The sequence below is a fragment of the Streptomyces sp. NPDC048483 genome (assembly GCF_040651455.1).
Lineage (GTDB): Bacteria > Actinomycetota > Actinomycetes > Streptomycetales > Streptomycetaceae > Streptomyces.
In genome coordinates this window covers 1-57,671 of the sequence record NZ_JBEZJZ010000036.1, presented here as the reverse complement: position 1 = coordinate 57,671, position 57,671 = coordinate 1, and the positions used below count along the sequence as shown (strand labels likewise).

Here is a 57,671-nt window from a genome sequence, read left to right as displayed (position 1 = left end):
TTCCCAAGGCTAAGCAGCTGGCGCTGGCCGAGTCCCTGGGCCTGCGGAACGTCTCCGTCCTGCTGCAGACCGGGAACGTCGTCTTCGCCGACCCCGGTACGCCACCGGAGGAGACGGCCCGGATGATCCACGACCGGATCGCCGCCGATCTGGGCCTGACCGTGCCGGTCGTCGTCCGGACCCGCGACGAGCTGGCCGCCGTGGTGGCCGCGAATCCGTTTCCGCAGGCCACGGCGGAGCCCAAGAGCCTGCATGTCACGTTTCTGTCGGCGGTGCCGGCCGACACCTCCCGGCTGGACGCGCTCGATGCGGCCGCGTTCGCGCCCGACCGGTTCCGGCTGGCCGGGCGCGAGCTGTATCTGTGGTGCCCGAACGGCATCGGCCGCTCCAAACTCGCCGATGCGGTCGGCCGCGCCCCGCTGGGGGTGACGGCCACCGCCCGCAACTGGAACACCGTCACCAAACTCCTGGCCCTGGCGGACGCCTGACCGCTGCCGGGGGCCGGGCCGGGGGACGTCAGCGCCAGCCGTAGCGCTCGCGCAGCCGGTTGACGACCAGGTTGAAACGGCCCCGGTCCAGTGCGCAGGCCTCCCGCCGCATCCCGGCCGGGTGCACCCGCAGCACCCGGTCCACCGCCACCCAGGAGTCGCGCCCCGCACGGTCCCACGGGCCGACGCCGATGGCGACCCAGTCCCGGTCGTTGGCGTGCCGCTTGCTGGACAGCTGCACGGCCAGCAGGGTGCCGCCGCTCTCGCGGGCGACGACGAGGACGGGCCGGTCCTTGCCGCGGCCGTCGTTCTCCTCGTACGGGACCCAGGTCCACACGATCTCGCCCGGGTCCGGGTCGCCGTCGTGGTCGGGTGCATAGGACGTCGTGACGGTGCCGACCGAGCGCGGGTGGGCTTCCACGGTCGCGGTGGGGCCCTCGCGGCCGGGCAGCGGCGTGGCGTCGTCGGATGCAGTGGATGACGTGGATGACGTGGATGACGTGGTCATGACCTCACGCTATCCGCCGTCGCCGGCGGGGTGACGGGCGGTCCTCGACCGGCGCTCGACGACCGATTGTCAGTGGTGGGTCGTACGGTTTTCAGCAGCGGGGGAACGGTCGCTGGGACCGCCCGGGGAGGGGAGTTCGCCATGTCCGCGACCACGACCGGAACCACGACATATCTGGAGCTGTCCCAAGACGGCGGCGGCGCCCACAAGTTCTACGAGGTCGCGGTTTCGGGCACCACCGTCTCGGTGCGCTACGGCCGGATCGGCGCGGCCGGGCAGCAGCAGACCTCGACGTTCCCGACGCGGGAGAAGGCACAGGCCGCGGCCGCCAGGAAGATCGGCGAGAAGGTCAGCAAGGGCTATGCGCCGGCCGTCCAGGGGCAGCGCGTCGCCCGGCCGGTGACACGACGTCAGGTCGCCTCGGCGCCGTCGACGGCGCGCGCGGTCGCGCCGGTGCTGTGGCGGTTCCGTACGGGCGCCTCGGCGTTCGGGATCCATGTCGCCGAGGACCGCTGCTGGGTGGGGAACCAGAACGGCGATGTCCACGCCCTCGGCCACGACGGCGAGGTGCTGGCCCGCTATCAGCTCCCCGAGGGCGTCAAGTGCCTGGTGGCGGACGACTTCTGGATCTACGCCGGCTGTGACGACGGCAAGGTCTACGACCTGTCCTCCAAACTGCCGTTCGCCGCCTACGACATCGCGCCCGACGTCGACATCTTCTGGCTGGACATCCGCGAGGGCATCCTCCACGTCGCCGACCGCAGCGGCGGGCTGACCGTCATCGACCACGAGGACGAGTACCAGTGGTCACGGCGCAGCGCGGGCGAACACGCCTGGATGGTGCGGCGCGACGAGCACGCGGTCTACCACGGCCATCACCGTGGTGTCACCGCCTACCGTGCCGACGGCAGCCGCGAGCTGTGGCACACCCCGACCAGGGGCGCGGTGCTGTTCGGCTGGCAGGAGGACCGCGCGGTGTACGCCGGCACGGACAAGCGCGTCGTGCAGCGGCTGGCGAAGGACACCGGGGCCGTGGAGGCCACCTACACCTGCGACACCGTCGTCTACTCCTGCGCCACGGCCCTCGACGGCCGCTTTGTCTTCGCCGGGGACTCGGCCTCCTCGGTGTACTGCTTCGCCGCCGACGGCACCCGGCTGTGGAAGCTGGGCACGGGCGGCGGCTCGGCGCTGTCGATGCAGTATCTGGACGAGAAGCTGTACCTGGTCACCACCGACGGCTCCCTGGTGTGTGTGGACGCGAGCGATGCGGCGATCGCCGCGGCCCGGTCGGGCACGGTCCCGGTTGCCCGGGACGTCAAGTCGGCCGCCGCGCTGCCCACCTACACCCCGTCCGCCACGGTGCAGACGGTGGCGTCCGCCGCGGCCTCCGGGATCGTGGTGGAGTGCGTCCAGGAGGCCGGCCGGCTGCGGGTCCATGTGGTCTCCGGGGGCTACGAACCGTCCTGGAACGTCCAGTTCCCCCGCCACATACGCCGCCCCGGAGCGCGCTATGTCGTCGAGGACCTGTCGCCGGCCGCGGGCGGTTTCTACCGAGTCCGCGGGGAGATCCGGCAGCTCGTCTGACACCGTGGCGCGTCTTCGGCAGCGCTCAGCCCAGCCCGCTCCAGGCCGGGCGGCGGGGGTCGTCGGCCCGTACGACGACATCCGCCGCCTCCTCCGGCCGGGTGTCGTCCTCGTAACGGGCGAACGCGGGCAGCGTCCAGCGCCGGTCCTGCGGCGTACGGCGGGCCAGCGCGGCGGGCGACAGTTTCAGGTGCACCGAGAAGTCGAAGGGGAACCCATGGCCGAGCAGCAGGGGGCCGTGCAGCAACAGGACGCCGCCGGGCGGCAGTTCCGCGTACCCGCTGCGGGTGGCGCGGTCCGCGACAGGATCCCACAGGTCCGGCAGCACCCGCCCGGTGCCGCCGGGGTCCAGCGGCCGGAACACCTCGCGCCACAGGGCCCGCCGGTCGAACCACTCGTCGTAGAAGGCGTCGGCGTCCTCGCGGCCGTACTCCAGCCGCAGGGAGGCGGGGCGCAGAAAGCCGAAGGTGCCGGCCTTGTGCACCGCCCGCCCCCGGATCCGCAGCGCCTCGGCGAGCCGCCCGGCCGGCTCACCCGGAGATGCGGCGGGCGCCCCGTCGATGGCCACCCGCAGCCAGGGACTCCCGTCCTGCGCCGTCATCGCGGCGATGTGCCCGGCGAGCGCATCGGTCAGCCGGTCCCAGGTGATCGCTTCGAGCCGCACCCCGCCATTGTGCCTGCCACCGGGACCAGGCCGTGGCCGCGGCCGACCTGCGGGCCCTGCCACGGCTCTGCGGCATACGGTCCCTGGGCCCTGCGTCGTCATCTGCTGCACCAGCGCCGTCGGCCCGCCGTGACGAGCACCACCAACTCCGCTTCCCCCGGACCCCGTTGTGCGTCGTCCGTACTTCGCTGTGGCCGAGGTTCAGGCCCCGTCCGCGGCCGGGCGGGCGGCTCCGTGGCGGCTGAGTTCGGCCGCCGCCTCCTTCGTCGCCTCGATAACGCTCCCGGGCGGCTGCGGCATCACGGACCTGGGCTTGAGAAGCAGGGCCGAGCCCATGATGGAGCCGTCCCACATGATCGGCGCCGCGCAGGAGTTCCAGCCGGCCATGCACTCCTCGAATCCGAGGGCATGGCCGAGGTCGCGGACCTCCGTCAGGGACGCCAGCAGCGCGTCGTTGTCCCGGTGGACGCCGGGCCCGGCCTGGTCGGGCACGGGCTCGGCCAGCACCCGCTGCTGGAGCACCTGAGGCAGGTAGGCGAGGATCGTCCGGCCGGAGGCGCCGGTGCGCAGCGACCGGGTCACGGACAGCACATCGCGGGGCGTCATGCCCAGTTCGGCGAGGTCGGAGTCGCCGACGGCCATGTCCATGCACTGGCGCTGCGCGCCGGAGAACGGCGCCACCATGTAGAGGAACGCCAGCCCGCCGTCGGTGGCCTCGCGCAGCCGGCGCAGCACCGTCTGCGAGGCGTCGCCGTCGAGGCGGTGGTCGAGCGCGGTGAAGGCCAGCTGGGCGGCGGAGGTCCGCAGCCGGTAGAGGCCGCGGTCGACCCGTTCGAAGATGCGCTGGTAGATACCGGACTGCAGGATGCGGTAGACGACGGAGTCGTCCAGGCCGGTGAATTCGGCTATCTCCCCCGGTCCATGGGCGTATCCGCCGAGTTCGGCGAAGGCCGTCTGGACGAGGAAGACCCGCTCGGCATGGCCGGATCCCGACGTCCGCGCTCCCGCGGCCGGCGCGTCCCCGGATGGCCGGCGCGGGTGCTGGGCATGGCGCGGGCCGCGCTGCGCCCCGGCCGTGGTGCCCTCCCCCAAGCTCTCGGCCCCGCTCGAGCAGGGGGTACCCCCATCGGAGGGGGAGGCGGCGGCCAAGGCCGCGGCTCCCGGCGCTGTGCTGCTGTTGCCCATCGTGTGCTCTCTCCCCTGGCAGTGATCCGCGCCCGAAGGCGCACGGCATATGTGGTGCGGACCGGCATCCCCGTCGGCCGCGGCCCCCGCTGCTGCCCTGGGCGGACGGCGTCCGGGTGCCCTCCCGAAGCCGCTGTGTCCACCGTGCGCCCTCGGTTACCGGGCGACGTCCAGGGCGAGTTTCCCGGTCGGGGTGCGCGCGGCCAGATCGTGGTGGGCCCGCGCCGCCTCCCCGAGAGCGTAGGTGGCGCCGGTCAGCGGCTTGAGCCGCCCCTCGGCCACCGCGTCGAACAGGGCCCGCATGGAGGTCGGCAGGGCCGTACGGTCCGCGTAGAGCTGCGGCAGCCAGAAGCCCGCGAGGGTGATGGACCGCGCCATCAGGTCCCGGGTCGCCACGCTCGCCAGCTCGCCGCCGGCGAAGCCGTACACCGCCAGCCGGCCGCGCGGGGCGACGGCGGCGAGGGTCTGGGCGAAGGTGGCGCCGCCGGTCATCTCCAGCGCCGCCTGCACCGGGCCGCCCGCGGCCGCCAGGATGCGTTCCGTCAGGTCCTCCGCCCGGGAGTCGACCGCCGCGTGGGCGCCCAGCTCCGTCGCCAGCTTGCGTTTGTCCTCGGAGCCGGCGAGCGCGATGACCTTGGCGCCGGCCTGCGCGGCGAGCTGGACGGCCAGCGAGCCGACGCCGCCGGCCGCGGCCGGGACGACGACGGTCTCGCCCTTAGTGATGCGCAGCGAGGTGAACAGCAGATGCCAGGCGCTGTTGCCCTGGAGGGCCAGCGCGACGGCCTGTTCGTCGGTGACGGCGTCGGGCACGTCCCAGGTGACGCGGCGGTGCAGCAGCGCCCGTTCCGCGTATCCGCCACCGCGGGTCAGACCGACGACGCGGCGGCCGCCGTCCACGGTGCCGACGACCTCGTTGCCGGGTATGTAGGGCAGTTCGACGGGGGCGAGGTAGGAGTCGCCGCGTACGTGCACATCCGCGTAGTTGATGCCGGCGAGGGTCACCTCGACCATCGAGTGGCCGCCGCGGGGCTCCGGTTCGGGCACGTCCTCCAGCCGCAGCACGTCCGGGCCGCCGAATTCTCGCATCACAATCGCGCGCACGACTCTCCCTCGGGTTCTCAGGTGCGGTGCCCGCACAGGGTAGGCACGGCGCCCGCCGGCCCGGGGGCACCCGATCAATTCGCGCCAACCATCCGGCCTTTCGTGCGCCGCCTTTCGGCGTTCGGCGCCGCATATCAGGCGGCTTTCTCGCGTCGCGAGAAAGTGCCGGCGCGTTTTCCGCCCATTGAGCCGTTTTGCAATAGATCTACGCATCGGTATGCACGGGGTGGCTCCTACGCATCCTTCGTTTTCTTCCGGCTACCGGAAGTGATCGCCGCGGCCTACGATCCGGAACGGTGTCCGCCGTCGACCGGATGCGACGGCCGCGCCCCCAGGGACGGCGCGCGTTCCGCGAGGCCGCCGCGCCGGTCCGTCCCACCCGGTGACACGGGCGGGTGGCGGCGGGTGCGGCCCTGCATGGGGTGGGGCGGGCACGGCCTGAGGGGGATTCATGATGGGGAAAACGGGGGGTGGCAGGCCGGCGTTCGCGCCGGCCTGCCGCGACCTTCAAAGGGCTCAGCCGCTGCCGTCGGCACCACTGCGGCTGCTGCGGTCCGCCTCCGCTTCCCTGCCCGCCTCCTTGACGGCCTCGATCACGGCTGCCACCGACGCCGTCGTCGCCGCCGCGCGCCGGCACTCCGGCAGGAATGCGGCACCGCCCTTTCTGGACGCGACCCGCTACCACAGGGGAAACGTGCGCCCCCGCCGAGAAAGGCACTGCCCATGAACGCGTCGAGCAGTACAAGCGCCACCGGGCTCCGGTTCACCCACCCGCATCTCGCCGTGGTGCTGGGCGGCGGTTTCACCGGCATGCTCGCCGCCGCGGCGCTGTCCGCACACGCCGATGTCATCGTCGTCGAACGGGAGCGCCTGCCGCGTACCCCCGCCCTGCCCACGGACCTGCCGCAGGCCCGGCATGCCCATCTGCTGTCGGCGGACGGTGCCCGGACCGTGGAGGAGCTGCTGCCCGGCGTCGTCGAACGGTGGCTGGACGAGGGGGCCCGTCCCATGCCGCTGCCGTCCGGGCCGGCGGGACCCGCCCCGCAGGGCCGGCTGTCCCGCCGGCCCGCGCAGTGCGTGATCGCCTGCTCCCGCGACCTGCTCGACCGCGTCGTCCGCGAACAGGTGCCGGCCCTGGAGGCGGTGACGGTCCTCGACGGCACCGAGGCCGAGGAGCTGACCGGCACCGCGGAACACATCACCGGGGTACGCGTCCGGGACACCGTCACCGGCAGCGTCCGCCGCCTGGACGCCGACCTCGTCATCGACGCCACCGGACGGCACTCCACGACGCCCGGTCGGCTCACCACGCTGGGCCTGCCCGCGGTACGCGAAGAGCTCGCCGACTGCGGCATCGTCTCCGCCACCCGGATCTTCCGCGCCCCGCCCGGCACCGAGAACTGCCCGGTGATCACCGCCCGTTCGAGCCCGGAGAGCCGCCAGGACCCCGGGCGGACGGCGACGCTGGTCCCCATAGAGGGCGGCCGCTGGCTGGTCACCCTCACCGGCACCGGAGACGGCCGCCCCTCCGCACACGCCGACCGGTTCGTTCCGTTCGCACGCCGCATACCCCACTCCGTCATCGGCGACCTGATAGCCGACGCCGAACCGCTGAGCGAGGTCCGGGTGACCCGCGACACCGCCAGCCGGCTGCGGCGCTATGAACAACTGCGGTCCTGGCCCACCGGATTCGTTGTCCTGGGCGGCGCGGTCGCCGCGTTCACCCCCGATTACGGCCAGGGCCTGTCCATCGCCGCCCACAGCGCCCTCGCCCTGCGCGACGCCCTGCGCCGGCGTGGACTGGACGATCCGGCGCTCGCCCGCACTGTGCAGCAGTCCCTCGCGCGCATCGCCCGGGCGCCCTGGACACCGGCCACCGGCCGCCAGCTCCCCTCGGCCCCCGCGGGGCCACGCCCGTCCGCGGCCACCCGGTTCGTCCGCGACGCCGTCAACGGCATGCTCGGCACCGCCATCGGCCGCCCGCCGGTCTGCCGCGCCTACGTCGATGTGATCACATCCACCACGCCCACGACCCGCATCGCACGCCCGTCCGGCTCGGTATCCCTACCAGCGGCGCCGACCGGACGGCGCAGACCCGCCGAACGCTGACGCCCGGCCCGGCCTGCCCTGAGGAAAATCGGTTCACCCGGCGCCCTTCCATCGATCACAGTGGTGACACCACGCCACGCCGCACGCTCTGCGCGAAGAACCGCCGAGCAGCCGCTGAGCAACCACGGTGAACAGAAACGGGGATCCACCATGTCGACGCTGCGCGTCACGGTCGAGCACATGACGATTCATGAGCATCCCAACGCCGATGCGCTGGAGCTCGCCCAGGTCGGGCTGTACCGCGCCGTCGTCGCCAAGGGGGCCTACCGCACCGGCGACGCCGCCCTGTACATCCCGGAGCAGGCCGTCCTCCCTCAGGAGTTGGTGACCGAGCTGGGGCTGACCGGCAAGCTGGCCGGTTCCGCGGCCAACCGGGTCAAGGCGATCCGGCTGCGCGGCGAGCTCTCACAGGGCATCGTCTGCCGGCCGAAGGCGCTGGACGGCAGGGACCTGGCACGGGCGGCCGAGGACGGCACCGACTTCGCGGCGGAGCTCGGGATCGTGAAGTGGGTGCCGCCGGTGCCGATTTCGATGAGCGGGGAGGCCGAGCCAGCGCCCGATCTGCTGCCGTGGATCGATATCGAGAACCTCAAGCGGTATCCGGAGGTGTTCACCGAGGGCGAGCCGGTGGCGGTCACGGAGAAGGTGCACGGCACCGCGTGCTGCCTGACCTACGGCGCCGATCACGATCGCGTCCAGGTGACGTCCAAGGGGCTGGGCGCGCAGCGGCTGGCCCTGGTGGAGGACCCGAAGAACCTGTACTGGCGGGCGGTGCGTGCCCATGGCGCGGCGCGGGTCGCGGCAGAGCTGGCCGGGGAGCTGGGGGCGTCGCGGGTCGGCATCTTCGGCGAGGTGTACGGCGACGGCGTACAGGATCTGGGCTACGGCGCGGACAGCCGCCGCGGGGAGCCCGCGTACGCCGTCTTCGATGTGTCGGTCGAGGCCGGCGGGCAGGTGCGCTGGCTGGCGCCGGAGGAGCTGACGAAGGTGCTGGACGGGCGGCTTCCGGTGGTGCCGACGCTGTTCACGGGTCCGTACGACGCACAGCGGGTGATGGAACTGGCCGAAGGGCGCGAGACGCTGTCGGGGCGTGCGGTGCACATCCGGGAGGGTGTGGTCGTCCGTCCGCTGGGCGACCGCTACAGCCCGGTGCTGGGCGGCCGCGCCATCGCCAAGGTGGTCGGCGGCGCGTATCTGACGCGCAAGGGCGGTACGGAGTACGAGTAGCCGCGCACCGGTTGACCCGCCCCCGGCCTCAGACGCCGGCGGCCTGCCCCAGGAGCCGTTGGGCGAGGAGGAGCGGGGCGCCGGGGTCACGGCTCGGCGCCGGGGCCTTGGTCCGGTGCGTGGGCAGGCGCTCGACCGTCGTCGCGCCGGTGTCGGACTCCAGGGCGGGGGCATAGCCCGCGGCGCGCAGGGCCTCCAGAGTGGCGGCCGGGGGACGGCTGCTGACCAGGACGGTCGGGGCGATGGCCCGTAGCCCGAGGTCGCGCAGGGCGCGGTGGGCGGCGAGTTCCGCGACGAGGGCTTCGTCGTCGGAGCGGATGCAGCAGGCGGCGGGCAGCACGCGCATCCGGCCGTGGGAGCGGGCGGTGTCCTGGATGAGGTAGCCAAGCGGCTGCGGCAGGTCGCCGGCCGCCGAGGCGGCGCCGAGCGCGTCGAGCAGGGTCTCGGCGGTGCGGCCGGTGTCCAGGGCGCGGCGTACGGAGGCGGGGGTGAAGCGCCAGGTGACGGCGTGGCCTTCGGACTCGCGGTCGGCGGCCGCGCCGAGCAGCCCGTCGAGGGCGGGGGCGGGGCGGCCGGGGACGACGGCGGTCAGATCGGCCTGGAAGTGGGCCTGTTGGAGGAGCGGCGGGAGCAGGTCCCGCAGCGGTTCGTCGAGGACGCGCGGGTCGGCGAGGAGGGCGCGGCCCAGGGGGGTGAGCGTGCCGTGGGCGGTCAGGCCGAGGCAGGCGGCTTCGTGGAGGGTGTGGGCGGCGCGGTCCGCGGCCATCGGTTGTTCGGTGACGGCGAGCGGGCGGTGCCAGTCCGCGGCGGCGAGGACGTTGTGCAGCGGGGTGTGCTCGGCGGCCTCCGGCGGCAGGGGCGGCAGAGGTGCCCCGGCGCCCAGGGGGACGGTGGCCAGCGCGGCCAGCAGGGCGTGCCGCAGGGCGGGGGCGTGCCGGTCATGGCCACGTACGAGCGCGGTAGGGGTCTCGCCGAAGGGGGTGTGGGTGGGGACGGCCCACAGGGCGGACCAGGCGGCGAGTACGGGGGCGAGGCGCTCGCCCGGCGGGCGGGCGAGCCAGTCGTCGTAGGCGCCGGTGGGGAGCGCGGTGATGCCCGCCGGGGTGCGGGTCAGCGCGATCAGGTCGGCGGCGAGGGCGAGGTCGAGGAGGAGCCGGGTGTGGGGTTCGGCGGCACCGGCCTCCTTGGCCAGCCGCTTGATCTCACGGATCGTCAGGCCGCCCGACTTGCGCAGCGCGGCGGGCTGCCTCGCCAGGGAGGCCAGGAGGCGCTCCAGGGTGGCGGCGAGGGTCGCCGCGGCGGCCCGCGATTCGTCGAGCAGCGACTCCGCGGTGGTTGCCCTTCCGGCGATGCCGGGGGCGGTCTCCGGGGCCGGCCGTGGGGCGCGCGCGGCGAAGGGGCCGAGGTCGTGGGCGGCCAGAAGCTGTGGGGTGCGCGGCGGGACGACGATGGTGCCGTCCTCGGTGGGCGCGGCCAGACCGTCGTCGTACAGCGCGTGCAGCGCGGCCTCGGCGGCCGCCCGCGCGGGTCCGGGCTCTGCGGCCCCGAGCGCGGCGTACACCTCCTCGGGCGGGACGGGTTCGCCGGCCAGGTGGGCGAAGGACAGCCGGTGTGCCATCAGGGACTGGTAGTCGGCGCCGGGTGCGGGGGCGGCGGGGCCGGGGGCGGCGTCCGCGGCCCGCTCCTGGCTGATCCGGGCCGTGGTGGCGAGCACCTGGAGCCGGGGGTGGTCGAGGTGGATCACCAACTGGTGGAGGACTTCGTATGACCACAACGCGCTTGCCAGGCCGCGCAGTTGAGTGGGTGCAGGGCGGCGGGCGAGCGGCTCGGCGTGGCGGGTGAGGAGTGCGGCGAGCTGCTGCGGGGTGCGCCGGGCGAGGGATCGGGTGAGTGTGTCGAGGCCTTCCACGGCCTTGAGGTTAGTCATCGCGCGAGCAGGGTGGTCAGGGCGCCCACGGGGTCGGGGTCCGCCGGCCCGGTGGGCCACCAGTCCTCGGCGCCGGGCTCGGATTCGTAGGGGTACCAGCGGCTGTCGTGGCCGAAGCGCAGCTGGATGCCGCGCCCGGGGTCGGTGAGGTGGTTGTGGCGCGGGCGCAGGGCGGGGAGGTCGGCGGCGATCAGGGCGCTGCGGGCCCGGTCGAAGTCGCCGGCCGGGGGGTTCCAGGTGGTGCCGAGGAGGGCGAGTCCTTCGGGGCCGCCCTGCCGCCAGGCGGCCACGGAGCGGGCCACCTCGGTGGGCGTACGGCCGGTGGCGGCCGCGAGGTCGCGGTAGAGGGCCCGGGTGGCGGAGGTCAGCCCGGCGGTGGGGTGGGCGGTGGCCGCCAGGCGGACGGCGTCCTCCCATGGGGGCAGCTGGGGGAACGGGCTGCGGACGGGCTGCCGTTCGCGGCCGGTGCCGGCGGCTCCGACGGCTCCGGCAGTGGATACGCAGGCGTGGGCGCGGGCCGCGGCGTCGGCGGCCAGGAATTCCAGGGCGGCCGGATCGAAGGGGAGACCCTCGGCATCCGGGAGAGCCGGCGGCCGGCCGGGGTGGGCCGGCACCGGCAGGGGCGGCGGCAGCGGCGGGCGGAGGCGGTCGGCGAGGGCATCACGGGCCAGGACGCCGGGAGGGGAGGCGGGCCCCGCCGACGCGGCCTCCGGTAGCGGCCCGGCGGACCCGGCGGGATCGGGGGCGCCGGTCCGGCCGTTCTGGACACCGTGTGTGGCGTTACGGCGGGAGAGCTCGTCGAGCAGCTCCCGCTCGCCGCGGCCGCGCATCAGCAGCAGGACGAAGGGGTCCGCGTCCAGGAGGCGGGCCACCTGGAAGCAGAGCGCGGCGGCGTGTTTGCAGGGCCGCCCGGAGTCCGGGCACGAGCAGCGCGGGACGAGATCGCCCGGCCCCGGGAGGAGGCGCACCTCCCCCTCGGCGAGCGCGCTGGGCAGCTTTTTGGCCAGCAGGGCCGCCAGTTGGGCGGGTTCCGCGGCGATGGCGTCGAGCAGGCCGTCCCACTCCGGTTCGGAGAGGATCCGCAGGCGGATTTCGGCGCTGTACGGGCGGGGCCTGCTGCCGCGCACGGTGGCGACGATGCGGCCCGGCGTGACGTTGATCGTGTCGACATGGCCGTCCCGCGCGTACGTGCGGCCGCGGGCCAGCCGGGCGCTGTCGAGGGCGGCGCTCTCCAGCGCGTCCAGCCAGGCGCTGCCCCACCAGGATTCGGCGAACAGTCCGCGGGCACCGCTGCGGGCCGGCAGCGGCGGGAACGTCCGCGAGCGGTCGGCGCGCGCCAGCCGGTCGGCCGCGGCGGCGCGCCCCGTTGCCGCGGGCCGTCCCCGGAAGCCGGAGGGGTTCATACGGACCTCCTCAGGGAGACGAGATCGGCCAGCTCGGCGTCGGACAGTTCGGTGAGCGCGGTCTCGCCACCGGAGAGCACCGCATCGGCGAGCGCCCTCTTGGCGGTGAGGAGCTGGGCGATGTTGTCCTCGACGGTGCCCTCGGCGATCAGCCGGTGCACCTGGACCGGCTGGGTCTGGCCGATGCGGTAGGCGCGGTCGGTGGCCTGCTCCTCCACCGCCGGATTCCACCACCGGTCGTAGTGGATCACATGGCCGGCCCGGGTGAGGTTGAGGCCGGTGCCCGCCGCCTTGAGGGACAGCAGGAAGACCGGGGCGTGGCCCGACTGGAACCGGTCGACCATCTTCTCCCGCTCGGCGACCGGGGTGCCGCCGTGCAGAAGCTGGTTCGGGATGCCGCGGTTGCCGAGGTGCCGCTCCAGCAGCCGGGCCATCCCCACGTACTGGGTGAAGACAAGGGTGGCGCCGCCCTCGGCCAGGATGGTGTCCAGGAGTTCATCGAGCAGCTCCAGTTTCCCGGAGCGGGCGGCCAGGCCCGGCGCGGTCTCCTTGAGGTACTGCGCGGGGTGGTTGCAGATCTGCTTGAGGGCCGTGAGCAGCTTCATGACCAAGCCACGCCGCGCGATGCCCTCGGCCGCCCCGATCCGGGCGAGCGCCTCACGGACGACGGCCTGGTACAGCGCGGCCTGTTCGCGCCCCAGCGCCACCGGATGGTCCGTCTCGGTCTTGGGCGGCAGCTCGGGGGCGATCCCGGGATCGGACTTCTTACGGCGCAGGATGAACGGCCGCACCAGCCTGGCCAGCCGTTGCGCCGCCTCCGGGTCCTCGCCGCCCTCGACCTCACGGGCATGCAGCGCACGGAACGTCTTGAGGGACCCCAGGAGCCCCGGGGTCGTCCAGTCCAGGAGCGCCCACAGCTCGGAGAGGTTGTTCTCCACCGGGGTGCCGGTGAGGGCGATCCGGGCCGGGGCCTTGATGCCGCGCAGCGCCTTGGCCGTCGAGGAACGCGGGTTCTTCACGTGCTGCGCCTCGTCGGCGACCACCCATGCCCAGGTGTGGGCGGCCAGTTGGGCGGCGCTGCTGCGCATCGTCCCGTAGGTCGTCAGGACGAAGCCGCCGTCCGTGCCGTCGAGGCTGCGGCCGGCACCGTGGAAGCGGCGTACGGGCGTGCCGGGGGCGAAGCGCTCGATCTCGCGCTGCCAGTTGCCCAGGAGGGAGGCCGGGCAGACGACGAGCACCGGTGCGGTGGGCCGCCGGTGCCGGTGGAGCGCAATGACGGTGATGGTCTTGCCCAGGCCCATGTCGTCGGCGAGGCATCCGCCCAGGCCGAGCGAGGTCATGGTGTCGAGCCAGGACATGCCCCGGAGTTGATAGTCCCGCAGGGTCGCCCGCAGTCCGGGCGGCTGGGGCAGCGGCGCCGCCGGGGCGGTGAGGCGGCTGCGCAGCGCCGCGAGGGCCCCCAGGGGCACCACCTCGACCTCTTCGCCGTCGACCTCCGCGGTGCCGCCCAGCGTCGCGGCGAGGGCGTCGACCGGGTCCAGATAGCCCAGTTCGCGTTTGCGGGCCTTGCGTACGAGGGCGGGGTCGACCAGGACCCACTGGTCGCGCAGCCGGACGACGGGGCGATGGGCCTCGGCGAGGGCGTCCATCTCCGCCTCGGTCAGCGGTTCGCCGTCCATGGCCACCTGCCAGCGGAATTGCAGCAGTTGATCGGTCTCGAAGAACCCGAAGCCGTCCGCGGCCGAACCCGGCGCCGGGCGCAGCACGGCCGCGGCGGTCAGCCCGCGGGCCAGCTCCTTGGGCCAGTGGACGGCCACCCCGGCGGCGGCCAGCCGTGGCGCGGCCGGCCCCAGCAGGTCGTACAACTCGTCCTCGCTGAGCGGGAGTACATCGGGAACCGGCCGCTCCAGGAGGCGCGCGAGCGGATCCCAGACACGCGCCGCCCGCCGCACCGCGAGCAGCGTGTCGACGCGGGACCGCGGCCCGAAGTGGTCGGAGTCCTCGCCGTCCCACAGCTGACGGGCATCGGCCACCAGGGTCGGGTCGGTCAGGCTGTGCACCTGCAGCACGACGGCCGCCGCACTGCGCTCCTCGGCACCGTCCCCGCTGTCCGGCCCGGCGTCGAAGAGCTTGCGCGACGGCAGGTCCAGGCGCAGGGAGAGCCGTACGCCCGCGTCGATACCGGCCGCGGCCTCGGCGGCCCACTCCCGGGCGCCGGGCAGGTGCTGCGGCGCACTCGCCGCGAACGGGGCACCGGCCACGAGCGCGGCGGCGGGGGTACGTGGCAGAGCGTCCACGACCGCGTCCACGAAGTGCCGGACCAGCGCCGCCGGGTCGGACACCTGAAGCGGGCGGCTGCCGGGCACCGGGACCGCGTAGGCCTCACCGGGCATGGCCGCGGCGATGGCCCGCAGGTGCGCGACGTCATCGGGATCCAGGGGCCCGGCGCGCCAGGCGTCGGTGTCCTCGGCGGTCAGCCCCGGCAGCAGCCTGCCGCGCCCGGCGAGATGCAGGGCGTGCAGCGTGGCCGCGCCCCAGCAGGCGGCGGCCGGATGGGCGGCCGGGTCGTGCCGGGCGCGCACCAGCAGCGGCACCGCCTCGGCCAACGGCAGCAGCACGGCAGGGACCGTATGACTGCGGGCCCCGTTGCCGTGCCGCCGGGCGACGGTCAGCTCCAAGGGCGCACCGCCCTCCTCCGGCGCGCCGGTCGTACCGCCCCGCCCCGCTCCCCCGCCGGGCAGCGGCCCGCCGTCTGGCCGCCAGAAGGCGACCTTCCCGGCGCGCGGCGGCGTGCCGCGAACGAAGGTCACGGCACAGCGGGCCAGGGCGGCCCCGAACCCACCGCTGCCTCCGCCCGCCCCGTGCGAGGCGGACGCCGGATCATCCGCTCCTGCTCCTGACACCGCCCCGCTCACTCCCTCCATCACCCCCGTCGCGCCCGTCGCCTCCGTCCCCCACCGCCTCGCCATACCGCCCTCTCGTCCCGCTACGTGATCGTTCGGCGCCCGCCGCTGCAGCCCTGCCTGAAACCGATGGAAACACACGGCACTGACAACGCCGTTCCCCCGGCGCCTCCCACGCTTCCCTCGCAGGTCAACAGCATCGCGTTGGGTCGCCCCCGGCAAGACGCCGGGGCCGCCGACCAGCACCGGACCCACGTTGTCCACAGGCCCCGCACCACATCCCCGCATCGCCGCAGGACCGGCTACAGTCAGTCACATCATCACTCTCAGTAATGAATCCATCTCATCGAGGAGTCTTCATGCACACCCCCGCCAGCACCCCCGCCAACACCCCCATCGACGCCCCCACACCCGAGCAGACCGCCGCGGCCGAGGCGTTCCGGACCGGCGCGCACCTCGTGATGCAGGCCGGGGCCGGCACGGGTAAGACGACAACCCTCGCGATGCTCGCGCACGCAGCACAACGGCAAGGCCGCCTCGGTCGATATATCGCCTTCAACAGAGCCATCGCACGCGACGCCGCCAGAAAATTCCCCTCCGGCGTGGCCTGCAGAACCGCCCACTCCCTCGCCTACACCACAGTCGGCAGGCACTACCAGGCGCGGATGAACGCCCCCAGGCAAGCAGGCTGGCGCGGGCGCGGCCCTGGGTATCGACGAAGGCATGTCGGTCCGCGTAGGGGCACGCAAGGTCAACAACAAGGCGCTCTCCCATACGGTCCTGCGCACGGTCACCCGGTTCTGCCAGTCCGCCGACAGGGAGATCGCCCGCCACCACGTCCCGCCCTTGCGCGGTGCGGAATCAGCAGCCCTGCACGATCAACTCGCCGGTCTCGTCCTGCCGTACGCCCGAAAGGCCTGGGCCGATCTTCAGCATCACGAGCGCGGCGTGGTCCGCTTCGAGCACGACCACTACCTCAAGATGTGGGCGCTGCGGGAGCCGGTGATCGGGGCGGATTTCCTGCTCCTGGACGAAGCGCAGGACACCAACCCCGTCGTCGAGCAGGTCTTCTCGGCCCAGCGCGACCACGCCCAGCTGGTGCTGGTCGGCGACTCGGCCCAGGCCATCTACGGCTGGCGCGGGGCGCGCGACGTCATGACGGGATTCGACGGCGAACGGCTCACCCTCTCCCGCTCCTTCCGCTTCGGCCCGGCGCTGGCGGCCGAGGCCAACCGCTGGCTGGCGATCGTCGGCGCACCCCTGCGGCTCACGGGCTCCCCCCGGCTGACGACGGAGTTGCGAACGGTGCCCGCCCCTCAGGCGATTCTGTGCCGGTCGAACGTCGGGGCAATGGTGGAGGTCATACGGCAACTGGAGGCGCACCGCAGGGTCGCGCTCGCGGGCGGCGGCGCGGCACTGGGCGCTCTGGCGCTTGCCGCACACGACCTCGAGACGGGCCGCCGCACGACGCATCCCGAGCTGATGCTCTTCGAGTCCTGGTCGGAACTGCGCGAGTACGCGGAGTTCGACCCGGCCGGCCGGGATCTGCTCCCGCTGGTGGAACTCGTCGACGAGCACGGCACGGCAGCCGTCCTGCGCGCCCTGGACCGGCTCTCGCCCGAGGAGTCCGCCGAGGTAACGGTCTCCACCGCGCATCGGGCCAAGGGGCGGGAGTGGGCGAGCGTGCGCATCGCGGACGATTTCACGGGCCCCGACGACCTCGACGAGGGCAGCGACGACGGAACCCCGCTCCCCGGACCGATCGACGCCGACGAGGCGCGCCTGGCGTACGTAGCGGTGACCCGCGCCCGCTCACAACTCGACATCGGCGGCCTGTCCTGGATCAACGGCCACCCGGCGGGCGATCCACGCCGCGCCACGAGCCCCCCCGGGCGGGCAACCGTGACCGGGAACCACGGCCCGGACATCCGGCACATGACGCGGCTGGGTGACGGAGTCATCGATCGGGAGGATCCTGAAGGCAGGAGATGGCGCCGATGCGTACGGGAAATGAGCCGCTTCAGGCACGCAGCCCGCTGAAGATCCGCTGTGGGCTCGCGTTCTGGGGGCTGCTGTGGGCGATCGCCGGAGCTGTGGCCTTCATCCTGGCCGGACGGCCGGAGTGGGCGGCAGCGTGTGCCGCTGTCGCACTGCTGGCAGCCACGGATCTGGTTGTCGTGATATGGCACATCCACCAGGGACCGCACTACCAGCCGGGTAAGGACATACCGCCCTACGAACCCGACCGGGGCCGGAACGAAGCCTTCGGCCGCTGGAACACCAGGGGCCGGAAGCGCGACACGAGGCCGTAAAGGGCCAGGTACGGGTGCGGTGGACCGCCGTGGTGACGACCGCCGTGGTGGACATCCTCGGTGAGGACATCCTTGGTGAGGACCGCCCCAGGCCAACCCTTCACCACTCGGCATCACCGCTCGCACCGGCCTCCCGGCCCCCCCTCCCGGCGCCGGGCGCGAAGCGGGCCGCTTCGAGGAATTCCGGGCGGGGTTCCAGGGCCGCGGCGAGGCGGAAGTGGCGTAGGGCCTCGTCGGGGCGGTTGGCGCGTTCCAGGGTGCGGGCTAGGGCGAAGTGGGCGAAGGAGTTGGCGGGCTCGCGTTCCAGGACGATCTGGAACTCCAGCTCCGCCGACCGCAGTTGAGCCGCCAGGAAGAATGCCCGGGCGCGCAGCAGGCGGGCCGCGGTGTTCTCGGGGTGGGCGGTGATGACCGGATCCAGCAGCCGGATCGCGCCGCGCGGGTCGCGGGCGGCCAGTAGGTGCTCCGCGGCGCGGAAGTCGATGACATGTGTCTCGGGGCTGCGCTCGGGCACGGTCGTCTCCTCTCCATGGCCGTACGGGCAGCCGCCATCAGCCACCCGTACGGCATGACGTGCGGCACAACAACCGCGTCGGCCGGCGCATTCCCGGCCGGCAGGGCAGGGAACCGGCCTGCCGGCACACTCGGAGCACGTCCGGTCCGCTACAGGCTGATGTGGTACGCCTTGCGCAGCGTCTCGTGCACGGTCCACTGCGTGCGGTCCCCCTCGCGCAGCACGCAGGCGTCGCCCGGTCCCACCTCCAGCACCGGGCCGCCCTCGACCTCGATGGTGGCGCGTCCGCTCACCACCACGAAGAGTTCGTTGGCCTCGGTGTCGGTCACCACGCCGGGCGTGACCTGCCAGATGCCCCGGATCTGCTTGCCGTCGGGCGCTTCCCACAGCACCTTGCCCGTCACCACCGGCTCGCCGGAAACGATCTGTTCGGGGTCCAGCGGTTCCGGCTCCAGATCGGCGTCCGCCACACCGGGGATGTTCACGACGAAGGATGCGGGGGCGGCGGAGCCGTCGGAGGTCGAAGAGGGCGAGGCCGGGGTGGCGGCGGGCTCGGCGTCGGGAGCCTGGGAGACGTGGTCGGTAGCACTCATGCGGCGAGGCTATCGCCCGGCCTCAGGCGCCTTGAAGCCGCTCCCATACCTCGCGGACCTGGGGTTCCAGTGCCTCGAGCGGCCCGTCGTTGTCGATGACGAGATCGGCGACCGCCAGGCGCTGTTCGCGGGTGGCCTGGGCGGCCATCCGGGACTTCGCCTCGTCCTCCGCCATTCCGCGCAGCCGTACCAGCCGGTCGAGCTGGGTCTGCGGTGCGGCGTCGGCGACGACGACCAGGTCGTAGAGCGGCGCCAGTCCGTTCTCCGCCAGCAGCGGCACATCGTGTACGACGACCGCGTCCGGCCCCGCCGCCGCCTCGAGTTCGGCCGAGCGCGCGCCCACCAGCGGGTGCACGATCGCGTTGAGCGCCCTCAGCTTCTCGGGGTCGGCGAAGACGATCCCGCCGAGCTTCGGCCGGTCCAGGGTGCCGTCCGGGGCGAGTACACCGTCCCCGAACTCCTCGACCACCGCCGCGAGTCCGGGCGTGCCCGGCTCGACGACCTCGCGTGCGATCTTGTCCGCGTCCACGATCACCGCGCCGTACGACGCCAGCAGACGCGAGACCTCACTCTTGCCCGCGCCGATTCCGCCCGTCAGCCCCACCTTCACCATGCGCCCACGCTATAGGGTCGCAGGACGGAGGTCAGGCGCAGCCCCAAAACGGGGAGAACCCCACTCCGCGGCCCGGCGGTCCCGGCGCGCAGGACCGCCGGATGGCAGCGGTCAGAGCCCGCCGACACCCCCATCGGTCTCCCGCTCCGCCAGGAAGCGCTCGAACTCCCTGCCGATCTCGTCGGCCGAGGGGAGCTCCGCCGGCTCGGCCACCAGGTTCCCCCGGGTCTCCGCTCCGGCCACCGCGTCGTACTGGTGCTCCAGCCCGCTGACCAGCGCGACCAGCTCCTCGTCGCCCTGCGAGAGCTGGCGCTCGATCTCCTCCTGCGTGCGCAGTGCCTCCGTACGCAGCGAATGTGCGGCACCGGGCAGCACCAGACCCGTGGCCGCCGTCACGGCCTCCAGTGCCGTGAGCGCAGCGTCCGGGTACGCGGAGCGGGCGATGTAATGCGGCACATGCGCCGCCACGCCCAGGACGTCGTGTCCGGCCTCGGCGAGCCGGAATTCGATCAGCGACTCCGCGCTGCCGGGCACCTGCGCCTCGTCGAAGAAGCTGGCGTGCCCCGGCATCAGGTCGATGCGGTTGCCGTGCGGCGTGATGCCTACGGGGCGGGTGTGCGGGACGCCCATCGGGATGCCGTGGAAGTTGACCGACAGCCGTACGCCGAGCCGCTCGACCATCTGGCGCACCGCGGCCGAGAAACGCTCCCACTCCACATCGGGCTCCGGGCCGGAGAGCAGCAGGAAGGGCGCTCCGGTCGCGTCCTCGACGAGCCGCAGCTCGATACCGGGGGCCTCGAAAGCCGTCCAGTGGTCGCGCTCGAAGGTGATCAGCGGCCGCCGGGCGCGGTAGTCGATCAGCCGGTCGTGGTCGAAGCGGGCGACCACGCGGTGCGGCAGGCCTTCCAGCAGCCGTTCCACGATCTGGTCACCGGTCTCGCCGGCGTCGATGTAGCCGTCGAAGTGGTACAGCAGCACCAGTCCGGCGGAGTCCCTGGCGGCGATCGCCTCGACCGCTGCGAGCCCGCTCGGCTCCCATTCGTACAACCCCTGGGGATCCAACACAGTGTCCGCTCCTCCTCATGTCCGTGTGCAAGAACGTCCGGACGCGGACTCGCATTCCCGAACCCGCGCGCGATGCCCGCGCACGGCGCAAAACCGCCCCCGCCCCGCGCGAAACCGCCCCGCCGCCGCCCGCAGGCGGCGCGCCGACCGCCACCGCCACCGGCACGCTGACTCCCCGCCAAGCTCCGGGCGCCCCCGGACACGACGAAGGCCCGCTCCCCCTGAGGGGAGCGGGCCTTCGCCTATCGGCTAGTGCCTAGTGGCAAGAGCTCAGCTCTGGCCGCCGGCCAGCTTCTCGCGGAGCGCGGCGAGGGCCTCGTCCGACGCCAGGGCGCCGGAGTTGTCCGCCGACTCCGAGGAGTACGAGCCACCGGAGACCTGGCCGCCACCGGTCTGGCCGGCACCGGCCGCCGCCGGAGCAGCAGCGCCCTCGGCCGCCGCCTGCTCGTCGGCCTCGCGGGACTTGATGACCTGAGCCTGGTGCTGCTCGAAGCGCGTCTGCGCCTCGGCGTACTGGTTCTCCCACACCTCGCGCTGGCTCTCGAAGCCCTCGAGCCAGTCGTTGGTCTCGGGGTCGAAGCCCTCGGGGTAGATGTAGTTGCCCTGGTCGTCGTAGGACGCGGCCATGCCGTACAGGGTCGGGTCGAACTCGACCGTCGACGGGTCGGCACCGAAGGCCTCGTTGGCCTGCTTCAGCGAGAGGCTGATGCGGCGGCGCTCGAGGTCGATGTCGATGACCTTGACGAAGATCTCGTCGTTGACCTGGACAACCTGCTCCGGGATCTCGACGTGGCGCTCGGCCAGCTCGGAGATGTGGACCAGGCCCTCGATGCCCTCGTCGACGCGCACGAACGCACCGAAGGGAACGAGCTTGGTGACCTTACCCGGGACGACCTGACCGATCTGGTGGGTCCGGGCGAACTGCTGCCACGGGTCTTCCTGGGTCGCCTTGAGCGACAGGGACACGCGCTCGCGGTCCATGTCGACGTCCAGGACCTCGACCGTGACCTCCTGGCCGACCTCGACAACCTCGGACGGGTGGTCGATGTGCTTCCAGGACAGCTCGGAGACGTGGACGAGACCGTCGACGCCGCCCAGGTCCACGAAGGCACCGAAGTTGACGATGGAGGAGACGACGCCGGAGCGCACCTGACCCTTCTGGAGGGTGGTGAGGAAGGTCTGGCGGACCTCGCTCTGGGTCTGCTCCAGCCAGGCACGGCGGGACAGGACCACGTTGTTGCGGTTCTTGTCCAGCTCGATGATCTTGGCCTCGAGCTCCTTGCCCACGTAGGGCTGGAGGTCGCGGACGCGGCGCATCTCGACCAGGGAGGCCGGGAGGAAGCCACGGAGGCCGATGTCGAGGATGAGACCACCCTTGACGACCTCGATGACGGTACCGGTGACGATCCCGTCCTCTTCCTTGATCTTCTCGATCGTGCCCCAGGCACGCTCGTACTGAGCGCGCTTCTTGGACAGGATGAGGCGGCCTTCCTTGTCCTCCTTCTGGAGGACCAGGGCCTCGATCTCGTCGCCGACGGCAACGACCTCATTGGGGTCGACGTCGTGCTTGATCGAGAGCTCGCGGCTCGGGATGACGCCTTCGGTCTTGTAACCGATGTCGAGCAGGACCTCGTCCCGGTCGACCTTCACGATGACGCCGTCGACGATGTCGCCGTCGTTGAAGTACTTGATCGTCTCGTCGATCGCGGCGAGGAAGGCTTCCTCGTTACCGATGTCGTTGACCGCAACCTGCGGGGTGGTGGCGGTGGTCTCGGTGCTGCTCGTCATGTGGGAAAGGGCTCCGGTACGGACATTGAGTCGTAGGTACTGCTACGCCGAGAGCCGGTATCGCCTCTGCATAAGCCGGACAGCGTCGAGGCGCTGCTCCGGGGATCCCGTTGAACGGGAGCACCCGAAACGCCTCATAACCGAGGGGTACATACAGATGCGAGCGCGACCTGCTCCGTCTGAGGCGCGCAGGCCCGCAGCGCAACTTGTAGCATACGGGCGCAGCCGGACACGGTCAATGCGCGAACGCGCACACCGGGGGCAGAACGCCCCATAACCGGCACACGCGATGTTCCGCGAGGTCGAACGGCCTCACAGTCCCTGCAGCTCCAAGCAGAGCGAAGACTACGACGACGGGCGCGATGAACCAAGAGCATGAGCCGGAGGCGACCCGACGTGACGCCTCGGACACCGAAAGCAGCCGGGCCAGCCGGGGCTGGTGGGACCGCAATGCGGACGAGTACCAGAGCGAGCACGGCGCGTTCCTGGGGGACGACCGGTTCGTGTGGGGGCCGGAGGGGCTGGACGAGGCGGCGGCGGGGCTGCTGGGGCCGGCGGCGGAGCTGAAGGGGAAGCGGGTCCTGGAGATCGGGGCCGGCGCGGCGCAGTGCGCGCGCTGGCTGGCGGCGCAGGGGGCCCGCCCGGTGGCGCTCGATCTCTCGCACCGGCAGCTGCAGCACGCGCTGCGGATCGCCGACGGGGCGGCGGGCGAGCCGCAGCTGGTGGAGGCGGACGCCGGGGCCCTGCCGTTCCGTGACGACTCGTTCGACCTCGCCTGTTCCGCCTACGGCGCGATTCCGTTCGTCGCCGATCCGGTGCGCGTGTTGCGCGAGGTGCGCAGGGTGCTGCGGCCCGGTGGCCGCTTCGTGTTCTCGGTGACGCATCCCCTCCGCTGGGCGTTCCCGGACGAGCCGGGGCCCGAAGGGCTGTCGGTGGCGGCCTCGTACTTCGACCGCACCCCGTACGTGGAACAGGACGAGAGCGGCCGGGCCGTCTATGTGGAGCATCACCGGACGGTGGGCGACCGGGTACGGGATGTGGTGGCCGGCGGGTTCCGGCTGGTGGATCTGGTCGAGCCGGAGTGGCCGGAATGGAACGCTCAGGAGTGGGGCGGCTGGTCGCCGCTGCGCGGGAATCTGATCCCGGGGACGGCGGTCTTCGTGTGTGAGGCCGCGTGATACGGCGGGACGCCCTTGCGCAGCTGCCCGTGCGCAGCGCCCTGCCCGCTCTGCGGGAGGCCCTCGACGGGGCCGGTGCGGCCGTGCTGTGCGCGCCGCCGGGGACCGGCAAGACGACGCTGGTGCCGCTGGAGCTCGCGGGGCTGACGGGCGCGGGCCCGGCGCGGCGGGTGCTGGTGGCCGAGCCGCGGCGGATCGCGGCGCGTGCGGCGGCCCGGCGGATGGCCTGGCTGCTGGGCGAGGAGATCGGCGGGCGCGTGGGGTTCACGGTGCGCGGGGAGCGCCGGGTGGGGCCCCGTACGGCCGTGGAGGTGGTGACCACCGGCGTGCTGCTGCAGCGGCTGCAGCGCGATCCGGAGCTGGCCGGGGTGGATGTGGTGGTGCTCGACGAGTGCCATGAGCGGCATCTGGATGCCGATACCTGCGCGGCCTTCCTGTGGGACGTACGCGAGACGCTGCGGCCCGAGCTGCGGCTGGTGGCGGCGTCGGCGACGACGGACGCCGAGGGGTGGGCCCGGTTGCTGGGCGGCTCCGAGGGGGCGGCGCCGGTGGTCGAGGCGGCGGGCGTGTCGCACCCGGTGGAGACGGTGTGGGCGCCGCCGGAGCGGCCCGTGCGGCCGCCGCACGGGATGAAGGTCGATCCGGCGCAGCTGGCGCATGTGGCGGCGGTGGTGCGGCGGGCGCTGCGTGAGCAGAGTGGCGATGTGCTGTGTTTTCTGCCCGGTGTCGGGGAAATCGGGCGGGTCGCGGGGCAGCTGGCCGGGGTGGCTGCCGAGGTGCTGCAGGTGCACGGGCGGGCGCCGGCCGAGGTGCAGGACGCGGTACTGGCGGGCGGGGACGGTGGCCGGCGGGTCGTACTGGCGACGTCGGTGGCGGAGTCGAGCCTGACCGTCCCCGGGGTGCGGGTGGTGGTGGACAGCGGGCTGGCGCGGGTGCCGCGGATGGATCATGCGCGGGGGCTGAGCGCGCTGACGACCGTACGGGCCTCACAGGCCGCGGGCCGGCAGCGGGCCGGGCGGGCCGGGCGCGAGGCGCCGGGTGTGGTCTATCGGTGCTGGTCGGAGGGGGAGGACGGGCGGCTGCCGCGGTTCCCGGACCCGGAGATCAAGGCCGCCGATCTGACGGCATTCGCGTTGCAGGCGGCGTGCTGGGGCGATCCGCAGGCGGCCGGACTGGCTCTGCTGGATGCGCCCCCGGCCGGGGCGCTGGCGGCGGCGCGGGAGGTCCTGGCGGCGATCGGGGCGGTGTACGCGGACGGCCGGGCGACGGAGCGTGGCGTACGGATGGGGCGGCTGGGGCTTCATCCGCGGCTCGGGCGTGCGCTGCTGGACGGTGCGCGGGAGGTCGGGGTGCGGCGAGCCGCGGAGGTGGTGGCGCTGCTGAGCGAGGAGCCCCCGCGGGCCTACGGGGACGACCTGGCGGCGGCGTGGCGTGCGGCGCGCCGGGGTGGGGATGCGTATGCGGCCAGGTGGCGGCAGGAGGCGCGGCGGCTGGCGTCGGCGGCAAAGGGGGCGGCCGAGGGAACGGGCGCCGGTGACGATGCCGATGCGGGGCTCGTCGCCGCGCTGGCGTTCCCGGAGCGGGTGGCGCGGGCCAGAGGGGCGGGCAGCTTTCTGATGGCGTCCGGCACCGGGGCCGAGCTCGGCGGGGAGGGGTCGCCGCTGCGGGATGCGGCGTGGCTCGCGGTCGCGGTGGCGGACCGGCCGGTGGCCGCGGCGTCCGCGCGGGTACGGCTTGCGGCGGTGATCGACGAGCGGACGGCGGGTGCCGCGGCGCGGGCGCTGTACTCCTCGGGCGAGGAGGTGCACTGGGCCGGCGGGGACGTGGTGGCCCGGAGCGTGACCCGGCTGGGGGCGATCGAGCTCACCACCCGGCCGCTGGCCGCGCCCGACCCTGCCCTGCTGCGGGAAGCGGTGGTGTCGGGGCTGCGCCGGGAGGGGCCGGGGCTGCTGCGCTGGTCGGCGGGCGGGGAAGCGGCGCGGCAGCGGATGGCTTTTTTGCACCGGGAGGTGGGGGCGCCGTGGCCGGATGTGTCGGATGCGGCGCTGCTGGAGCGGGCGGAGGAGTGGCTGGGGGTGGAGCTGGGCCGGGCGCGGCGGCGGGCCGATCTGGAACGGATCGATGCGGGGCAGGCGCTGGCCCGATTGCTGCCGTGGGCGACGGGCGACGCGGCGCGGTTCGAAGAGCTGGCGCCGGAACGGATCGAGGTGCCGAGCGGTTCCCGTATACGGGTCGATTACGGCGGCGAGCAGCCGGTGCTGGCCGTGAAGCTGCAGGAGCTGTTCGGGTGGCAGGCCTCGCCCCGGGTGGCAGGCGGCCGGGTGCCCGTACTGGTCCATCTGCTGTCGCCGGCGGGGCGTCCGGCGGCGGTCACGGCGGATCTCGCCTCCTTCTGGCGGGACGGGTACCGCTCCGTACGGGCGGAGTTGCGCGGCCGCTATCCCAAGCACCCCTGGCCGGAGGATCCTTCGGTGGCGGAGCCGACGCGGTACACGGCGGCGCGGCTCAGGCGGGGGTGAGGGCGGGCTCCGGGTCCGGATCAGGGGCTGCGGGCCGGCGGCTGCGGGCCTCGAGGTGCAGGCTCAGGGCGAGCAGCGCGGCGCCGAGGACGAGGAAGCCCCAGGGCAGGTAGCCGGTGAGCAGCAGGACGAGGGTGCGCTGGGACGTCACCAGGGCCACGGTGGACTCGACGTAGTCGTCGCGCATCTTCACATGGCCGGCGAAGGCGGTGACCTTGCCGCCGCCGGGCAGCAGGTCGCCGCCGCGCAGCTCCTCCTTGTGGATCTCCTGGCCGTTGACCGGCGCCCCGGTGACCGGCTCCACCCAGAACATCCGCTTGGTGCTGTACCAGCGGGTGGTGCCCATCTTCTCGACGGACTCCGGGGTGATGCCCTTGACCGGCATCTTCTTGGGGAGCGGGACCTTGGTCCAGGGGATGGTCTGCTCGAAGTAGTAGACCTCCAGGCCGTGGAAGGTCTGCGTCCCCTTGTAGTGGATGGGGGCGGAGGTACGGGTCTGGGCGTCGAAGTAGGAGTAGTCGCGCTTCTCGGTGAGGAAGGGCCACTTGTACTCGATGCCCTCGCGGCGTACCCGGTCGCCGTCGACCGTCTCCCCGGTGGCGTGCACGGGTTCCTGGGAATGGGCGTCGAAGATGTAGCGCTCGGGGACCGCGGAGACCATCTTGCCGTCGGGTCCGGCCACGTAGGACAGCGTGTCCCAGACGACGACGTCGCGGCCCGCGGTCCTTTCGATCCGGTCGGCGGCGGCGACATCGCCTTTGAGGGTCTGCACGATGGTGACCTTGGGGACCTTCTTGGCCTTCATGGTGCCGTAGTCGAGGAGGGTGGCGGGCTTCGCCTCCAGGACCATGTCCTGGTACTGGCTGGGCGGGATCTTGGCGAGCCGGGGGAACGCGTACCACCGCATCAAGGGCGACAGGGCGGTGAAGAAGACGGCGAAGGCGAGCAGGACGAGGCTGGCTTTACGGCGCATGGCGGTGGCGTCCCTCCCTCAGGGGTGCCGGTCTCAGCGGTGCCGGTCTCAGGGGTGCCGTCTCAGGGGTGACCGGGGACGGTGGTCAGCAGCGGCTTGGGCGAGGTACGGCCGCTGGGGGCGCCGGCCGCCGTGATGGTGAGGACGAGGGCGAGGGCGGCGGCCAGTCCGACGGCGGCTGCTGTCAGGGCGCGCATGGGCGGCCTCCCGGAGCTGCTGGATCTGATACGGCGTCAGGTCGGGGCACCGTAGCAACGGGGGGCCGAGATGAGAACACGTTCCACCGAGCGCCGCGGGCCGGCCCCGGACGGAGGGCCGGACGGCGACGGAACGGGGGCCGCCCTACCGGCCGGGCGGGGCCGCGACCGTCAGCTCGACGGTGAGGGTGGCGCCGTCGGCGGTCGTCAGGCGCAGCTGGAAGGTCCCGGTGCGGGTGTCGGTCCAGATCTTCGGGAGCTTCAGCAGGCCGTCTGCGTCCGTGGTGAGAGTGGTCAGGGTGCGCACCGGCTCGTCCTTGTCGGCCCCGGTGGCCCCGGGGTCCTTGAAGTAGGGGCCCTTGTCGTTCTCCGTGGGCTCGCCGGGACCGTCGGTGATCATGGTCGCGGTGACCGGTACGCCCGCCGCGGCCCTGCCCCGATACGTCGCCCGGATCTCGAGCGCGTCGTCGGCGAACGCCTGGCCCGCGGTCGCCGTCAGCTCCTTGCCGACGGTACGGGCGAGGGCGTCGCCCCGCGGCGCCGGCCGTGGCCTGACGTGTGCGCGGAAGTCGACGGCGGGCACGGAGCGTCCGACGGCTGTCGCCCGGACGGTGAAGGCACCGGTCCGGTCGCCTGCGCGGAGTGGAGGGGCGGTGGCCAGGCCGTCCTTGCCGGTGGTGACGGTGACGGTGGTCGCATCGCCGGGGGTGGGGGCACCCCCTGCTCGTGGGGGTCCCCCCGCTCGAGCGAAGCCGAGAGTGGGGGAGAAGTGGAGACCTTGGGGGAGGGTGTCGGTGCCGTCGGCGACGGTGAAGCGGACGGGGGCGCCGACGACCGGCCGACCGGCCGCGTCCACGGCGCGGACCTGCGGGGATGCGGGGAATGCGGCGCCGGCGACGGCGGTCAGGTCCGGGTCGCCGGCCCGGTCGAGGGCGGCGAGGGCGGCGGGGCGGGGCGGGAGCGGGGTGGTCCCGGGGGCCGGGTCCGGAAGCGGCGTGGGCCTGGTGCCGCCGGGGCGGGGCGGTGTCTGCGGCGCATGCTTACGAGGGGCGCGGTGGGGGTTCTCCCTCTGCGGGGCGGTGGCGTCCTGGCGGTGGCGCGTACCGTCGTCGTGGCGCGTACCGCCGTCGCCGCCGGTTGTGGTGGCGCCGGTTGTGGTGGCGTCGCTCCGCCGCACCGGGAGTACGCCCTTGCCGTCCGGCACTTCATGGCTGCCGTGGTGGTAGAACGCGTACCAGGACAGCACGGTCCGCAGATATGCCTCGGAGTCGTTGTAGCCGAGGATCGCGCGGCCGAGGTCGCCCGGTAAGGACAGATCGCGGCCGCCGGCGCACAGATAGCGGCCGGCGGCGAGCGCGGCGTCGAAGACATTGTGGGGGTCCTCCTTGCCGTCACCGTTGCCGTCGGCTCCCCAACCGGCGCCCACAGGGCCGCCGTTGGACCAGGTGGACGGGATGAACTGCATCGGGCCCACGGCGCGGTCGTGGGTGAGGTCGCCGTCCAGGAGGCCGTCGTCGGTGTCCGTGATACGGGCGAAGCCGTGGCCATTGAGCTGGGGGCCGAGGATCGGCGCGAGGGTGGTGCCCGTGGCGTCGACCGCGCCGCCGCGTGCCTGGCCCGATTCGACCTTGCCGATCCCGGCGAGCAGCTGCCAGGGCAGCCGGCAGTCCGGATCGGCGGTGTCGAGGCGCGCTGCGGCCTTCTTGTAGGCCGCCAGGACGGTGGCGGGGATGCCCGCCTCGGCGGGTCCGGCGGCGAGGCGGCCGCCACGGGGTGGGTGTGAACGGCCGGGCAGGACGGGGCTGTTGAGGGGCGGGAGGTCGGTGTAGTAGCCCGAGCCGCCGTCGACGGGGGTGTCGGCGGGCCGGGGTCCGGCTCTCCGGCGGCCGCGTGCTCCAGGGCGCCGGGCGCCTGGGAGGCGGTCAGCGCGGCCAGTACCAGTGCCGCCACGGCCGTTGAGGCCACTCCCCTGCGGAGCCGTCGCCCGAATCCGGCTGCCATACGTGCCGTCCCCTCCACGTTGACCTACCGCGTCGACCTGCCGCGCACACCACCCGGTACGCGCCCCCCGCGCGCTCCAACTCAGGCGAGACTACGACAACTCGGGCCGAGCAGCTACCACTCCCACCGACCGACATAATGATCTGAATCGATCAAGGAGGGGGCCATGCCGTTCACGCTCAGTCATGCCGCCGCGGTGCTCCCGGCGATCCGCCGGACCGGCGCGGGGCGCGGACCGCTGGTCGCCTCGGCGCTCGTTGCGGGCTCGTTCGCGCCGGATCTGACGTATTACGCGGCCACGGTGGTGCCGGGTGCCATGGAGTTCGGCGCGGTGACGCACGGTCTGCCCGGTGTGCTGACGGTGGATGCCGCCTTCACCGCGGCGCTGGTGGGCGGCTGGCTGCTGGTGCGCGAACCGCTGCTGGCGCTGCTCCCGCGGGCGTGGCAGGGACGGGTGTACGCATTCGCCCGCGGCCGCGCCATGCGGGTGCCCCCTGGCCGAGCGGAGCCGAGAGCGTGGGGGAGGCCGCGTGGCCCCCGCCAACTCGCCGCGCTGGCCGGCTGGTTCTACCTCTCCGCGGTGCTCGGCTGTGCGTCCCATGTCGTCTGGGACGCCTTCACCCACCCGGGCCGCTGGGGCACCCGGCTGGTTCCCCTACTAAACGAGTGGGTGGGCGGCCGGCCCGCCGCCATGTATCTGCAGTACGGCACCTCGGCGCTCGCGCTGGCGGCGACCGGCTGGTTCCTGTGGACGGCGCTGCGGTCCGGGAGCGACGAGGGACCCCCGGACGCCGTGCCCGCCCTGAGTGTCCGGCTGCGGCTGCTGCTGACCGTGCCGCTCGCCCTGTGTGTCCTGGCCGGAGCCGCCGAGCGGACCCTGCGGGCGTACGCCGTCTACGGCGACACGGCCACCTGGTTCGACTACATCCCCTCCGCCCTCTTCGGGGCGGGCGCCGGGCTCGTCCTCGGGCTGCCTCTCTACGCGGTGGCCGTACGGCTGCTGCACCGCCGCATGCTCCGGGCGCGCGGGGCGGATGGCGGGGGCGGACCGGGGCGGACGGCGGGGGCCCTGGCCTCCCCCAGCGCACCCCGGCACGACGGGCCCGGTGACCGCCCGTCGGCGGGGCGGCGGTCCGCCGGCTGACCGGCGCCGCCCCGCCCGGTGGCGGTCAGTGCGCCGCCGACTCCCAGTCCTTGCCGGAGCCGACCGAGACATCCAGCGGGGCGCTCAGTTCGACCGCGGCCGCCATCTCGCGGCGGACCAGTTCCTCGACCTTCTTGCGCTCGCCGGGGGCCACCTCGACCACGATTTCGTCGTGGACCTGGAGCAGCATCCGCGACCGGAGGCCGGTCTCGCGCAGCGCCGCGTCGACCTTGAGCATGGCGATCTTGACGATGTCGGCGGCGGTGCCCTGGATGGGAGCGTTCAGCGCCATCCGCTCGGCCATTTCGCGGCGCTGGCGGTTGTCGCTGTTGAGGTCGGGGAGGTAGCGGCGGCGGCCGAGGATGGTCTGCGTGTAGCCGGTGGCACGGGCCTCCTCCACGACGCGCTGGAGGTAGTCGCGTACGCCGCCGAAGCGCTCGAAGAAGTTGTCCATCAGCTTGCGGGCCTCGTCGGGCTGGATGCCCAGCTGCTGGGAGAGACCGAAGGCCGATAGGCCATAGGCCAGGCCGTACGACATCGCCTTGATCTTGCGGCGCATCTCCGGGTCGACCTGGTCCTTGGCGACCGAGAAGACATGGGAGGCGACGGTGGTGTGCAGGTCCTCACCGGAGGTGAAGGCCTCGATCAGGCCCTCGTCCTCGGAGAGATGGGCCATCACGCGCAGCTCGATCTGGCTGTAGTCGGCGGTCAGCAGCGACTCGAAGCCCTCGCCGACGACGAAGCCGCGGCGGATCGCCCGGCCCTCGTCCGTACGGACCGGGATGTTCTGGAGGTTGGGGTCCGTGGAGGACAGCCGGCCGGTGGCGGCGACGGTCTGGTTGAAGGTGGTGTGGATGCGGCCGTCCGCGGCGATGGTCTTGATCAGGCCCTCGACCGTGGTACGCAGCTTGGCCTGCTCGCGGTGGCGCAGCATGATGACCGGGAGTTCGTTCTCGGTCTGCGCGGCCAGCCAGGCCAGGGCGTCGGCGTCGGTGGTGTAACCGGTCTTGGTCTTCTTGGTCTTGGGCAGGCCCAGCTCGCCGAAGAGGACCTCCTGGAGCTGCTTGGGCGAGCCCAGGTTGAACTCGTGGCCCGCGGCGGCATGCGCCTCCTGGACGGCCTGCTGGACGGCGCCGGCGAACTGCTGCTCCATCCGCTCCAGCCAGCCCCGGTCGGCGGCGATGCCCGCGCGCTCCATCCGGGCCAGCAGGGCGCTGGTGGGCAGCTCCACATCGCGCAGCAGCTCGGCGGCGCCGACCTCCCGCAGCTTGGTCTCGAACGCCGTCCCCAGGTCGAGGACGGTACGGGCATTGCCCATCAGGGCGTCCGCCTCGGCCTCCTCGTCGGCGCCGAAGGCCAACTGGCCGTCCCCGGCGGCGGCCGGTGCCAGATCGCGGCCCAGGTATTCGATGGACAGGGTGTCCAGGGCGAAGGAGCGGCGGCCGGGCTTGACCAGATAGGCGGCCAGCGCGGTGTCCATCGTGACGCCCTCGATGAGCCAGCCGTGCTCGCCGAAGACCCGCATCAGGCCCTTGGCGTTGTGCATCACCTTGGGGCGGGCCGGGTTGGCGCTCCAGGCGGCGAAGGCCCGCTCGTCGGCCTCGTCCAGCTGGGTGGGGTCGAACCAGGCGGCCGGGCCCTCGGGGGTGGCCAGTGCCACCTCGGCGACGCTGCCGCTGCCCAGGGTCCATACGTCGACGGTGGCGACGCCCAGCGGCCCGGTGCCGTGCTCGGCCAGCCACGGAGCGAGCTCGCCCGCGCCGAGGACCGTGCCGTCCACCTCGATGCCGCCGGCCGGCTCCGCCTCCTCGGCGGTCTCCTGGGCGCCCGGATCCACGGCGTGCAGCCGGTCGCGCAGGCCCTGGTTGCGGATCTCCAGGGCGCCCAGGAACACCTTGAGTGCCTCGCGGTCGTAGGCCTCGCGGGTCAGCTCCTCGGGGCCGCAGGGCAGCTCGACGTCGCGGACCATCTCCGTCAGGCGGCGGTTGAGCTTGACCGCCTCCAGGTGCTCACGGAGGTTGGCGCCCGCCTTGCCCTTGACCTCCTCGGCGCGCTCGACCAGCTCCGCGAACGAACCGAACTGGTTGATCCACTTCGTGGCGGTCTTCTCGCCGACGCCCGGGATGCCGGGGAGGTTGTCGGACGGGTCGCCGCGCAGCGCCGCGAAGTCCGGGTACTGGGCCGGGGTCAGGCCGTACTTCTCGAAGACCTTCTCCGGGGTGAAGCGGGTCAGCTCGGAGACGCCCTTGGTGGGGTAGAGGACCGTGACGTCGTCGGAGACCAGCTGGAAGGAGTCGCGGTCGCCGGTGACGATGGAGACGGCGAAGCCCTGCTCGGTGGCCTGCTGGGTGAGCGTGGCAATCACGTCGTCGGCCTCGAAGCCCTCGACCGCGAACCGCTTGACGTGCATCGCGTCGAGCAGCTCGCCGATCAGCTCGACCTGGCCCTTGAACTCGTCGGGCGTCTTGGAACGGTTCGCCTTGTAGTCGGGGAACTCCTCGGAGCGCCACGTCTTGCGCGAGACGTCGAAGGCCACCGCGAAATGCGTGGGCGCCTCGTCGCGCAGGGTGTTCGCGAGCATCGACGCAAAGCCGTAGATCGCATTGGTCGGTTGCCCCGTGGCGGTGGTGAAATTCTCCACGGGCAGGGCAAAGAACGCCCGGTATGCCATGGAATGCCCGTCCATCAGGAGCAGGCGGGGACGACCGCCCGCCGCCGCCTCGGTGCCGGTCGCTTCGCTCTTCTTCGCTGCCTTTGCTGCCACGCCCCCGATCCTGCCACGCCCCACTGACAATCCCCGCCGCGGACGCAGCCCCGGCCGCCCGCAAGCCCCCGCGCTCCGGGCCTGCGCCACGCGCTCCGGTCCGTGACAGGATCTGCGAGGTAACGGATGTGCACGGCAACGATCCGCCCCACCCCCGGCGGACCCGGCACAGCACCCGGCTCAAGGGAGAGCGCCATGGCAGGCAAGCCGCCCGCATCGGACCCGGTCCAGGACGCACCCGAGGTCGGCCCGCCCCAGCACTCCGCCGTCGGCCTGCCGGCCATCACCCACGCCCTGCGCATCTCCCAGCAGCAGATGGGCGTCAAACGCACCGCCCTCACCCTGCTCCGCGTGAACCAGAAGGACGGCTTCGACTGCCCCGGCTGCGCCTGGCCCGAGGGCGACAAACGGCACGCCGCCGAATTCTGCGAGAACGGTGCCAAGGCCGTCGCGGAGGAGGCCACCCTGCGCCGGGTCACCCCGGACTTCTTCGCCGCGCACTCCGTCGCCGACCTCGCCTCCCGCAGCGGCTACTGGCTCGGCCAGCAGGGCCGCCTCACCCACCCCATGTACCTGGCCGAGGGCGCCGACCACTACGTCCCCGTCCCCTGGGAGCGGGCCTTCGACATCATCGGCGAGGAACTGACCGCCCTGGACTCCCCCGACGAGGCCGTCTTCTACACCTCCGGCCGCACCAGCAACGAGGCCGCCTTCCTCTACCAGCTCTTCGCCCGCGAATTCGGCACCAACAACCTCCCCGACTGCTCCAACATGTGCCACGAGTCGTCCGGCTCGGCCCTGACGGAGACCATCGGCATCGGCAAGGGCAGCGTCCTGCTGGAGGACCTCTACAAGGCCGACCTGATCATCGTCGCCGGGCAGAACCCGGGCACCAACCACCCCCGGATGCTCACCGCCCTGGAGAAGGCCAAGGCCGGCGGCACAAAGATCATCTCGATCAACCCGCTGCCCGAGGCCGGCCTGGAGCGCTTCAAGAACCCGCAGACCCCCCGCGGCCTGGCCGGCGGCGGCACCACCCTGACCGATCTCTTCCTCCAGGTACGCCTCGGCGGCGACCAGGCACTCTTCCGCGCCCTGAACCGTTCCATCCTCGCGACGGACGGAGCCGTCGACGAGGAGTTCATCCGTGAACACACCCACGGATACGAGGAGTTCGCGCGGGCCGCCCGCACGGACGACGACTGGGACGAGACGCTGCGCGCCACCGGCCTGACCCGCGAGGAGATCGACCGCGCGCTGGCCATGGTCCTCGCCTCGAAGCGCACCATCGTCTGCTGGGCGATGGGCCTGACCCAGCACAAGCACGCCGTCCCCACCATCAGGGAAGTGGTCAACTTCCTCCTGCTGCGCGGCAACATCGGCCGCCCCGGTGCGGGCGTGTGCCCCGTACGCGGCCACAGCAACGTCCAGGGTGACCGCACCATGGGCATCTTCGAGCGGCCCGCCCCGGCCTTCCTGGACGCCCTGGAGAAGGAGTTCGGCTTCGCGCCGCCCCGTGAGCACGGACTCGATGTCGTACGGGCCATCCGCGCGCTGCGCGACGGGCAGGCCAAGGTGTTCCTCGCGATGGGCGGCAACTTCGTCGCCGCCACTCCCGACACCGACGTCACCGAGGCCGCGATGCGCCGCGCCCGCCTCACCGTGCACGTCTCCACCAAGCTCAACCGCTCGCACACCATCACCGGCGCCCGCGCCCTGATCCTGCCCACCCTGGGCCGCACCGAGCGCGACCGCCAGGACAGCGGCGAGCAGTTCGTGACCGTCGAGGACTCCATGGGCATGGTGCACGCCTCGCGCGGCCGCCTGGAGCCCGCGAGCCCCGAGCTGCTGTCGGAGACGGCCATCGTCGCCCGCCTGGCCCGGCGGGTCCTGGGCGGGGCCGACCGCACGCCCTGGGAGGAGTTCGAGAAGGACTACGCGACGATCCGCGACCGTATCGCGCGCGTCATCCCCGGCTTCGAGGACTTCAACGCCAAGGTCGCCCGCCCCGGAGGCTTCGCCCTGCCGCACGCCCCCCGCGACGACCGCCGCTTCCCCACCGCCACCGGGAAGGCCAACTTCACCGCCGCCCCGGTGGAGTACCCCGTCGTCCCCGAAGGCCGGCTGCTGCTGCAGACGCTGCGCTCGCACGACCAGTACAACACCACGATCTACGGCCTCGACGACCGCTACCGCGGGATCAAGAACGGCCGCCGGGTGGTGCTCGTCCACCCCGACGACGCCCGCACCCTGGGCCTGGCCGACGGTGACTACACCGACCTGGTCAGCGAGTGGACGGACGGCAGCGAGCGGCGCGCGCCCGGCTTCCGGGTCGTGCACTACCCCACCGCCCGCGGCTGCGCGGCCGCCTACTATCCCGAGACCAATGTCCTCATCCCGCTCGACCACACCGCCGACACCAGCAACACCCCGGCCGCCAAGTCCGTGGTGATCCGCCTGGAGAGCGCTCACCGGGACACCCCGCGCTGAGCGCTTGCTCAGGCGCCTGATAGGAACAGGCACGGATCGACGACGATCACGGGCGAGCGAACGGAGCCGTAGGCATGGGTGAGCAGAACACGACCAGGTTTCCGCAGGAGATCCTCGAGCAGTGGGCGGGCCTCGGCCTCGACCTGCCCGCGCTGTTCTCCGCCGGCCACCTCGGCGAGCGGATGAGCGTGCAGGTCCTCGAGGCCGCCCCGGACCGGGTCGTGGGCACCATGCCGGTCGAGGGCAACACCCAGCCCTACGGACTCCTGCACGGCGGCGCCTCCGCCGTGCTCGCCGAGACCCTCGGCTCAGTCGGCTCCATGCTGCACGGCGGCCCCACCAGGCTCGCCGTCGGCGTCGACCTCAACTGCACCCACCACCGGGGCGTGCGCTCCGGCCTGGTCACCGGCGTCGCCACCCCCGTACACCGTGGCCGCTCCACCGCCACATACGAGATCGCGATCACCGACGAGCACGGCAAGCGGGTCTGCACCGCCCGGCTGACCTGCATGCTGCGCGAGGCCGACCCCGCCGAATACCGCAGCTGAACCACCTCCGGACCCACCTCGCGGCCCCGCACCCGTCCCCGGGAGCGGGGCCGTACACATTTTCGTAACGCTGCGTAACATGCATACGTTCCCGTCCCGGCCCCATCTCCCTGGCCCCGCACCGGCGTTGACGAGCCCGTGCCTGCCGCGCCCGGTATCCGGACGCCATACCGACACCCCGGTCCACATTCGCCCACGGAAGTGCGAGTTCGCCTTCCGGGCCGTGTCCGCACCCCGGATGTAAGGACCATGAGGGCATAACGCTCATCGAGGTCATAACAAGAGCGTCACATCCTGCTCAGCGCCTCTGCCGGGCCGCCGAACACCGCTCTAGAGTTCACCGCCAGTCACCGCGACGCCGGGCGACGCTCCGAGCACGGCCCCCGTACCACCCCGTACCGCCCGGCACGCGAAACGGCCATGCGACAACCGTGGCCGCGCCAGGGAAAGGACTGATCGTGCGTCACCGTTCCTTGCTCATCCTCACCACCGCGGTCGTCTCCGGCGCCCTCACGCTCTCCGCGTGCGGCTCCCGGGGCGACACCAAGAGCGGCGACGGCTCGAAGACCACCGTCGTCATCGGCCTCGACGCCCCGACCACCGGCGAGCTCTCCGCCCTCGGTCTGGGCATCCGTAACTCCGCCCAGCTCGCCATCGACAACGCCAACAAGGCCGGCGAGGTAAAGGGCGTCACCTTCAAACTCGAAGCCCTCGACGACAAGGCCCTGCCCAACGTCGGCCAGCAGAACACCACCAAGCTCGCCGGCGACGAGGACGTCCTCGGCATCGTCGGCCCGCTCAATTCCGGCGTCGCCCAGTCCATGCAGCAGGTCTCCAAGCAGAACAACCTCACCCTGATATCCCCGGCGAACACCACGCCCGACCTCACCCAGGGCCCCGACTGGCGCAAGAACAAGCGCGCCCGCCAGTTCCCCACGTACTTCCGCACCGCCACCACCGATGAGGTGCAGGGCGCCTTCGACGGCCAGTACGCCTACGAAAAGCTGAAGACCAAGAAGGCCTACGTCATCGACGACCAGAAGACCTACGGCGTCGGCCTGGCCTCCTCCTTCAAGGACCAGTTCACCAAGCTCGGCGGCAAGATCGTCGGCACCGAACACGTCAGCCCCGACGACCGCGATTTCAAGGCCGTCGTCTCCAAGGTCAAGTCCGCCAAGCCCGACCTGGTCTTCTACGGCGGCGAATACCCCGCCTCCGGCCCCCTGAGCCAGCAGCTCAAGGACGGCGGCGTCACCGTCCCCCTCATGGGCGGCGACGGCATGTACAGCGGCGACTACATCAAGCTGAACAAGAAGGCGCAGGGCGACTACGCCTCCTCCGTCGGCAAGCCCGTCGAAGAACTCCCCTCCGCCAAGAAGTTCATCGCCGACTACAAGGCAGCCGGCTTCAAGGAGGCATACGAGGCCTACGGCGGCTCCACCTATGACGCCACCTGGGCCCTCATCCAGGCCGTCAAGGCTGTCGTCGGCGACAACGGGGGCAAGGTCCCCGAGGACGCCCGCAAGAAGGTCTCCGAGGCCATGAACAAGGTCACCTTCGACGGCGTCACCGGCCCCGTCGCCTTCGACAAGTACGGCGACACCACCAACACCATGATCACCGCCTACCAGGTCGACAAGGGTAAGTGGGTCTCCCGCTACAGCGCCCCGTTCAAGAAGTAAGAGCTGACCCACCGACGAGACCCCTCAACGCCGAAACATCCGGGCCGCGCCAGGACGCCACGAACGACCCTGGCGCGGCCCGTCGAACACCGGCATCCCGGCACCCCCGGAACCTCGTAACCCACACGCAACGGAGGCCCTGCGGTGAACGAACTGCCGCAACAGCTGGCCAATGGACTCATCCTCGGCGCGATGTACGGACTCATCGCGATCGGCTACACGATGGTCTACGGAATTGTCCAGCTCATCAACTTCGCCCACGGCGAGATCTTCATGGTCGGCGGCTTCGGCGCACTCAGCGTCTACCTCGCCCTCCCCACCGGCACCTCACTCATTCTCGCCCTGCCGATCATGCTCATCGGCGGCATCGCGGTATCCGTCCTCGTCGGCGTCGCCGCCGAACGCTTCGCCTACCGCCCCCTCCGCGGCGCACCCCGCCTCGCCCCGCTCATCACCGCCATCGGCCTCTCCATCGCCCTCCAGCAAGCCATCTGGAAGTGGTACCCCGACGGAAAACAGGCGCGCGTCTTCCCCCAGTTCAAGGGCCACGCCTTCGACGTCCTGGGCGCCACCGTCCAGCGCGGCGACCTCTTCGTCCTCATCGCCGCCCCCGCCTGCATGATCGCCCTCGGCGTCTTCGTGTCCAAAACCCGCAGCGGCCGCGCCATGCAGGCCACCGCCCAGGACCCCGACACCGCCAAGCTCATGGGCATCAACACCGACCGCATCATCGTCCTCGCCTTCGCCATCGGCGCCGCCTTCGCCGGCGTCGCCGCCGTCGCCTACGGCCTGCGCACCGGCGAGGTCCAATTCCGCATGGGCTTCATCATGGGCCTCAAGGCCTTCACCGCCGCCGTCCTCGGCGGCATCGGCAACATCTACGGTGCCATGCTCGGCGGCGTCGTCCTCGGCGTCGCCGAAGCCCTCGCCACCGCCTACATCGAAGAAATCCCCGGCATGCAGCAATTCGGCGGCGGAGCCTGGAAGGACGTCTGGGCCTTCGTCCTCCTCATCCTCGTACTCCTCCTGAGACCACAAGGTCTCTTGGGCGAACGCGTCGCGGATCGGGCGTGATAGCGATGACCACCGACACCACCACCAAGGCCACCGCCCCCGCCGGCTCCCGGGGCGTCCTCCCGCTGCCCGAACGCGCCGCCCGCATCACCACCGCAGCGGCCGCCCTCGCCACCGCTCTCACCACCGGCCTCGCCTGGACCTGGAGCAACGACTTCCCCGGCGAGCTCACCTACTACGGGTCCCCCGCGGGCCTCCAAATCCTCACCCTCGTCGGCGGCATCCTCACCCTCCTCCTCGCCGCAGCAGGACTCGGCATCCGCGGCCTCCGATGGCTCACCCCCGGCGGCCGCAACGCACCCGTACTCCTCGCCGCCCTCGCCGCCTTCGCCGCCACCTGGTTCACCCTCATAGCCATCGCCGTCCAGCTCGGCGGCCTCGTCAACCTCGAACCAGGCGGCTTCCTCGCCGGCGTCACCTCCCTCGCCGCCCTCCTCGCCGCGCTCGGCCTCCCCGCCGACCGCACCCCCGACGAACCACCCGCCGGCGCCTGGCAGCGCTTCACCGCCGCCCTCGCCGCCACCCCCGTCACACGCCGCACCCGCGAACTCCCCGGCTGGGCCGAAATCCTCATCATCGCCGCCGCCTTCGCCGCCGGACTCCTCGCCTTCATCTACGGCATCGACACCGACGACGGCGCCCCCTTCGTCGGCTACCTCCTGTTCATGGTGATCGCCATCCCCGCCCTCAACAGGGCAGGACTCATCAAGCGACTCACCGAACTCACCCACGCACACCGCGGCCCGGCCCTCTGCGCCGCCTTCCTCGCCGCCGCCAGCTTCCCGTTCACCCAGGACACCGACCAGTACACGATCATCGGGGCCAACATCCTGATCTTCGCCACCGTCGCCCTGGGGCTCAACGTCGTCGTCGGCCTGGCCGGCCTCCTCGACCTCGGATACGTCGCCTTCCTCGGCGTCGGCGCCTACGCCGCAGCCCTCGTCTCCGGCTCCGCCGAATCCGCGCTCGGCATCCAGTTCCCCTTCTGGGCAGCCCTCCTCACCGGGGCCGCCGCCTCCCTCGTCTTCGGCGTCCTCATCGGAGCCCCCACCCTCCGCCTGCGCGGCGACTACCTCGCCATCGTCACGCTCGGCTTCGGTGAGATCTTCCGTATCGCCATGCTCAACCTCAACGGCACCACCGGACCCGACGTCACCAACGGCGCCATGGGCATCCCGAACATCCCCAACCTCGAGATCCTCGGCTTCAACTTCGGCGAACCCCACAACATCCTCGGCATCCCCGTCGCCACCTACGGCAACTACTACCTGCTGATGATCCTGGTCACCGCCTTCGTCGTCCTCGTCTTCCGCCGCGCCGCCGCCTCCCGTATCGGCCGCGCCTGGATCGCCATCCGCGAGGACGAAACCGCCGCCATCGCCATGGGCATCAACAGCTTCCGGCTCCGCCTCATGGCCTTCGCCCTCGGCGCCGCGCTCGCCGGACTCGCCGGCACCGTCCACGCCCACGTCGTCACCACCGCCACCCCCGAGCAGTTCCAGTTCGCCGGCCCCCAGCCCCCCAACTCCGCCTTCCTCCTCGCCGCCGTCATCCTCGGCGGCATGGGAACCCTCAGCGGACCCCTCGTCGGCGCCGCACTGCTCTTCCTCATCCCGGCCAAACTCGACTTCCTCCAGGACTACCAGCTGCTGCTCTTCGGCATCGCCCTCGTCCTGCTGATGCGATTCCGCCCCGAAGGCCTCATCGCCGACCGCAGGAAGCAGCTCGAATTCCACGAGACCGGCCAGCTCGATGTGCCCGATCAACAGCGCCTGCCCGACGCAGACGCGACCATCGGCGTCACCAAGGCAAAGGCGTGACGACACCATGACCACAACCACCCTCGGCACCACCAACGCCACCGTCCTCGAAGCCTCCGGCGTGACCATGCGCTTCGGCGGGCTCACGGCCGTACGCGGCGTCGACCTCACCGTCGGCGCCGGCGAGATCGTCGGTCTCATCGGCCCCAACGGCGCCGGCAAGACCACGTTCTTCAACTGCCTCACCGGCCTCTACGTCCCCACCGAAGGCACCGTCAGCTACCAGGGCACCCGCCTCTCCCGGAAACCCCACCTCGTCACCCAGGCCGGCGTCGCACGCACCTTCCAGAACATCCGCCTCTTCGCCAACATGACCGTCCTGGAGAACGTCCTCGTAGGCCGCCACACCCGCACCAAGGAAGGCCTCTGGTCCGCCCTCCTGCGCGGCCCCGGCTTCAAGAAGGCGGAACGCGCCTCCGAGCAACGCGCCATGGAACTCCTGGATTTCACCGGCCTCGCCCACAAACGCGACCACCTCGCCCGCAACCTCCCCTACGGCGAGCAACGCAAGCTCGAAATCGCCCGCGCCCTCGCCAGCGACCCCGGCCTGCTCCTCCTGGACGAGCCCACCGCCGGCATGAACCCCCAGGAAACCCGCGCCACCCAGGACCTCGTCCTCGCCATCCGCGACCAGGGCACCGCCGTCCTCGTCATCGAGCACGACATGCGCTTCATCTTCAACCTGTGCGACCGCGTCGCCTGCCTCGTCCAGGGCCAGAAACTCATCGAGGGCACCGCGGACGTCGTCCAGGCCGATGAGCGGGTCGTCGCGGCCTACCTGGGCACACCGATGGACGACACGGCGGAGACCACCGGACCGGCCGGTACGGCGGACGACGACGCCCCGCCGGAACCGCCCGCCGCCACAGAAACGGCAAAGGCAGAATCCGCCAAGGCCGGAGAAAGCGCGGAAACCGGAGAGAGCGCAGAGCCTGCAGAGACCGGAGACACCCCATGACCGCACTGCTCGAAGTCGAGGACCTCCGCGTCGCCTACGGAAAGATCGAAGCCGTCAAGGGCATCTCGTTCTCCGTCGAAGCCGGCCAGGCCGTCACCCTCATCGGTACCAACGGCGCGGGAAAAACCACCACCCTGCGCACCCTCTCCGGGCTCCTCAAACCACTCGCCGGAAAGATCACCTTCGACGGAGAACCCCTCAACGGCGTACCCGCCCACAAAATCGTCGAACGCGGCCTGGCCCATTCCCCCGAAGGCCGCCGGCTCTTCCCCCGCCTCTCCATCGAGGAAAACCTCCAGCTGGGCGCCTTCCTCCGCAAGGACACCAGCGGCATCGACGCCGACATCCAGCGCGTCTACGACCTCTTCCCCATCCTCGGCGAACGCCGCAAACAAGCCTCCGGCACCCTCTCCGGCGGCGAACAGCAAATGCTCGCCATGGGCCGGGCACTGATGTCCCGCCCCAAGCTGCTCATGCTCGACGAACCCTCCATGGGCCTCTCACCGATCATGATGCAGAAAATCATGGAGACCATCCGCGAACTCCGCTCCCAAGGCACCACCATCCTCCTCGTCGAGCAGAACGCCCAGGCCGCGCTCTCCCTCGCCGACCAGGGACACGTCATGGAAATCGGCCGCATCGTGCTCTCGGGAAGCGGCCGGCATCTGCTGCACGACGAATCCGTACGCAAGGCGTACCTGGGCGAGGACTGAGCCGTACGGGGGCCGGACCCGCCCGGCCCCCGTACAGCGCACTCAGCCGACCGGCCCCCGGCTCACCACATCGAGGTCAACGCGTAATACCACGCGTAAAGAACCGCCGGCAGCGCCCCGATGAGCACCGCCACGGCGGTAAGCACCACAGGAAGCCGGCGCGCCGACCTCAGCACTTTGCCGAGATATCCCACGAGGACGAAAAAGCCGGAATCACCACGGCTCCGGCGATCGGCCACACCAGCGAATGCGAATGCACGGCAGCACCGTCCGTGACGTCACCGGACGCGACACCGCACTCAGCCAACTGACCGCTCAACTCGCCACAGCCGCCCACAGCACCACAACCGTCACCGTCATCACCGGGATGCCCGGCGTCGGCAAAACCGCCCTCGCCCTCCACACCGCACACACCGCCCGCCACCACTTCCCCGACGGCCGGCTCTACGTCAACCTCCACCACACCGACCAGCCGCCGGATCACCGGCGACGACAGAGTGGACAAAGAACGAGCCGCAGCGCGGGAGATCATCGATGCCTGCGGCTACCTACCCTTGGCCGTCCGCATCGCCGCATCCCAGCTGACCGCCCGCCGCACCTGGACCATCGCCCACCTCGCCCACCAACTCACCGACAGCCGACGGCACTTGACCGAAATCCACGCCGGCGACCTCAGCATCCGAGCCACCTTCGAACGCGGCTGCCAAGAGCTCTCACCCCAACAAGCCCGCACCTTCCGCCTCATGAGCCTCCCCGATGGCCCCGGCGTCTCCCCCCTGCAGCCGCAGCCCTCCTCGACACCGGCACCCCCACCGCCGAAGAACTCACCGAATCCCTCGTCGACACCGCCCTCGACTGGCTGACCACCGAAGCCCACCCCCTCCTCGCCCTCGTCCGCCAAACCACCGACACCGACACCTTTATCAACACCGCCGAACGCCAAAAGGCTGCCGACCTCCTCCTGATCACCCAAGATCTGGTGGAAAGCCGCAGCCTCCTCCCCCGCTACGCCCAAGCCGCCCAGCAACTCGCCCACACGGCACAGGAATCCGACGCCCCCCACAGCGAAGGCCGCGCACGCCTCCTGCCGGCCCGCGCCCACGCCCGCCTTGGCAACTTCCACGAAGCCGACACCCACACCCGCGCCGCGCTCACCCACAGCCGCGCCGCCGGCGATCCCCCCACCCACAGCCGCGCCCTCAGCCACCGCGGCGTCGACGCGCTCACCGCCCACGGCTACGACGACGCCGTCCAGCACCTCTCACAGGCCCTCGACGCATTGCGGAACGACGGCGACCGCCACGGCGAAGCCGCCGTCCTCAACAACCTCGCCCGCACCCACCTGGGCCTCCGCCGCCGTCCAGGACGCCCACACCACAGCCGAGAAAACCCTGCAGCCCAACCGCGCCGCCTCGGCGCCACCGCACGCCAGGGCCACTCCCTCTGCACCCTGGGGCGCATCCTCGCCGCAGCAAACCGCCCCACCGAAGCACTCGACCGGTACAAGGACGTCCTGACGATCTTCGACGAGGAACGACAGCCCCTCTGGCAAGGCCTCGCCCTCTTCCGCATGGCCGAGGTCCTGCTGACCTCCGGCCGCCCCGGCGACGCCGCAGGCCGCGCGGAACGCGCGCTCGAGCTGCTGCGCGACATCGGCGGCAGCCGGCGACAGGCCAAAGTTTTCATGGCTCTTGGCCAGGCACGCGAAGCCCTCGGCGAAGGAGACCGGTCCGCGCCGCCCACCAGAAGGCGCCAGCGAGCTTCGAGGGCACGCGCGCCGCCGAAACCGACGGCGCCCGCGCCCTCCTGGCCGCTACTGCCCCTCCGCCTGATCCTTCTGCTTCTTCTCCTCGGCGTCCTCAATGACCGCCTCGGCGACCTGCTGCATCGACAGCCGCCGGTCCATCGACGTCTTCTGGATCCACCGGAACGCGGCCGGCTCGGTCAGCCCGTACTGCGTCTGCAGAATGCTCTTCGCACGGTCGACGAGCTTCCGCGTCTCCAGCCGCTGGGTGAGGTCCGCGACCTCCTTCTCCAGCGTCTTCAGCTCGGTGAACCGGCTCACCGCCATCTCGATCGCCGGCACGACATCGCTCTTGGAGAACGGCTTCACGAGGTACGCCATCGCACCGGCGTCCCGCGCCCGCTCCACCAGCTCGCGCTGCGAGAACGCGGTGAGCATCAGCACCGGGGCGATGCTCTCCTCGGCGATCTTCTCGGCTGCCGAGATACCGTCCAGAACCGGCATCTTCACGTCCAGGATCACCAGGTCGGGCCGGTGCTCCCGGGCCAGCTCGATGGCCGTCTGGCCGTCCCCGGCCTCGCCGACGACCGTGTAGCCCTCTTCCTCCAGCATCTCTTTGAGATCGAGACGGATGAGCGCCTCGTCCTCGGCGATCACGACGCGGGTGGTCAGCGGCGGGACATGCGACTGATCATCGTCGGTGACGGGCTGCTCGGGCTCGGCGGCGCTCACGGGACTCCTCTTGCTGGCAGGTGGTGCCCCATGAGCCTACCTATCTCCTGTATGTTTGATGCACGGCGGGTCTTCGCTAACCTTGGTTTCCAAGGCTGGCCCTGGTAGCCCAGCGGCAGAGGCACGGTGCTCAAACCACCGACAGCGTGGGTTCGAATCCCACCCAGGGCACTTCACCTTCATTTCGAAGGCCTTCCGACGGTTGGAGATCTTCACCCGCAGCGGTGAACGCTCCTTCGATTCCATTCTCACGCGGCGAACCCACACCATGCTCGGGTTCGTGTACGACATCCCCACGCGTGAACGCGCGCTCTCTCTCGTCGCCCAAGGCCGCAGCCTCAACTCCGTGAGCAAGCAGACCGGCATATCGCGGCATGCGATCCGCTCCTGGCAGACCCGGATCGAACCGATCTCCCGTAAGGGCGAATGCCCGCGATGCGAGCGATTGCCGAGACCGCCCGAGTCAGTCGAGGCGTACGCGTACTTACTCGGTCTCTACCTCGGCGACGGCTGCCTCAGCAGACAGCCGCGAGGACGTGGGTACACACTCCGCATCGCATGTGCGGACGCATGGCCGGGCTTGATCGTGGCGTGCCGCGACGCGATGAAGGCGGTCCGCCCGATGAACAGCGTGTGTGTCATCCAACGCCAGGGCTGCGTCATGGTAACGAGCTACAGCCACCACTGGCCTTGCCTCTTCCCTCAGCACGGGCCCGGCAAGAAGCACAACCGGCGCATTACCCTCGAAGCCTGGCAGCAGCGGATTGTGGATGAACATCCCTGGGCATTCATCCGCGGCCTGATCCACTCCGACGGCTGCCGAATCACCAACTGGACGACGCGGATGGTCGGCGGGGAGCGCAAGCGCTACGAATACCCGCGGTACTTCTTCACGAACAGGTCCGCCGACATCCTGCGGCTCTATACGGACACCCTCGACAAGGTCGGTGTCGAGTGGAAGCCGGCCCGGCAGTCCCGCAAGGCGGAAAACATCTCCGTCGCCCGCAAGGCCTCGGTGGCCCTCATGGACCAACACATCGGGCCGAAGTACTGACAGGGACGGCAGTCAGAACCTCGGCCCAGCGCATTCGGTGCGCGCTACGGCTTACTTCGGGGCGTCGTCCTCGCCGATGTGGTGGACGCGGACGAGGTTGGTGGAGCCGGGGACTCCGGGTGGGGAGCCGGCGGTGATGATGACGACGTCGCCCTTTTGGCAGCGGCCGATCTTCAGGAGCTGCTCGTCCACCTGGGCCACCATTTCGTCGGTGGAATTGACGGTGGGGCCGAGGAAGGTTTCCACGCCCCAGCTGACGTTGAGCTGGGAGCGGGTGGCCTCGTCGGGGGTGAAGGCCAGGAGCGGGATGGGCGAGCGGTAGCGGGAAAGGCGGCGGACCGTATCGCCGGACTGGGTAAAGGCGACGAGGAACTTGGCGCCGAGGAAGTCGCCCATTTCGGCGGCGGCGCGGGCAACGGCGCCGCCCTGGGTGCGGGGCTTGCTCGTCAGCGTCAGCGGCGGGAGGCCCTTGGCCAGGATGTCTTCCTCGGCGGCCTCGACGATGCGGCTCATCGTCCTGACCGTTTCGGTGGGGTATTTACCGACGCTGGTTTCGCCGGAGAGCATTACGGCGTCCGTGCCGTCGATGACGGCGTTGGCGACATCGGAGGCCTCGGCGCGGGTGGGCCGGGAGTTGTCGATCATCGAGTCGAGCATCTGGGTCGCGACGATGACCGGCTTGGCGTTGCGCCTGGCGAGTTTGACGGCGCGCTTCTGGACGATCGGGACGGTTTCCAGGGGCATTTCGACGCCGAGGTCGCCGCGGGCGACCATGATGCCGTCGAAGGCGGCGACGATGTCGTCGATGTTGTCGACCGCCTGGGGCTTCTCCACCTTGGCGATGACGGGGAGGAAGCGGTCCTCCTCGCGCATGATGCGGTGGACATCTTCGATGTCGCGGCCGCTGCGGACGAAGGAGAGGGCGATGATGTCGGCGCCGGTGCGCAGGGCCCAGCGGAGGTCGTCCCGGTCCTTTTCGGAGAGGGCGGGGACGGATACGGCGACGCCGGGGAGGTTGAGGCCTTTGTGGTCGGAGACCATGCCGCCTTCGATGACCTTGGTGTGGACGCGGGGGCCGGAGACCCCGGTGACCTCCAGAGTCACCCTGCCGTCGTCGACGAGGATGCGCTCGCCGGTGGTGACGTCGTCCGCGAGGCCGGAATAGGTGGTGCCGCAGATGCGGCGGTCGCCTTCGACGGACGGTTCGACGGTGATGGTGAACTCGTCGTCGCGTTCGAGAAGTACGGGGCCTTCCTGGAATCGGCCGAGGCGGATCTTCGGACCTTGAAGGTCGGCGAGGATGCCGACGCTGCGGCGGGTTTCTTCTGATGCTTTGCGGACCCGCTCGTAGCGCGCTTCGTGGTCGGCGTAGTTGCCGTGGCTGAGGTTGAAGCGGGCGATGTCCATTCCGGCGTCTACGAGGGCTTTGATCTGCTCGTACGAGTCGGTGGCGGGTCCTAGTGTGCAGACAATCTTTGCTCGGCGCATGTTTCGACCCTATGACCTACCGGGCGGTAGGGAACGGTAAAGAAGTGACAGCCCAACGACCGCTCAGTGAAAGGCTGTTGACAAGTATTGGAATGGGCATGGAGGTGCTCTGATGAGCGGAATTTCGGCCTTGTGGGGCGCGGTCTCATAGTGCGGGACGGGTCATCGTAAAGCGTGCGTTGACATTGGCGTAGACGGTCTGGCGCTGGGGCTGGAGGTCGAGGGCGGGAGCCGGGGCGGGCGCGGCGCCCGGGTCGGGCGGCGCGGGCGCGTAGCCGGCCATGACGGGCGGGGTGGGCGGGAGGGCGTTTTCGGCGCCGAGGTCGGCGAGCTCGACGATGGCGTCGAGGCGGGCGCCGAGGGCTTCGGCGTATTCGCGGGCGCGCTGGACGGCTTCGCGGACGGCCTGGGTGCGGGCGGCGCGGTGGGCGGGTGAGTCGGGGCGCAGGGCCCACCAGGGGCCGGCGACGCGGGTGAGCTCGAGGTCGGCGAGGCGGGTGGTGAGTTCGCCGAGGGCGGTGAAGTCGTTGAGGGCGGCGGTGAGGGTGACGCTGCCGTGATAGGCGCGGATGCGTTCGTTGCGGCCGTTGTAGGTGAGCTGGGGGTGGATGCTGAAGGCGCCGGTTTCGAGTTTTTCGATGGCGTCGCCGTAGCTCTTGATGAGGGTGAGGGCCTCGTCGTTGCGGCGGGTGAGGTCGGTGAGGGCGGCGTTGCGGTCGGTGCCGCGGGCGGTGACGGTGACGAAGACGCGGGCGATTTCGGGGTCGACCTCGAGGCGGGCCTCGCCGCGTACGGCGAGGCGGGGGGTGTCGGGGGTGCCGTAGGGCAGAGGGGCGGGTGCGTCTTCGGGGGTGTGGGCTGCCATGGGGTCTCCGTAAGTTGTTAGGCGGCCCGGGAGGGCCGGATGTGGCTTATGGGGTCTTGCCTTCAGTGGCTCCCAAGGAGTGGCCGTCCGACTCTTCGGGGCGCCCTGGCTGCTGATGGAGATGTGCGCGCCGTGTGCGGTCGCTGATTACGGAGATGACAGCGGGGTGTTCCTCGGGCCGACGGCATGCTGCGCGGAACGAGGAGGGGCGAGTGAGCAAGCGGCAGGCCCGGATCTGGGTGGGTATCGACGCGGGCAAAGGGCATCACTGGGCGGCGGCGGTCGATGAGACCGGCGCGGCCTTGTGGTCGAGGAAGATCGACAACGACGAATCGGCAATCCTGACTGCGCTCGGCGAGATTCTGGACCTGGGGGACGAGGTGTACTGGGCGGTGGACATCTCCGGTACGTCCTCCGCGCTGCTGCCGGCCCTGCTGGCGGCCCACGGGCAGCGGGCCGTCTACGTGCCCGGCCGGACGGTCAACCGTATGTCGGGCGCCTACCGGGGCGAGGCCAAGACGGATGCCCGCGATGCCTACGTCATCGCCGAAACCGCCCGCCACCGCAACGACTTCACCGCTATCGACGTGCCCGCCCAGCCGGCCGCCGACCTCGCGCTGCCGACCGCCCACCGCTCCGACCTCGTGGCCGACCGGGTACGGATGATCAACCGTCCGCGTGACGTGCTGACCGGCGTCTTTCCCGCGCTGGAGCGGGCTTTCGACTACAGCAGCCACAAGGGTGCGCCGGTGCCGCTGACGGGCTAGCAGGCCCCGGCCGCCATCCGGCGCCGCGGGCGGGCCCGGCTGACGGCATGGCCGGCCAACCGCAGTGTCCGGGGCGCCGATGCGGTCGCGGCCACGGCTCTGGAGGCGGCTCGGGCCCAGCAGACCGCGCTGCCCGGCGAGGACATCGCCGCGCAGATCGTTGCCGACCCGGCCACCCAGATCCTGGACCTGGACGACCGCTTGAAGCGGATCGACAAGCAGATCCGCGACACGTTCCGCAGCCACCCGCAGGCGGAGATCATCGAGTCCCTGCCCGGCCTGGGCCCGATACTCGGAACGGAGTTCGTCGTCGCCGCCGGGGACTTGTCCGCCTACGTGGACGCCGGCCACCTGGCCTCGGCGGCCGGGCTGGTGCCCGTCCCACGGGACTCCGGACGACGGACCGGCAATCTTCACCGGCCGAAGCGCTACAGCCGCCGCCTGCGACGGGTGTTCTCCATGTCCACCCAGACCAGCATCATCCGCGCGGGCCCGAACCGGGACTTCTACCTCAAGAAGCGCGGCGAGGGCTGCAAGCACGTCCAGGCCGTCATCGCCCTGGCCCGCCGACGCGCCGGCGTCCTGTGGGCGCTTATGCGCGACAACCGGGTCTTCACCTCCGCCCCGCCGGTCACGCAGGCGGCTCGACTTGGTCATTGAGACTCCTGGGCACTGTGAGTGGTGGGTGGTTGAGGGGTGTGGTGGTGAAGAGTCGCATATCGGGGGCGGGTTGGGGTGGGCGATCCCATGGAGACGTGGGCGAGGGGTGTTGCGTGAGGGACGGGTGCGTGCAGAATCTACGCGCGTCATCCGTGGACGCCACCCAGCTGCGCCGCCCCGCGTCCGGGGCGGAGTTTGCTCAAGTTCGTCCGCTGACGGCCGGGTTCATCAGTGTTTTCATCCGTGTGTTCGTCCGAGGGAGTTGGCATGTCGTTCGGCCGTAGGAAGTTCTTGGGGAGTTCTGTGGTGACGGGGGCCGGGGTGGCGCTCGCGGGGGCTGCGGGCGTACCCGTGGCGGAGGCCGCGGAGGTGCGGCAGCAGGGCGGGCGTGATGCCGGACGCCGGGGTGAGCGGTATGCGTTCACGGTCATGGGGACGACGGATCTGCACGGCAATGTCTTCAACTGGGACTACGCCACGGACGCCGAGTTCGACGATGCGGATCACAACGATGTGGGTCTGGCGAAGATTTCCACGCTGGTGACGGATGTGCGGCGGGAGAAGGGCCGGCACAACACGCTGCTGATCGATGCGGGCGACACCATTCAGGGCACGCAGCTGGCGTATTACTACGCCAAGGTTGATCCGATCACGGATCCGGGCGGTCCGGTGCATCCGATGGCGCGGGCGATGAATGCGATCGGCTATGACGCGGCCGCGCTGGGGAATCACGAGTTCAATTACGGGATTCCGGTGCTACGGAAGTTCGAGGAGAGCTGTGATTTTCCGCTGCTGGGGGCGAATGCGGTGGATGCGCAGTCGCTGCGCCCGGCGTTCCGTCCGTATGTGATGAAGCGGTTGAGCTCGCCGCACGGGCGGGAGGTGAAGGTGGCGGTGCTGGGTTTGACGAATCCGGGGATCGCACTGTGGGACAAGGCGCATGTGCAGGGGAAGCTGGCGTTTCCGGGGCTGGTCGAGCAGGCGGCGAAATGGGTGCCGAGGCTGCGGTCGATGGGTGCGGACGTGGTGCTGGTGTCGGCGCATTCAGGGATGAGCGGTACCTCGTCGTACGGGGATCAGTTGCCGTATGTGGAGAATGCGGCGGCGTTGGTGGCGGAGCAGGTGCCGGGGATCGATGCGATTTTGGTGGGGCATGCGCATGTGGAGGTTGCCGAGCGGCGGGTGGTGAACAAGGAGACGGGCCGGGAGGTGGTGCTCTCGGAGCCGTTGAAGTGGGGGCAGCGGCTGACGCTTTTCGATGTGGTGGTGGAGTGGCGTCGGGGGCGTTGGGAGGTCGGGTCGGTCGGCTCCCGGGTTCTGAAGTCGAATGCGGTGGCGGAGGATGCGCGGATCACGGAATTGCTGCGGGCGGAGCATCGCAAGGTCGTGGCGTATGTGAACCGGGTGATCGGCCGGTCCAAGGCGGAGATGACGGCGGCGGAGGCGCCGGTGAAGGACACCCCGATCCTGGACTTCATTTCCTTTGTGCCGGCGGAGGTGGTGCGTAAGGCGCTGGCCGGGTCGGAGTATGCGTCGTTGCCGGTGTTGTCGCAGGCGTCGTGTTTTTCGCGGACGGCGAAGGTTCCGGAGGGGGATGTGACGATCCGGTCGATGGCTGCGCTGTATCCGTTCGACAATACGCTGGAGGCGCGGGTGCTGACGGGGGCGCAGATGCGGGAGTATCTGGAGTTCTCGGCGCGATATTACGTGCAGACGGCGGCCGGGGACGGTCCGGTGGATCCGTCAAGGATCACGAATGCGGACGGTACGCCGGATTACAACTATGACGCGGTGAGTGGCGTCTCGTACGAGATCGATATCGCGAAGCCGGCGGGTCGGCGGATCGGAAAGCTGACGTTCGAGGGGAAGCCGGTGGATGATGCGGCGAAGTTCGTTCTGGCGGTGAACAACTACCGGGCCAGTGGGGGTGGGGGTTTCCCGCATGTGGCGGGTGCGCAGCAGGTGTGGTCGACGTCGGATGAGATCCGGACCCTGATTATTGGGTGGGTGCAGGAAAGCGGTGGGATCGATCCGGCGACATTTGCTTCGGTGGATTGGAAGGTGACGCGGGACGGAGTGCCGGTGTTCTGAGGCGGGGCCGGATACCGGGGCGGCGGTGCCGTGGGGGCGCCGCCGCCGCGGGGCGGGGTTCAGTGCCGGGGAACGAGCGTGGACCCCTGCCGCGGGACGGTGCCGGTGCATTCCGGGGAGGGCTGCTGGAGGCCGAAGGTGGTGAAGGCGGTGCGGGTGGGGAGGGGGTAGGCGGGGGTGTCGGTGAGGGAGTTGAGGATGGTGGCGCTGCGCCAGGCGGCCAGGCCGAGGTCGGGGGTGCCGACGCCGTGGGTGTGGGTTTCGGCGTTCTGGACGTAGATCGCGCCGGTGATGGAGGGGTCGAGGGCGAGGCGGTGGTGCTCGTCGACGCGGGGGCGGCCCGAGCGGTCGCGGCGTACGTGGGGGTCGAGGGCGGCGAGGAGGGTGTCGAGGCGGCGTTCGCGGTAGCCGGTGGCGAGGACGACGGCGTCGGTGGTGAGGCGGGAGCGGGTGCCTTGCTGGGTGTGGTCGAGGTGGAGCTCGATTTTGGTGGTGCCTACGCGGCCTGCGGTGCGTACGGAGACGCCTGGGGTGAGGGTGGTGTCGGGCCAGCCGCCGTGGAGGGTGCGGCGGTAGAGCTCGTCGTGGATGGCGGCGAGGGTGTCGTGGTCGATGCCTTTGTGGAGCTGCCACTGGCCGGGGACGAGTGCGTCGCGTACGGGTTCGGTCAGGGCGTGGAAGTAGCGGGTGTAGTCGGGGGTGAAGTGTTCGAGGCCGAGCTTGCTGTATTCCATGGGGGCGAAGGCGGCGGTACGGGCGAGCCAGTGGAGGCCTTCGCTGCCGGTGGGGCGGGCGCGGAGCAGGTCGAGGAAGATTTCGGCGCCCGATTGGCCGGCGCCGATGACGGTGACGTGGTCGGCGGCCAGGAGGCGTTCGCGGTGGTCGAGGTAGTCGGCTGAGTGGATGACGGGGACGGTGGGGGCGTCGGCGAGGGGGCGCAGGGGTTCGGGGATGTGGGGGGCGGTGCCGATGCCCAGGGCGATGTTGCGGGCGTAGGTGCGGCCGAGGGCTTCGGCTTCGCCGTCGGTGTCGAGTTGGGTGAAGTCGACTTCGAAGAGGGCGCGTTCGGGGTTCCAGCGCAGGGCGTCGATCTGGTGGCCGAAGTGGAGCCCGGTGAGGTTTTCGCTGACCCAGCGGCAGTAGGCGTCGTATTCGGCGCGGTGGATGTGGAATTTCTCGGCGAAGTAGAAGGGGTAGAGGCGCTCGCGGCTGCGGAGGTAGTTGAGGAAGGTCCAGGGGCTGGTGGGGTCGGTGAGGGTGACGAGGTCGGCGAGGAAGGGGACTTGGAGGGTGGCGCCGTCGATGAGGAGGCCGGGATGCCAGTGGAAGGCGGGGCGCTGGTCGTAGAAGGCGGTGCGCAGGTGGGTGAGGGGGTGGGCGAGGGCGGCGAGGGAGAGGTTGAAGGGGCCGATGCCGATGCCGGCGAGGTCGAGGGGGGTGTCGGGGCCGGTGGTGTCCGGGCCGGTGGTGTCGGGAGGGGTCATCGGGGGGTGTGGCCTTCCACGAGTTTGAGGAGGGTGGTGAGGTCTCCGGGCTGGGTGTGGGGGTTGAGGAGGGTGGCCTTGAGCCAGAGGCCGGTGGGGGTGGTGGCGCGGCCGAGGACGGCGTGTCCGTCGGTGAGGAGGGTGCGGCGGATGGCGGCGAGGGTGGTGGGGTCGGCGCCGGTGGGGCGGAAGAGGACGGTGCTGAGGGTGGGGCGGGAGTGGAGTTCGTAGCGGGGGTGGGCCTCGATGAGGTCGGCGAGGGTCTGGGCGGCGGCGAGGGTGCGGTCGACGAGGTCGCCGAGGCCGGCGCGGCCGAGGGCTTTGAGGGTGACGGCGATTTTGAGGATGTCGGGGCGGCGGGTGGTGCGCAGTGAGCGGCCGAGGAGGTCGGGCAGGCCCGCTTCGGTGTCGTCGTCGGCGTTGAGGTAGTCGGCCTGGTGGGCGAGGGGGGCGAGGGCGGTGGCGTCGGGGACGGCGAGGAGGCCGGCGGCGACGGGCTGCCAGCCGAGTTTGTGCAGGTCGAGGGTGACCGTGTGGGCGCGGTCGAGGCCGTGCAGGGCGGTGCGGTGGAGGGTGCTGAAGAGGAGGGGGCCGGCGTAGGAGGCGTCGACGTGAAAACGCGCTCCATGGCGTTCGGCGAGGTCGGCGAGGGCGGGGAGGGGGTCGATGGCGCCGGAGTCGGTGGTGCCGGCGGTGGCGGCGAGGAGTACGGGGCCGGTGTGACCGACGAGGCTGGCGAGGCAGGTGTGGACGGTGTCGGGGGTGAGGATGCCGTCCGGGGTGGGGAGGGTGAGGGGTTCGGGGAGGCCGAGGAGCCAGGCGGCGCGGTGGATGCTGTGGTGGGCGTTGGCGCCGCAGACGATCTGGAGGGGGGCGCCGGGCAGGCCCGTGTACGAGGACTCGTGCGGCTCCCTGGCGGCCTCGCGGGCCAGGAGGACGGCGAGTTGGTTGGATTCGGTGCCGCCGGTGGTGACGAGGGTGTCGGGGGCGGCGGCCCGGGGGTGGACGAGGGCGGCGAGTTCGCGGCAGGTGAGGGCCTCGAGTTCGGAGGCGGCGGGGGCCTGGTCCCAGGAGTCCATCGAGGGGTTGAGGGCGCTGGCGGCGAGGTCGGCGGCGGCGGCGAGGGCCAGCGGCGGGCAGTGCAGGTGGGCGGCGCAGTGGGGGTCGGCGGGGTCGGCGGCGCCGGCGGCGAGGGTGTGGATCAGGGTGCGCAGTGCCTGGTGGGCGCCGGTGCCGTGTTCGGGGAGCAGGGGGGCGCAGGCGGTGCGTACGGCGTGGGCGACGGCGTCGGGGCCGCCGGGTGGGAGGGGGCCGGCTCGGTGCTCGGCGCCGGTGGTGAGGGCGTCGAGGACGGTGTCGAGGAGGGGGCGGAGTGCGCGGGGGCCGTTGGTGCCGCCTGCGAGGGCGGTCCCGGCAGAGGGCACGGGCATCAATGCGCTCTTCTTCAGGGGGAGTTCGGGTGGTGGCCACTGGGGACCAAGGCCGCCCTAAGTTACTTTCCCTGCACGGTGCGTAGGCACCTGTTGCCGCACCACCACTCGTACGGGCGGTGGTACCACCCTTTTGTGTTACGGGCCTGCCGCAGTTGTTCGGGTGCCGCCGGGCGTTGTCCCGGTGGCACCCGGTGCGGCGGCCTTATTCCTGAGCGGCGCGGACCCGCAACGCCCGCCGCAGGTCGTCGAGTTGGTCGATGAGCTTGCGGCGCAGAGCGGGGGTCGGGTTGCCGTCGGCGAGGCAGGCTTCGCCGAGGCGGAGGGTTTCGGGGGCGATGTGGGTGGCGGGGAAGGCGTAGCGGCCGGCGGCATCGGCGAGGGCGGGGCCGCGGGCGGCGGCGAGGGCGGGGGCGTCGGTGAAGTAGCGGGCGACGTAGGGGCGGAGCAGGTCGTGCTGTTCGGGGGCCCAGAAGCCGGTGGCGGTGGCGGTGAAGAGGTAGTTGGAGAGGGCGCCCTGTTCGTCGGTGGTGAACAGCGCCTCCCAGGCGGCCTGTTTGGCGGCCGGATCGGGGAGGGCGGCGCGGCAGCGGGCGGCGCCCTGGCGGCCGGTGGCGCTGGGGTCGCGGGTGAGTTCGGCGTCGATGGCCTCGGGGGTGGTGGCGCCGAGGGCGGCGAGGCGGCCGAGGATGCGCCAGCGCAGTTCCGGGTCGAGGTCGGGGCCGCCGGGGACGCTGCCGTCGTCGAGCCAGTCCTGGAGGCCTTCGGGGGTGGTGGCGCTGTCGATGAAGGCGCGCACCGCGCTCAGGCGCAGGCCGGTAGAGGTGTCGTGGGCGGGGCCTTCGGTGCGGCGCAGGATGTCGCGGCTGATGGCGGTGAGGGTGGCCAGGGCGGTGTGGCGGGTGGGGGTACCTCCCTGTTCGAGCGAAGTCGAGCGCTTGGGGGACGGGGGGAGGTAGCGGTCGGCGATCTGGGTGCGGGCGAAGGTGAGGACGCCCTGGACGAGGGCGAGGTCGTCCTCGTGCGGGAGGTGGGCGCGGGCGGCGTCCAGGTAGGCAGTGGGGGCGAGTTCGCCGTCGCGGACCATGTCGCGGGCGGCGTTCCAGACGACGGCGCGGGTCAGCGCGTCGGGCAGGGCGGACAGGGCGCGCAGGGCGGTGTCCCAGGAGGCGGCATCGAGGCGGACCTTGGCGTAGGTGAGGTCGCCGTCGTTGAGGAGGACCAGGGCGGGGCGGCGGCCGGGCGTGGGGTGGGCACCGTGGTCGGGGACTTCCCGGGACAGGGGCTTGCGCGGGATGAGGCGGGTCGGGGTGGTGGGGTCCTGGTCGTACAGGCCGATGGTGAGCTGGTGGGGGCGGGTGCCGTCCTGGCTTCCGGTCTGGTCGATACGCAGGGTCCAGTGGCCGTCCTCGGTTTCGGTGAGGACGGGGGTGAGGGTGTCGACTCCGGTGGTGCGCAGCCAGCGTTCGGCCCAGGTGTGGACGTCGCGGTCGGTGGCGCGGGCGAGGGAGTCGATGAAGTCGGCGAGGGTGGCGTTGGCGAAGCGGTGCCGGGCGAAGTGGTCGTTGATGCCGGCGAGGAAGTCCTTCTCGCCCATCCAGGCGACGAGTTGGCGCAGTGCGGAGGCGCCCTTGGCGTAGGAGATGCCGTCGAAGTTGAGGAGGGCGGAGGCGGTGTCGGGGACGTCGTCGGGGGCGGGGGCCACGGGGTGGGTGGAGGGGCGCTGGTCGGCGTCGTATCCCCAGCCTTTTCGGGCGACGGCGAAATCGGTCCAGGTTTCGGTGAAGCGGGTTGCCTCGGAAAGGACTTGGTAGCCCATGTATTCGGCGAAGGATTCGTTGAGCCAGATGTCGTCCCACCATTGGAGGGTGACGAGGTCGCCGAACCACATATGGGCCATTTCGTGGGAGATGACCATGCCGCGGGTCTGGCGTTCGGTGTCGGTGACGGCGGAGCGGTAGACGAATTCGTCGCGGAAGGTGACGAGTCCCGGGTTTTCCATTGCGCCGGCGTTGAATTCGGGGACGAATGCCTGGTCGTAGGAGTCGAACGGGTAGGGCTCGTCGAAGAGCTGGTGGTAGCGGTCGAAGCAGCGGCGGGTGATGTCGAGGATTTCCTCGGCGTCGGCGTCGAGGTGGGGGGCCAGGGAGCGGCGGCAGTGGATGCCGAAGGGCAGTCCGGCGTGTTCGGTGCGTACGGAGTGCCAGGGGCCGGCGGCGAGGGCGACGAGGTAGGTGGAGATGAGGGGGGTGGGGGCGGCCTTCCAGGTGCCGTCGCCCAGGTGCTCGGTGATGCCGTTGGCCAGGACGGTCCAGTCTTCGGGGGCGGTGACGGTGAGCGCGAAGACGGCCTTGAGGTCGGGCTGGTCGAAGGCGGCGAAGACGCGCTGGACGTCGTCCATGAAGAGCTGGGTGTAGACGTAGCTCTCGTTGTCGGCGGGGTCGGTGAAGCGGTGCATGCCTTCGCCGGTGTGGGAGTAGCGCATGGTGGCGTCGAGGCGGAGTTCGTGGGTGCCCGCGGTGAGGCCGGGGAGGGGGAGGCGGTTGTCGTCGAGAGCGGCGGGGTCGATGGGGTGGCCGTCGAGGATGGCGGTGTGCAGTTCGACGGGCTTGATCTCGACGAAGGTGTCGCCGGGCTCGTGTGCGCTGAAGTGGATGACCGTACGGGATCCGAAGTGGTCCTCGCCTTGGGTGAGGTCGAGGGCGATCTCGTAGCGGTGGACGTCGATGAGCCGGGCTCGGGTCTGCGCCTCGTCGCGCTGCAGTGCGGGCATGACGGTCATGCTGCCACCCGTGTGTTGGGCGGTGCACGGGTGTTTGGCAAGGTCGCCGTGGGGGGCGGTGTCTTGCGGTTTCGTGGGTGGCTTCGGGGTTGGTGGGGGCTGGTGGCGGGCGGGGTCTGTTGGTGCCGGGGGGCCGGAGGGGACGCACGGGGGTCCGTCCTCGGGCCGGGCGCTTCTGGTCCATGGACTGGGCACCCCGGCGTCCGCTCCGGTCCCTGCGGGCGGACCCCCGTACATCCCCTCCGGCCTACGTGTCCCGTCTGCCGGCCGGTGGCACCGCCCGTCCACACACAGGAGACCGGCCGTGCCGTGCCGTGGCGTGGCGTGACCGTCATGGGTGCGGAGGGCTGGCCGCCCGCGGGGCCGCCAGTGCCCGCGGCCCGGCAACACTGCCCGTACCCGTACCCGTAGGTGTACCCGCACCCGTACCCGTTCCCGTACCTGTGCCCGTAGCCGTGGCTGAGTCCGGCTCGGCCGGGCTGTGTTGTGAGGGTCATGGGGACGGCGGGACGGCCGCCCGCGTCGGTGG

General features: G+C 71.6%; 42 protein-coding genes, 1 tRNA gene and 3 pseudogenes (1 of these 46 running past the window's edge). 22 read left to right on the top strand and 24 right to left on the bottom strand.

Going from position 1 to position 57,671, the window contains the following annotated elements; translation table 11 throughout:
* A protein-coding gene (locus AB0D04_RS20080) for a DUF1697 domain-containing protein (RefSeq protein WP_362704879.1) crosses the window boundary here: on the top strand, window positions 1-488 show its 3' portion. Its footprint begins 55 nt before the window's first position; 488 of the gene's 543 nt are visible here — the last part of the coding sequence; its start codon lies beyond the left edge, outside the window; the stop codon is at window positions 486-488.
* Window positions 489-516: 28 nt separating this feature from the next.
* Here AB0D04_RS20080 and AB0D04_RS20075 read toward each other — a convergent pair whose 3' ends face one another.
* On the bottom strand, window positions 517-996 hold the full coding sequence (locus AB0D04_RS20075; protein ID WP_362704876.1) for a type II toxin-antitoxin system PemK/MazF family toxin: 480 nt from the start codon (window positions 994-996) through the stop codon (window positions 517-519).
* Window positions 997-1,137: 141 nt separating this feature from the next.
* On the opposite strand from AB0D04_RS20075, the gene AB0D04_RS20070 reads away from it, so the two are divergent.
* Window positions 1,138-2,580 (top strand): WGR domain-containing protein, encoded by a 1,443-nt coding sequence (locus tag AB0D04_RS20070; RefSeq protein ID WP_362704873.1) that lies wholly within the window; start codon window positions 1,138-1,140, stop codon window positions 2,578-2,580.
* A 25-nt stretch (window positions 2,581-2,605) separates the two neighbouring features.
* On the opposite strand, the gene AB0D04_RS20065 is transcribed toward AB0D04_RS20070, so the two are convergent.
* The 3 genes from AB0D04_RS20065 to AB0D04_RS20055 all read right to left on the bottom strand — a co-directional run bounded on the left by AB0D04_RS20065 (window position 2,606) and on the right by AB0D04_RS20055 (window position 5,530).
* On the bottom strand, window positions 2,606-3,244 hold the full coding sequence (locus AB0D04_RS20065) for a uridine kinase (RefSeq protein ID WP_362704870.1): 639 nt from the start codon (window positions 3,242-3,244) through the stop codon (window positions 2,606-2,608).
* A gap of 201 nt (window positions 3,245-3,445) precedes the next feature.
* On the bottom strand, window positions 3,446-4,336 hold the full coding sequence (locus tag AB0D04_RS20060) for an IclR family transcriptional regulator C-terminal domain-containing protein (RefSeq protein ID WP_362704868.1): 891 nt from the start codon (window positions 4,334-4,336) through the stop codon (window positions 3,446-3,448).
* Window positions 4,337-4,585: 249 nt separating this feature from the next.
* Entirely contained in the window at window positions 4,586-5,530 is a 945-nt protein-coding gene (locus tag AB0D04_RS20055; protein ID WP_362704865.1) for a zinc-binding dehydrogenase, read from the bottom strand.
* 723 nt (window positions 5,531-6,253) lie between these two features.
* Between AB0D04_RS20055 and AB0D04_RS20050 the strand changes: the two genes are divergently transcribed.
* Window positions 6,254-7,639, top strand: coding sequence for an FAD-dependent monooxygenase (locus tag AB0D04_RS20050; RefSeq protein WP_362704863.1), 1,386 nt, complete (start codon window positions 6,254-6,256; stop codon window positions 7,637-7,639).
* Between the two features lie 150 nt (window positions 7,640-7,789).
* Complete coding sequence (locus tag AB0D04_RS20045; RefSeq protein WP_362704860.1) at window positions 7,790-8,866, top strand: RNA ligase (ATP); 1,077 nt, start codon at window positions 7,790-7,792, stop codon at window positions 8,864-8,866.
* Between the two features lie 28 nt (window positions 8,867-8,894).
* Here AB0D04_RS20045 and AB0D04_RS20040 read toward each other — a convergent pair whose 3' ends face one another.
* Genes AB0D04_RS20040 through AB0D04_RS20030 form a run of 3 tightly spaced genes read right to left on the bottom strand, consistent with a single transcriptional unit; the run spans window position 8,895 to window position 15,165 of the window.
* Window positions 8,895-10,793, bottom strand: a complete 1,899-nt coding sequence (locus AB0D04_RS20040; RefSeq protein ID WP_362704857.1) for a helicase-associated domain-containing protein — start codon at window positions 10,791-10,793, stop codon at window positions 8,895-8,897.
* A complete protein-coding gene (locus AB0D04_RS20035; RefSeq protein ID WP_362704855.1) occupies window positions 10,790-12,196 on the bottom strand; it encodes an SWIM zinc finger family protein in 1,407 nt (468 codons plus the stop codon). The genes AB0D04_RS20040 and AB0D04_RS20035 overlap by 4 nt, the downstream gene beginning before the upstream one ends.
* Window positions 12,193-15,165, bottom strand: a complete 2,973-nt coding sequence (locus tag AB0D04_RS20030; protein WP_362704852.1) for a DEAD/DEAH box helicase — start codon at window positions 15,163-15,165, stop codon at window positions 12,193-12,195. The genes AB0D04_RS20035 and AB0D04_RS20030 overlap by 4 nt, the downstream gene beginning before the upstream one ends.
* Before the next feature lie 293 nt (window positions 15,166-15,458).
* Between AB0D04_RS20030 and AB0D04_RS20025 the strand changes: the two are divergent.
* Window positions 15,459-17,139 (top strand): annotated as a pseudogene (locus AB0D04_RS20025) (UvrD-helicase domain-containing protein).
* The gene (locus tag AB0D04_RS20020; protein ID WP_362704849.1) at window positions 17,097-17,411 is read left to right on the top strand and encodes a DUF6343 family protein; all 315 of its coding nucleotides are present in this window, start codon (window positions 17,097-17,099) and stop codon (window positions 17,409-17,411) included. The pseudogene AB0D04_RS20025 and the gene AB0D04_RS20020 overlap by 43 nt, the downstream one beginning before the upstream one ends.
* 100 nt (window positions 17,412-17,511) lie before the next feature.
* On the opposite strand, the gene AB0D04_RS20015 is transcribed toward AB0D04_RS20020, so the two are convergent.
* The 5 genes from AB0D04_RS20015 to rpsA all read right to left on the bottom strand — a co-directional run bounded on the left by AB0D04_RS20015 (window position 17,512) and on the right by rpsA (window position 21,984).
* The gene (locus AB0D04_RS20015) at window positions 17,512-17,925 is read right to left on the bottom strand and encodes a tetratricopeptide repeat protein (protein WP_362704846.1); all 414 of its coding nucleotides are present in this window, start codon (window positions 17,923-17,925) and stop codon (window positions 17,512-17,514) included.
* 149 nt (window positions 17,926-18,074) lie between these two features.
* Complete coding sequence (locus AB0D04_RS20010; protein WP_362704843.1) at window positions 18,075-18,518, bottom strand: cupin domain-containing protein; 444 nt, start codon at window positions 18,516-18,518, stop codon at window positions 18,075-18,077.
* A 22-nt stretch (window positions 18,519-18,540) separates the two neighbouring features.
* Window positions 18,541-19,131 carry a dephospho-CoA kinase gene (gene coaE, locus AB0D04_RS20005; RefSeq protein ID WP_362704840.1) on the bottom strand — a complete coding sequence of 197 codons (591 nt, stop codon included), beginning with the start codon at window positions 19,129-19,131 and terminating at the stop codon, window positions 18,541-18,543.
* 111 nt (window positions 19,132-19,242) lie between these two features.
* A complete protein-coding gene (locus tag AB0D04_RS20000; RefSeq protein ID WP_362704838.1) occupies window positions 19,243-20,196 on the bottom strand; it encodes a PAC2 family protein in 954 nt (317 codons plus the stop codon).
* A gap of 270 nt (window positions 20,197-20,466) precedes the next feature.
* A complete protein-coding gene (rpsA, locus tag AB0D04_RS19995; protein ID WP_362704835.1) occupies window positions 20,467-21,984 on the bottom strand; it encodes a 30S ribosomal protein S1 in 1,518 nt (505 codons plus the stop codon).
* A 362-nt stretch (window positions 21,985-22,346) separates the two neighbouring features.
* Here rpsA and AB0D04_RS19990 point away from each other — a divergent pair, with 362 nt between their 5' ends.
* Both AB0D04_RS19990 and hrpB read left to right on the top strand, forming a co-directional pair.
* Entirely contained in the window at window positions 22,347-23,162 is an 816-nt protein-coding gene (locus tag AB0D04_RS19990; protein WP_362704832.1) for a methyltransferase domain-containing protein, read from the top strand.
* Window positions 23,159-25,681 (top strand): ATP-dependent helicase HrpB, encoded by a 2,523-nt coding sequence (gene hrpB, locus AB0D04_RS19985; RefSeq protein WP_362704829.1) that lies wholly within the window; start codon window positions 23,159-23,161, stop codon window positions 25,679-25,681. Before AB0D04_RS19990 ends, hrpB begins: the two co-directional genes overlap by 4 nt.
* Here the strand turns inward: hrpB and AB0D04_RS19980 are convergent.
* The 3 genes from AB0D04_RS19980 to AB0D04_RS19970 all read right to left on the bottom strand — a co-directional run bounded on the left by AB0D04_RS19980 (window position 25,668) and on the right by AB0D04_RS19970 (window position 28,325).
* Window positions 25,668-26,654 carry a DUF3068 domain-containing protein gene (locus AB0D04_RS19980; protein WP_362704826.1) on the bottom strand — a complete coding sequence of 329 codons (987 nt, stop codon included), beginning with the start codon at window positions 26,652-26,654 and terminating at the stop codon, window positions 25,668-25,670. The genes hrpB and AB0D04_RS19980 overlap by 14 nt on opposite strands.
* A gap of 62 nt (window positions 26,655-26,716) precedes the next feature.
* On the bottom strand, window positions 26,717-26,851 hold the full coding sequence (locus AB0D04_RS19975) for an SPW_0924 family protein (protein ID WP_362704823.1): 135 nt from the start codon (window positions 26,849-26,851) through the stop codon (window positions 26,717-26,719).
* A 145-nt stretch (window positions 26,852-26,996) separates the two neighbouring features.
* Window positions 26,997-28,325, bottom strand: coding sequence for a lytic transglycosylase (locus AB0D04_RS19970; protein WP_362704820.1), 1,329 nt, complete (start codon window positions 28,323-28,325; stop codon window positions 26,997-26,999).
* A gap of 9 nt (window positions 28,326-28,334) precedes the next feature.
* Here AB0D04_RS19970 and AB0D04_RS19965 point away from each other — a divergent pair, with 9 nt between their 5' ends.
* Together AB0D04_RS19965 and AB0D04_RS19960 are read left to right on the top strand one after the other, a co-directional pair.
* The gene (locus AB0D04_RS19965) at window positions 28,335-28,634 is read left to right on the top strand and encodes a hypothetical protein (RefSeq protein ID WP_362704818.1); all 300 of its coding nucleotides are present in this window, start codon (window positions 28,335-28,337) and stop codon (window positions 28,632-28,634) included.
* A 384-nt stretch (window positions 28,635-29,018) separates the two neighbouring features.
* Window positions 29,019-29,996, top strand: a complete 978-nt coding sequence (locus AB0D04_RS19960) for a DUF4184 family protein (protein WP_362704815.1) — start codon at window positions 29,019-29,021, stop codon at window positions 29,994-29,996.
* Between the two features lie 25 nt (window positions 29,997-30,021).
* Here AB0D04_RS19960 and polA read toward each other — a convergent pair whose 3' ends face one another.
* Window positions 30,022-32,760, bottom strand: a complete 2,739-nt coding sequence (gene polA / locus AB0D04_RS19955) for a DNA polymerase I (RefSeq protein WP_362704812.1) — start codon at window positions 32,758-32,760, stop codon at window positions 30,022-30,024.
* Between the two features lie 195 nt (window positions 32,761-32,955).
* On the opposite strand from polA, the gene AB0D04_RS19950 reads away from it, so the two are divergent.
* The 8 genes and pseudogenes from AB0D04_RS19950 to AB0D04_RS19915 all read left to right on the top strand — a co-directional run.
* A complete protein-coding gene (locus tag AB0D04_RS19950; protein ID WP_362704809.1) occupies window positions 32,956-35,250 on the top strand; it encodes an FdhF/YdeP family oxidoreductase in 2,295 nt (764 codons plus the stop codon).
* A gap of 74 nt (window positions 35,251-35,324) precedes the next feature.
* The gene (locus AB0D04_RS19945; RefSeq protein WP_362704806.1) at window positions 35,325-35,798 is read left to right on the top strand and encodes a hotdog fold thioesterase; all 474 of its coding nucleotides are present in this window, start codon (window positions 35,325-35,327) and stop codon (window positions 35,796-35,798) included.
* A 473-nt stretch (window positions 35,799-36,271) separates the two neighbouring features.
* Entirely contained in the window at window positions 36,272-37,480 is a 1,209-nt protein-coding gene (locus AB0D04_RS19940; protein WP_362704899.1) for a branched-chain amino acid ABC transporter substrate-binding protein, read from the top strand.
* Between the two features lie 144 nt (window positions 37,481-37,624).
* On the top strand, window positions 37,625-38,554 hold the full coding sequence (locus AB0D04_RS19935) for a branched-chain amino acid ABC transporter permease (protein WP_362704803.1): 930 nt from the start codon (window positions 37,625-37,627) through the stop codon (window positions 38,552-38,554).
* Window positions 38,555-38,559: 5 nt separating this feature from the next.
* The gene (locus AB0D04_RS19930) at window positions 38,560-40,374 is read left to right on the top strand and encodes a branched-chain amino acid ABC transporter permease (RefSeq protein WP_362704800.1); all 1,815 of its coding nucleotides are present in this window, start codon (window positions 38,560-38,562) and stop codon (window positions 40,372-40,374) included.
* 7 nt (window positions 40,375-40,381) lie between these two features.
* Window positions 40,382-41,332, top strand: coding sequence for an ABC transporter ATP-binding protein (locus AB0D04_RS19925; RefSeq protein ID WP_362704798.1), 951 nt, complete (start codon window positions 40,382-40,384; stop codon window positions 41,330-41,332).
* Window positions 41,329-42,045 carry an ABC transporter ATP-binding protein gene (locus AB0D04_RS19920; protein ID WP_362704795.1) on the top strand — a complete coding sequence of 239 codons (717 nt, stop codon included), beginning with the start codon at window positions 41,329-41,331 and terminating at the stop codon, window positions 42,043-42,045. The genes AB0D04_RS19925 and AB0D04_RS19920 overlap by 4 nt, the downstream gene beginning before the upstream one ends.
* Before the next feature lie 247 nt (window positions 42,046-42,292).
* A pseudogene (locus AB0D04_RS19915) lies at window positions 42,293-42,700 on the top strand (ATP-binding protein); the annotation flags it as partial.
* On the opposite strand, the gene AB0D04_RS19910 reads toward AB0D04_RS19915, so the two are convergent.
* From AB0D04_RS19910 to AB0D04_RS19900, 3 genes are all read right to left on the bottom strand, one after another.
* Window positions 42,590-43,303, bottom strand: a complete 714-nt coding sequence (locus AB0D04_RS19910; RefSeq protein WP_362704793.1) for a hypothetical protein — start codon at window positions 43,301-43,303, stop codon at window positions 42,590-42,592. The pseudogene AB0D04_RS19915 and the gene AB0D04_RS19910 sit on opposite strands and share 111 nt — an antisense overlap.
* Window positions 43,304-43,306: 3 nt before the next feature.
* Window positions 43,307-43,483, bottom strand: a complete 177-nt coding sequence (locus AB0D04_RS19905) for a hypothetical protein (protein ID WP_362704791.1) — start codon at window positions 43,481-43,483, stop codon at window positions 43,307-43,309.
* 375 nt (window positions 43,484-43,858) lie between these two features.
* A complete protein-coding gene (locus AB0D04_RS19900; protein ID WP_362704788.1) occupies window positions 43,859-44,521 on the bottom strand; it encodes a response regulator in 663 nt (220 codons plus the stop codon).
* A gap of 98 nt (window positions 44,522-44,619) precedes the next feature.
* Here AB0D04_RS19900 and AB0D04_RS19895 point away from each other — a divergent pair.
* Window positions 44,620-44,692 (top strand) — tRNA-Leu (locus tag AB0D04_RS19895).
* 109 nt (window positions 44,693-44,801) lie between these two features.
* The gene (locus AB0D04_RS19890) at window positions 44,802-45,575 is read left to right on the top strand and encodes a transcriptional regulator (RefSeq protein WP_362704896.1); all 774 of its coding nucleotides are present in this window, start codon (window positions 44,802-44,804) and stop codon (window positions 45,573-45,575) included.
* Between the two features lie 51 nt (window positions 45,576-45,626).
* Here AB0D04_RS19890 and pyk read toward each other — a convergent pair whose 3' ends face one another.
* Window positions 45,627-47,063 (bottom strand): pyruvate kinase, encoded by a 1,437-nt coding sequence (gene pyk / locus AB0D04_RS19885; RefSeq protein ID WP_362704786.1) that lies wholly within the window; start codon window positions 47,061-47,063, stop codon window positions 45,627-45,629.
* Window positions 47,064-47,208: 145 nt separating this feature from the next.
* On the bottom strand, window positions 47,209-47,928 hold the full coding sequence (locus AB0D04_RS19880) for an SIMPL domain-containing protein (RefSeq protein ID WP_362704783.1): 720 nt from the start codon (window positions 47,926-47,928) through the stop codon (window positions 47,209-47,211).
* 212 nt (window positions 47,929-48,140) lie between these two features.
* On the opposite strand from AB0D04_RS19880, the pseudogene AB0D04_RS19875 reads away from it, so the two are divergent.
* Together AB0D04_RS19875 and AB0D04_RS19870 are read left to right on the top strand one after the other, a co-directional pair.
* Window positions 48,141-49,355, top strand: a pseudogene (locus AB0D04_RS19875) (IS110 family transposase).
* 267 nt (window positions 49,356-49,622) lie between these two features.
* Window positions 49,623-51,446 carry a 5'-nucleotidase C-terminal domain-containing protein gene (locus AB0D04_RS19870; protein ID WP_362704780.1) on the top strand — a complete coding sequence of 608 codons (1,824 nt, stop codon included), beginning with the start codon at window positions 49,623-49,625 and terminating at the stop codon, window positions 51,444-51,446.
* A gap of 59 nt (window positions 51,447-51,505) precedes the next feature.
* Here the strand turns inward: AB0D04_RS19870 and AB0D04_RS19865 are convergent, their stop codons facing one another.
* From AB0D04_RS19865 to pepN, 3 genes are all read right to left on the bottom strand, one after another.
* On the bottom strand, window positions 51,506-52,930 hold the full coding sequence (locus tag AB0D04_RS19865) for a SidA/IucD/PvdA family monooxygenase (RefSeq protein ID WP_362704777.1): 1,425 nt from the start codon (window positions 52,928-52,930) through the stop codon (window positions 51,506-51,508).
* Entirely contained in the window at window positions 52,927-54,360 is a 1,434-nt protein-coding gene (locus AB0D04_RS19860) for a pyridoxal-dependent decarboxylase (protein ID WP_362704775.1), read from the bottom strand. The genes AB0D04_RS19865 and AB0D04_RS19860 overlap by 4 nt, the downstream gene beginning before the upstream one ends.
* A 205-nt stretch (window positions 54,361-54,565) precedes the next feature.
* Complete coding sequence (pepN, locus tag AB0D04_RS19855; protein WP_362704772.1) at window positions 54,566-57,133, bottom strand: aminopeptidase N; 2,568 nt, start codon at window positions 57,131-57,133, stop codon at window positions 54,566-54,568.
* Window positions 57,134-57,671 lie beyond the last annotated feature (538 nt).

Bases quoted from the DNA above. Each gene is read 5' to 3' on its own strand.
- AB0D04_RS19870 (WP_362704780.1), top strand. From the start codon at position 49,623: ATGTCGTTCGGCCGTAGGAAGTTCTTGGGGAGTTCTGTGGTGACGGGG.
- AB0D04_RS19980 (WP_362704826.1), bottom strand. From the start codon at position 26,654: ATGCGCCGTAAAGCCAGCCTCGTCCTGCTCGCCTTCGCCGTCTTCTTC.
- AB0D04_RS19865 (WP_362704777.1), bottom strand. From the start codon at position 52,930: ATGACCCCTCCCGACACCACCGGCCCGGACACCACCGGCCCCGACACC.
- rpsA (WP_362704835.1), bottom strand. From the start codon at position 21,984: ATGACGAGCAGCACCGAGACCACCGCCACCACCCCGCAGGTTGCGGTC.
- AB0D04_RS19975 (WP_362704823.1), bottom strand. From the start codon at position 26,851: ATGCGCGCCCTGACAGCAGCCGCCGTCGGACTGGCCGCCGCCCTCGCC.
- AB0D04_RS19950 (WP_362704809.1), top strand. From the start codon at position 32,956: ATGGCAGGCAAGCCGCCCGCATCGGACCCGGTCCAGGACGCACCCGAG.
- AB0D04_RS20040 (WP_362704857.1), bottom strand. From the start codon at position 10,793: ATGACTAACCTCAAGGCCGTGGAAGGCCTCGACACACTCACCCGATCC.
- AB0D04_RS19945 (WP_362704806.1), top strand. From the start codon at position 35,325: ATGGGTGAGCAGAACACGACCAGGTTTCCGCAGGAGATCCTCGAGCAG.
- AB0D04_RS20035 (WP_362704855.1), bottom strand. From the start codon at position 12,196: ATGAACCCCTCCGGCTTCCGGGGACGGCCCGCGGCAACGGGGCGCGCC.
- pepN (WP_362704772.1), bottom strand. From the start codon at position 57,133: ATGCCCGCACTGCAGCGCGACGAGGCGCAGACCCGAGCCCGGCTCATC.
- pyk (WP_362704786.1), bottom strand. From the start codon at position 47,063: ATGCGCCGAGCAAAGATTGTCTGCACACTAGGACCCGCCACCGACTCG.
- AB0D04_RS20070 (WP_362704873.1), top strand. From the start codon at position 1,138: ATGTCCGCGACCACGACCGGAACCACGACATATCTGGAGCTGTCCCAA.
- AB0D04_RS19930 (WP_362704800.1), top strand. From the start codon at position 38,560: ATGACCACCGACACCACCACCAAGGCCACCGCCCCCGCCGGCTCCCGG.
- AB0D04_RS19880 (WP_362704783.1), bottom strand. From the start codon at position 47,928: ATGGCAGCCCACACCCCCGAAGACGCACCCGCCCCTCTGCCCTACGGC.
- AB0D04_RS19990 (WP_362704832.1), top strand. From the start codon at position 22,347: ATGAACCAAGAGCATGAGCCGGAGGCGACCCGACGTGACGCCTCGGAC.
- AB0D04_RS19960 (WP_362704815.1), top strand. From the start codon at position 29,019: ATGCCGTTCACGCTCAGTCATGCCGCCGCGGTGCTCCCGGCGATCCGC.
- AB0D04_RS20020 (WP_362704849.1), top strand. From the start codon at position 17,097: ATGCGTACGGGAAATGAGCCGCTTCAGGCACGCAGCCCGCTGAAGATC.
- AB0D04_RS20050 (WP_362704863.1), top strand. From the start codon at position 6,254: ATGAACGCGTCGAGCAGTACAAGCGCCACCGGGCTCCGGTTCACCCAC.
- AB0D04_RS19925 (WP_362704798.1), top strand. From the start codon at position 40,382: ATGACCACAACCACCCTCGGCACCACCAACGCCACCGTCCTCGAAGCC.
- AB0D04_RS20030 (WP_362704852.1), bottom strand. From the start codon at position 15,165: ATGGCGAGGCGGTGGGGGACGGAGGCGACGGGCGCGACGGGGGTGATG.
- AB0D04_RS20045 (WP_362704860.1), top strand. From the start codon at position 7,790: ATGTCGACGCTGCGCGTCACGGTCGAGCACATGACGATTCATGAGCAT.
- AB0D04_RS19860 (WP_362704775.1), bottom strand. From the start codon at position 54,360: ATGCCCGTGCCCTCTGCCGGGACCGCCCTCGCAGGCGGCACCAACGGC.
- AB0D04_RS20010 (WP_362704843.1), bottom strand. From the start codon at position 18,518: ATGAGTGCTACCGACCACGTCTCCCAGGCTCCCGACGCCGAGCCCGCC.
- coaE (WP_362704840.1), bottom strand. From the start codon at position 19,131: ATGGTGAAGGTGGGGCTGACGGGCGGAATCGGCGCGGGCAAGAGTGAG.
- AB0D04_RS20075 (WP_362704876.1), bottom strand. From the start codon at position 996: ATGACCACGTCATCCACGTCATCCACGTCATCCACTGCATCCGACGAC.
- AB0D04_RS19920 (WP_362704795.1), top strand. From the start codon at position 41,329: ATGACCGCACTGCTCGAAGTCGAGGACCTCCGCGTCGCCTACGGAAAG.